This window comes from Flavobacterium saliperosum, assembly GCF_900100625.1.
Classification (GTDB): Bacteria; Bacteroidota; Bacteroidia; order Flavobacteriales; family Flavobacteriaceae; genus Flavobacterium; species Flavobacterium saliperosum.
In genome coordinates this window covers 57,672-115,342 of record NZ_FMTY01000004.1, presented here as the reverse complement: position 1 = coordinate 115,342, position 57,671 = coordinate 57,672, and the positions used below count along the sequence as shown (strand labels likewise).

The following is a 57,671-nucleotide window of genomic DNA, read 5'->3' as shown; positions in this document are numbered from 1 at the left end:
GTTTTTCATGGGCCGAATATTTAACCATGTCTATTACCTGATTCACAATTTCATGCAGGTTGGATTTCGTGATGTACAGTTCTAGTTTTCCCGCTTCGATTTTTGAAAGATCCAGAATATCGTTTACAATTTCAAGCAACGCATCCGCCGATTGATTCACGGTTACGATGTATTGTTCCTGTACGGAAGACAATTGGGACTTCAGTAACAGGTTGCTAAACCCGATAATGCCGTTTAAAGGCGTCCGGATTTCGTGACTCATATTGGCCAGAAACTGGGTTTTGGCTTTGTTTGCTGCCTGCGCAATTTCTTTTTCCTTAATGGCGTCCTGCATTTTTCTGCGCTCTGTGGTTTCAATCACTACTCCTTCAATATATGAAATTTCGTTTTCTGCCGTAATGGCTTCTCCGTATTCTTCAATCCATACGATATCCCCGTTTTTCTTAACCAGACGGCAGGAAATATGGAATGGGATTCCGTTTAGAATTGCTTTTTCGATTTCACGTGTTACCTGTTCTTTTTCTTCCGGATGGTACAAATCTTTCAGTGAAATTTTACCGTCAAAGAAATCTTCTTTGGAGTATCCGGTCAGTTTTTCGATTTCATCGTTTAAGAATACTTTGGTTCGCTCGGGGTTGTATTTTACAAGGTATACTGTCGCAGGGATATTGTTAGCAAGCAAGCGGAATTTTTCCTCACTTTCTTTAATGGTTCTTTCGCTGTTGATACGCTCAATGGTCGAAGCGATGTTGTTGGTGAAGGTCTGAAGAATATTGATTTCATCGGATCCCCAAATTCTTTCGGATGTACAATCGTCAAATCCAATAAAACCGTGAAAGGTCTGTTTGATGAATATCGGTAAAATCAGAATGGACAATATGTTTTGCTCCTGTAAGATTGCTTTGAAATTACCTTCATTAATCTCTTTTACCATGGTTTGGTAGGGTTTGTTTTGAAGAAGAACGTTCATGAATTCGGGATACAAATCATGAGGGATGTTCTGCAGATCCGGATTGTCGATTTCTTTCAGTTCCTCCTTGCTGGTCCATTCCAGACGCTGACTCAAGAGATTTGTTGCAGGGTCATTTTCAAAATAGTACAGTCGGTCTACTTTGGTGGCTTCACCGATATAACCCATGGATTCCTGAAAAATCTCATTCAGGCTGTTGCTTTTTAAAAGTTTCTCGGTGGTTTTGGCTATTGAGGACAGGATCTCACTTTTATAAATGATAAGTTCTTCCGCCGTTTTTCTTTTCAGCGTTTCGATGGCCAGAGCAATAATGTCGGAAACGGTACGCGCAAAATTGATTTCATCGGTAGACCAGTTTCTTATTTCCGAAGTGTTTTCATAGCAAGTAACCCCTTTCAGCTCACCCGAAACGTAAATGGGAAAATCGAGTAAGGATTTGATTTCATAATTTTTGAAATACACTTCACGGAACTCGATTGTTTGCGGATGATTCTGTGCATCGGAGGCTACAATAAAAGGTTGGTTCTCGATGGCATCAAAATAGACCGGAAATTTCGATTTCGTAATTGCAATTCCATTGGAAAAACTATTGGTATCTTTAATGTAGAGACAAAACACTTCAAGTCCGTCCTCGGTTTTATTCCACAAACTTGCCCGGTCAATGTCAAGCGCCAAAGTGGCTTCTTTTAAAATGTGTCCGATAAGTTTTTCCTGATTTCCGTAAGTTAAAAAGTTTAGTGTGGACAGTTCGTTTAAGGTCTGGTTTAGGCGGAAATTTTTTTCCAAACGAAAACTTTCTTCCTGTTCAATCCGTTTTAGTTTTGTGATGTCTCTAACGATGGCAGAATATCCGATAGTCCTTCCGTAATCGTCTTTTTTGACGGTGACTTTCTGGGAAACCCACATTTCCTCTCCGTTGCTTTTTAATATGGGGAATTCAATAATGTCGAAATCCGACTGATTTTCTCTTTGTTTCAAATAGTATTCTTCAATCTTTTTGGCATGTTCCGTTTTTATAAGACTCGAGAAATGTTTCCCGATAAAATGTTCCATGGAATAGCCCAATGATTTTTCGGCAAATTGATTCACAAAGGTAAAATAACCGTATTTGTCTACTTCAAAAATGATATCTGACGCATATTGGACGAGGTTTCGGTATTGTTCCTCGACCATGATTTTTGCGGTAATGTCCTGTCCGTTAGCCACGAAAAGATTGTCGGTATATTTTTGGTCAGTCCATTGGATGTACTTGTATTCTCCGTTTTTGCATCGCAATTTTCGGGTATAAATCGAGTCGGGAACATAGATGGTGTTGTAGTCGATGTCCTGAAAATCAATATCCTGTGTTAGTATCCAGAAATTTTTACCCATGACTTCCTCTGGAGTGTATCCTAATATTTTTTCGATCGATTTTCCGCAAAACGTCAGGTTTCCATGTTTGTCGGTGGCAATGGTTAAGGAGTTGGAATTGTTAATGATGCTGTTGGAAAATAAAACCTTGTCGTTGTTGTTTAAGTTCGAGATTCGTCGGGCGTAATTAATGACCAATACGATTAACGACGTGTTTATCAAGGTAATTATTTGATACGTTTCCGATTGGATATTCAGAAGCAGAATGATTAAAGTAACGAATAAGGCAATTACGAATATTATATATTGCTTTTCAGTTTTAAAGGTGCTGTAAGAGAAAAACAAGATAAGCAGAAACTCGGTATAGGTGATCAATTCGAAAGGCTGTGTGGCTAATTTTGAAATCACATAAAACGAGTACAGTAAAATTATCGCAATGAATATTTTTCGCAGGTGTCTGTTTAAAAAACGGGACTTTTTGGAAATCACATAAAAGGAAATGAATATGATGCCGATAATAAGATTTACCAGCAATTCGGAATTTTCCCGTTTAATGAAATACAGGTTGATCACTTCGGTCAACGGGAAGATGATGCCCAAAAAGAAAAAGAAGGTCCGGATGCTTTTATTGTCGTCTTCCGTTTCCGAAAAGTTTTTTATAAAATCCTTGTTGTAAGTGGATGCTTTGTCAAAAATCAGTTTCAAAAACAATCCGATGAAGCAAAAAATCGGCAAAAGAAACCACCATCTGTAATAAAACGGAGTGTCTATTTTAAATGAAAAAGAAGTAGGCGCACTTATGATGTTGCCGAGTTTGTCAACAATCCTTACCTGAAAAGTATAACTCCCGTGACTCAGATTGGAATAGGTCACTTCGTTCAATTTGTCGGGAAGCGACCAATTTTCATCGACGCCTTTGAGCAGGTATGAATAATACACTTCACTGCTGTTTTTGAAGTTAATCACCCCGAACTTAAACGTAAGGTGATTCTGTTCGGGGCTGAATATATGATTTTGGGAGGGAACATTGAACCAATTGTTTTCGGATGTTCCGGCAGCTCTCCAGTTGATTGGCTGATTTAAAACGTCTACATTGGTTATCTTTAAGATGGGGGTATCGGTGTTTTTTGGGATGTATCTGGTTAAATACTTAAAAAGGCCGTTTGCCGTTCCAAAAAACAGATTTCCGTATTCGTCTGTGGTTTCCGCTCTCGCATTGGTTTCCAATCCGCCAAAACCGTTGTCGGAATCGTAATTATGAATTTTAACGATTTTCCCGGCAGCTGTTACCGTAACTTTATCTATACCCAGATTGGTGCCCACATAGAGATTGGCGTTTTTGTCTGAAGAGAGGGTAAAAATTAAGGTAGAACTCAAGCCGTCTTCAGTGTTGTATTTCTTTACGGTTTTATCTTTAACAAGGTAGAGTGCGTTTGATCCCGCAAACCAAAAATTACCAAAACTGTCTTTTGTAGAGGTGTTGATGGTTTTGGTGATAAGGGCTCCGGAAACGGAAAAAGAATTTTTATCCACTTCGGTCAATATGAAGAGTCCCAGGTTTGTCCCCAAATACCATTGGTTTTCGTTAATTTTTTCAAGGCAATTTATGTTGGGAACAGAGGCTTCTTTTTCAATCTTGTTAATGTGTGAAATAAGATTCAGGTTTTCATCCAAAATGTACAAACCCGAAGTGGAACCTGCAAAATAGCGATTTTTATGGTCTTGCTTCAGGGCATTTATTCGGATGTTTTTGGGCAGTTTTGCGTTTATTCCCGCTGGAATCAGATTGTTGGGAGTCACTTTGAAAATCCCTTTTGTGGTTCCGGCCAGCACTTCATTTTTGTGGTTTTTCAGAAAGCAGAAAGCACTGAGTGCCTCATTGTATTTTTTCTTAAGACGAAGTTCATAGTATTCATCGCCCTCAAAATAATAAATCCCACTGTTTAGAATTCCGGCATAGAGTCCTTTTTCCGTTGTCAGGAGAGAGAAGATGTAAGGTGTTTTCAGTTCGGGAACGTTGTTATAGCTGTAGAACGTTTGGGAACTGCTTCTGAAAAGACCGGTGCCATATGTCCCAATGTACAAATCACCGCTTTTGTCCTGATACATGCAAAGCGTGTTTTCTCCACTAAACCCGTTACTTTCATCGATAAAGCTGGTGTAGCCTTTCATGTACATGGCCAAACCTTGTTTTTTATCTCCGGCCATCCAGATAAAACCGCTCCTCCCTTTCAGCATCTTCTTGATAAAAAAAGGTTTTTTGTCCGGCAGGGTTATTTTGCTTTCCAGTTTGATGTCAAAATCCGAATTTATTTTCCGGCTGATTTTAAAAAGTTCACCCTTATGGTTTCCGATATAAGCTTCATCGGCAGTATTCGAAACAATACACGTGTATCCTGAAAAAGTGACGCTTTCGAAAGGGGTGACTTTGTTTCCTTCGATTTTTAAGAGGCCATCCCCTGTCCCTAACAGGAAGCCGGAAGCGTTGATCTGAAAAATGGAATTGATAACAGGAAATCCCGTTTCAAAACGGGCCACGATTTCTATGGAATAGTCGTTTTTAAGTAAAAAGACTTCCGCGTCCGTAAAACAATACGTGCCTGAGGAGGTCTGCCAGAGTTTTTGAACAAAAGCTCCCGCTATTTTGGTGTTGTACTTATCAAAATCCTTAATGAACTTCTGTCCGTTATAGACCAATAAACCGCTGTATTTTGTTGCTACAACGATGTTTTTGTTGTTGTCTTCAACAATGTCAGTTACAAAGAAAGCTTCTTCCCTTTCCGATTTGTTTATGATTTCAAAATTGGCTCCGTCATAACGTACCAAACCGGCACCGTCCGTACCAATCCAGATTAAATTCCGACTGTCCTGAATTACTGAAAAAATGGAAGAGGAAGGTAACCCGTTGTTTTGATTAAGAATCTCATAATCAAAAACTTGTCCAACAGCGTTTTGGAAAAAAAAGAGGAGATAAGCAAAAAACGCTAATTTTTTAATCATGGGGTTAGGTTAATGTCTTTGGTTTGGTTACAGAATATTACAATAAATTTAACGATTTAACAGATAGTTTCCTTTTTATTTTAAAGTATTTTAAATTTTTATCGATTAAATACGAAAATAATCGACGATTTAGGCTAATGATAAAATCGCTGATTTTTCCTTTTAACAAATTAAATTGCGGTCAATTGATAAATTTTCACTAAAATTGGGAGTTTTTTTATCATCAATCTTATGAAAAATAGTATTAAATGCTTGTTTTTGTTGGTTTTAACCTCATTTTCGGCAGTTGCACAACAAAAAATCACCCTTGAAGAAATTTGGGGAGGCGCTTTCAGAACAAAGGGAATGACTGCTTTGGAAGCCATGAAGAATACCAACCAGTACACCGTTCTTAATTTTGACCGCGCCACGAAATCATCTCAAATTGATTTGTATGATTTTGCTACATTGGACAAAGTGGCTACGTTGCTGGATTCTAAAAATTTCAAGGAATTAAAAGGTATCGACAGTTACACTTTCAGTAAAGACGAAAAGAAAATCTTAATTGCGAATAATTCCGAACAGATTTTCCGCCATTCTTTTGTGGCCGATTATTTTATCTACGACATCGCTTCAAAATCTTTGGTGAAGTTAGCCGATTATAAAGTGCAGGAACCTACCTTTTCTCCGGACGGGAATAAAATAGGGTATGCATATCAGAACAATTTGTACGTATATGACTTAACGGCAAAGAAGCATACGCAAATCACCACAGACGGAAAGAAAAACGCTATCATTAACGGGGTTACCGACTGGGTGTACGAAGAGGAATTCTCTTTCGTTCGTGCTTTCGATTGGAACGGTGCCAGTGATAAGGTGGCTTTCATCCGCTTTGACGAAACCGAGGTTCCGGAATTCTCCATGGACATGTACAACCAAGGGTTATACCCAACGCAAAACGTTTTCAAATATCCGAAAGCAGGCGAGAAAAATGCGGTGGTTTCATTGCACATTTATGATGTGAAATCGGGAGCAACAAAAAAAATAAATTTAGACAACTACACCGATTTCTATATTGCCAGAATCGAGTGGACCAACGAGCCAAATACGTTAAGCGCTCAGGTGTTGAACCGCCATCAGGATAATTTGGATTTGCTTTTCGTTGACGGTAATTCGGGTGCCGCAAAAGTGGTTTTGAATGAAAAAGACAAAGCATACGTAGAGGTGACCGATAATTTGACATTCCTGAAAGACAACAGTTTCATCTGGACCAGTGAGAAAGACGGTTTCAACCACATTTACCACTACGACAAAAACGGTAAACTGAAAAAACAAATTACCAAAGGAAAATGGGAAGTGACTTCGTATTACGGTTTTGATGAAAAATCGGGAACTATTTTCTTCCAGTCTACAGAAAACGGTTCTATCAACCGTGATGTGTACAGCATCAAACTAAACGGAAGTGCTAAAAAACGTTTAACCACGCAAACAGGAACCAACAGTGCTACTTTCAGTCCGAATTTCCAATATTTCATCAATTCGTATTCCAGTGCGAAAAATGCTCCTAAGCATACTTTACACGAGACAAAATCTGGAAAATTGGTAAAAACCATCGTTTCTAATGAGGCGTTGGAAACGAAATTGGCTAAATACGACTTGCCTTCAAAAGAATTCTTCGAATTGACTACCGAAAAAGGACACAAGTTAAACGCCTGGATGATCAAACCAAAAGATTTTGACGCTACTAAAAAATACCCGGTTTTCATGTACCAGTATTCCGGTCCGGGTTCCCAACAGGTGAATAACGATTGGAATGCTTCCGACGATTATTGGTTTATGATGTTGGCCCAACAAGGGTATATCGTGGCTTGTGTTGACGGTCGCGGAACCGGTTTTAAAGGCGCCGATTTCAAAAAATGCACGCAAAAAGAATTAGGGAAATTTGAAGTGGAAGACCAAATCGATGCTGCAAAAGTATTCGGTTCGTATGAGTATGTGGACAAATCAAGAATCGGTATTTTTGGTTGGTCTTACGGCGGTTTCATGGCTTCCAACTGTATCTTTCAGGGAGCCGATGTGTTCAAAACCGCCATTGCTGTGGCACCGGTAACCAGCTGGAGATATTACGACAGTATTTATACCGAAAGATACATGCAGACTCCGCAGGAAAACGCAGGGGGTTACGATAACAATTCGCCGATCAATCACGTGAGTAAATTGAAAGGAAATTTCCTTTTGGTTCACGGAACTTCCGATGATAACGTTCACGTTCAGAATACCATGAAAATGATTGAAGCTTTGGTACAGGCGAACAAACAATTTGACTGGGCCATCTATCCGGACAAAAACCACGGAATCTATGGCGGCAAAACACGTTTACAGTTGTACACCAAAATGACCAATTTCATTAAAGAGAAACTATAACAACTAACCATAAATTTTTTAAAACCAAAAACAATAAAATGAGCGAAACAGCAGTTAAACAAGGACATCCAAAAGGGCTTTGGGTATTATTCGGAACCGAGATGTGGGAGCGTTTCAACTTTTATGGAATGCGCGCATTGCTAACCTTATTCCTGGTAAATTCATTAATGATGAAAGAGGCAGATGCTTCCTTGATTTATGGTGGATTTTTGGGGCTTTGTTATCTAACGCCGTTATTAGGTGGTTTCATTGCGGATCGTTTCTTCGGTAACCGTAACTGTATCATGTTGGGTGGTATGATGATGGCTGTTGGACAGTTGTTGCTTTTTGCAAGTGCCAGCGTGTTCTCAACGAATTTATCTTTAGCGACAACTTTGATGTGGAGTGCTTTGGGAATCATTATTTTTGGTAACGGATTCTTCAAACCAAACATTTCCAGTATGGTGGGAAGCTTGTATCCGAAACAGGAAAAAACAAAATTGGATACCGCTTTCACGATTTTCTATATGGGAATCAACATCGGAGCTTTCTTGGGGCAGTTCATCTGTCCGTTTGTGGGTGACGTTAAGGATTCCGGGGGAATCAGAGACATACACGCTTTCAAATGGGGATTCTTGGCAGCCGCTTTAGCCATGTTAATTGGAACAGCAGTGTTCTATTTCCTTAAAAACAAATATGTGGTTACGCCGGAAGGAAAACCAATCGGTGGAATGCCATCAGGTCATGAAACGGGCGATTACGAAGAAGGAGAGTCTCAAAAAGCGCATTTTACCCCAATGTCTTTAGGATTGGCGGTACTTGCTTTCTTAGGGTTATTCGCTGCTTTCCATTTCTTAACGGAAGGGGACAACGTGGTGAAAACCATTATTTATCCGATTATTTACGCGAGTGGGATCACTTTGGCAGGATTAATCTTGTCGGATAAAACATTAACAAAAATAGAAACGCAACGAATCTGGGTTATTTATATCGTATCGTTTTTCGTAATCTTCTTCTGGGCAGCTTTCGAACAGGCAGGATCATCGTTAACGTTCATTGCGGATAACCAAACAGACAGAAACTTCTTTGGTTGGAACATGCCGCCTTCCATGGTGCAGATTTTCAATGGTTTATTTGTAGTAATGTTTGCCGTACCTTTCAGTATGTTATGGGACAAACTTAGAGCAAACAACAGTGAACCTACATCGCCATTCAAACAAGCAATGGGATTGATGTTGATCGCAATCAGTTATTTTATTATTGCTCACAATGTGAAAGATTTGGGGAACAATGGGTTATTAGCAATCTATTGGTTGATCTTATTGTATTTGATCCAAACGTTTGGTGAATTGTGTTTGTCTCCAATCGGATTATCCTTGGTAGGGAAATTGGCTCCAAAACGTTTTGCTTCTTTGGCTTACGGTGTTTTCTTTATTTCGAATGCAGCTGGGTACGCTTTATCAGGAACGTTAGGTTCCATCTTACCGGCAACAGGAGATAAGTTCAAAAAAGCAGAAGAGTTAGGAATTAACCTTCAGGATGTGTTGGATAAGAAAATCGTTCCGACAGAAGCACAATTGAAATTGTTGTCCGACAACCAGATTAGTGCAGAAAACCCGGTTTTCGCCGGATTTGAAATTCACAACTTATACGAGTTCTTCATGGTATTCGTGGTATTGTGTGGTATCGCTTCCATTATTTTATTCTTAATTACTCCGATTCTTAAGAAAATGATGCACGGCGTAAAATAAGCATTTCAAAAATATTTTATATCTTTCAAGCCCGTAGGAACCACTACGGGCTTTTTTAATATTAGTACTATGAAGAATAAACACCCCAGAGGATTACTGTTTTTGTTTTTTACCGAAATGTGGGAACGTTTTGGCTATTATTTGATTATCGGAATTTTTGTTTTGTACATGATTGATCCTGCCGCAACAGGAGGATTGGCATTTTCCGATAAATACGCCGATGATATTTTCGGAACGTATATTGCATTAACCTATTTGACTCCTTTTTTAGGGGGCTATCTCGCCGACCGTGTCTTGGGGTATTTCAAAGCGATTTATTTAGGAGGTTTTCTGATGGGATTAGGCTATATAGGCTTAGGTTTCCATAACACCACAGCTTTTTACGTGTCCATGGCACTGATTATCATAGGTAACGGGTTTTTCAAACCGAGTATTTCCACTTTGGTGGGGAACCTTTATTCCACCGAGGAATACAAAGCGAGTAAAGACGCCGGTTACAACATCTTTTACATGGGTATTAACATCGGGGCTTTCATTTGTAATATCATTGCGGCTTTTATGCGCAATCAATACGGATGGAGTGCCGCTTTTATCACTGCGGGAGTCGGAATGTTTATCGGACTGGTTATTTTCTCCATGGGAAGAAAACATCTGGAGAGTGCCAATGTGATGAAACCGGTTCAGGAAGGCGATATTAGTTTGGGACGCATTCTGGGCGTGGTGTTTTTACCGGCCATTATTTGTGGTGCGCTGGGATGGATGATTCCGGGAAATATTTTTAAAAGTGATTCCACGGATGCGTTTATTTTTGCCTGTATCCCGATTATCATTTTCTATGTTCGCTTATATCTTAAGGCCAATCACGAAGACAAACGTCCACTTGGGGCTTTGTTAGCGATTTTTGCGGTCGGGATGTTATTCTGGGCGGTTTTCAAACAAAATGGTACTGCCTTGACACGTTGGGCGAATTATTATACTGACAGACAGGTAACCGGAACCACAGAAAAAGCACTTTCGGCTATCTATCTGGTAGATCAGAAGGATTTCCAGACCAAAGAAGTTCAAAAATACGACCATCAGTATCAGGCTGAAAAAAATGAGGCGGGTGAGCCTGTCAAAATACAAGGAAAAGATGTGTATTTCACCAACGTTTCAGATGAACAGCGAGCCGAATTAGAAAAGAATCCGGAGCAAAAAGTATCATTGATCAATACGGAACTGTTCCAGTCGGTGAATCCGGGTTGGATTATTCTATTAACGCCTTTGGTGGTTGGTTTCTTCGCGTTCCTGCGTAAAAAAGGAAAAGAGCCATCCACGCCTTCAAAAATTGTTTTAGGGTTATTTATTTCTGCATTATCCTGTTTGTTCATGGTGGCTGCGGTTTATATCGGTAGCAATGGCGCTGTGAAAGTTTCGCCACTTTGGTTGGTAGGCACATATGGTGTAATCACAATTGGTGAATTGTGCCTGTCCCCAATGGGATTGTCAATCGTATCCAAGTTAAGTCCGCCACGTTTAACCGCGTTAATGATGGGAGGATTCTTCCTGTCAATTTCTATTGGAAATAAATTGTCCGGGGTATTGGCGAGCATGTGGTATGATTATGAAAACAAAGCCAATTTCTTTATTGTGAACTGCTTATTGTTATTGTTTGCCACGTTGTTAGGATTGTCCATCCTGAAAAGATTAAATGCCGTAATGAAAGAAAAAGGAATAAACTAAGATGAGTGCAACAATAGAACAAATTCAGAATTTTAAAGGAAAATACCCGAAACAACTGTGGTATTTGTTTTTCAGCGAAATGTGGGAACGTTTCAGTTTCTACGGAATGCGCGGAATGTTGGTGGTCTTTATGGTAAACCAATTGATGATGGACGAAAAAACCGCCAATCTTCAATACGGCGCCACTCAGGCTTTTGTTTATGCATTCACCTTTATTGGAGGATTGTTTGCCGATAAGATTTTAGGATACCGAAAATCCCTTTTTTGGGGCGGATTGCTGATGATTGTTGGAAGTATTATTCTGGCAATCGATCCGAAACAGTTCTTTTTCTTCGGAATCAGTTTCACGATTATCGGAACCGGATTTTTCAAACCGAATATCTCCACCATGGTCGGTAAATTATACAAAGACGATGACAACCGTCGCGATGCCGGATTTTCATTGTTCTATGCCGGGGTGAATCTTGGAGCCCTAATCGGAGGTTACATTTGTATCGCTGTGGCGAATGGGAATATGTTTGCTTCTTTCGTTCCGGAACATTTGCGTTGGAATGTCGCGTTTGGATTTGCTGCTATTGTAATGATTATCAGTTTGCTGACGTTCACGCAAACACAAAAGAGCTTGGGTGAAATCGGACTTTCTCCGCTAAATCATTTGGAACCGTCAAAGAAAAGAACGCTTGAAATCGTTACTTATGTAGGATCTTTGGTAATCATTCCGATTATCATGACGATGGTGGCGAGAACAGAATACACGGATTATTTCATGTTTGTTATCGGTCCGGCTTCGTTGTTGTACCTGTTCTATGAAATGCGTAATTTCTCCTTAGCGGAAAATAAAAAATTATTCGCAGCTTTAGTCTTTATTATATTCTCCATTTTCTTTTGGGCGTTTTTCGAACAGAGTGGCGGATCTTTAAGTTTATTTGCGGCAAACAATTTAGAAAACACCGTGGCCGGAATCAAATTGGATCCGAATGGAGTGAACAATTCCGCGAATTCCCTGTTTGTAATCGCTTTTGCGGCTTTAGTGGGAATGGCATGGCTTTGGATGAACAAACGAAAAATCGAACCCAATACGGTAGTGAAATTCGGATTGGCGTTTATCTTTTTAGCGGGCGGTTTCTACGTGTTTTATTATACGAAATTCTTTGCCGACGCTTCGGGTAGAACCTCATTGGATTTGTTCACGTTCGGTTGGTTTGTCATCACGTTTGGCGAATTGTGTCTGTCTCCGATAGGAATGAGTGCCATGACCAAGTTATCGCCACAAAAAACACAGGCGGTTATCATGGGAATGTGGTTTTTGGCCAGCGCCTACGGGCAGTATTTCGCAGGTTTGCTAGGGGCGAACATTGCGGAAGCTTCCGAAAACGCCTCCAATCTGGAAAAATTAAATGTATATGCCGACGGCTACGAACAATTGGCGATTTACGCGTTGATTGCCGGCGTCGTGTTAATCGCGATTTCTCCTTTTGTAAAAAAATTAATGGGAGAGGTCAAGTGATTTTTCGGCATTGTTTTTGTTATTTAGTAGAAGATAAAAATCGAAACTCAGTATGAAAAAAATATTTTTAATTTTATTGATGACTTTTGGTTCATTACTTGTAAATGCTCAGAAAAGCAAACTGACATGGCATACGAACATCGATAAGGCCATGGCAATTTCCAATAAGGAGAAAAAGCCATTACTGTTGTTTTTTACAGGTAGCGATTGGTGTGGCTGGTGTATTCGTTTGCAAAAAGAGGTGTTTTATAAGAAAGAGTTCGTTAAATGGGCCAAAGACAATGTGGTGCTTGTTGAACTAGATTTTCCAAGAAAAAAACAGTTGGACCCCGCTTTACAGCAACAAAACTATTCCTTGCAAAGTGCTTTTCAGGTACAAGGCTATCCAACAGTTTGGTTTGTCAATTCGGAAACTAGAGAAGGAAAAACCAATTTTACCCAATTGGGCAGTACCGGTTATGTGGCCGGCGGACCGGAAGTCTGGATATCAGGCGCCAATCAAATTTTAACTAACAATAAAAAAGGATAAACGATGAAAAAAACACTATTTGCCGTACTTTTCGTTTTGGGAAGTATGGTGGCACAGGCTCAGGAAGCTGAAATTAAGTGGATGACTATTGATGAGGCATTGGCATTACAACAAAAAAACCCTAAAAAGGCAAAACCTATTTTCATGGACGTATATACCGATTGGTGTGGCCCTTGTAAGATGTTGGACAAGAATACGTTTCACGATCCAAAATTTGTGGAATACATCAATGCGAATTATTATGCCGTGAAATTCAATGGTGAAGGAAATACGCAAGTAAACTACAAAGGAAAGAAATATGCCAACCCAGGCTTTGATTCGAACCGTAAAGGCAGAAATTCGGCACACGAATTCACCATGTTTTTACAGGTTCAGGGCTATCCTTCCATGTATGTTTTTGATAAAACCGGCGAAGTGAAAGCTCCGATTGTAGGGTACAGAACTGCGGAACAGGTTATTGCAGAACTCGAGAAAATCTAATTTTCAATTCTATAGAATCCCTTTTCAGCAGTGGCATGGAAAGGGATTTTTTCTTTTTCACAGGTCGCTTTCCAACGTTTCACATAACTTTTGTAATTCGTAGCATCGGCAATTATCATTTTTGGGCGAGTGACTTTTATTACCCGGTTCAGATTGATTTTTGGTGATTGTGTGAGCAACAGAACATCCGGTTGCTGTTTGGTCGTATAAATGCCAAGACTGTCTACCAATAAGATTTTATTTTTGTCGTAACAGAGTACATTCGGCAAAGGCCGTATTTCAATTTCCTGATTGAATTTCCCTCGGTTGTATGCTCTCAGATTCGTGTTTTCATGAGGCAGACTATCATTGGTGTATGCTATTATTTTGTTGTTTTGCTTTTCGGTCAGTAACGTGCTCTTACGATTGTTGTATACAATGAATTCACTTCCTTTCTCTGTTTGTCGGAAGGTATTCAATAGAGCGAGTTGCAATACGACTGCAGCACACAAAAAGAAACGAAGTCTGGAAAACTGCTTTTCGTACAACCAGAGAACGCAGGCAATCAGCACAAGATATGCAATCAGTAAAAGCGGGAAGGAGAACGGAATATCTTTGATTACGAAATGTTTGAATGAGGCTATCCAGGCAATGTATTCATTCATGATTTCGATAGAAAGGGAAAGCAGTTTTCCTAACAGGATAGCGAAATCCGGAAGGATGAAATTAAAAAGCAACACCGCAATCCCTAAAACCAATACGAAACTGGAAAGCGGAATCACCACCAAATTCGCTAAAAAAAACAGCATCGGAATCTGATTGAAATAATACAAACTCAAAGGCAATACCCCAATTTGCGCGACAAAGGAAATCACAAGCACATCCGAGAAATAATTCACGACCTTATATCGCGAAAACTTAAACGATTTGTAAAGTGGTTGCAGCCAAACAATGGTAAAAACCGCAATGTAGCTCAACTGGAAACCCACATCGAATAGGAAATTCGGGCGAAACAGTAAAATAGTAAGCATGGAAACGGCCAAAATGTTGTAGATGTTTCCCGTCTTGTTAAGGTACAATCCAAAGCTCACGAAACTGAACATCACCACCGAGCGCACCACCGAAGCTGACAAACCCGACAGTATCGCAAACAACCAAAGAAAGCCTATAACGATTAGAAATTGTAGCAGTTTTCCTTTTTTGAATCGTTGCAGGGGTCGGATAAAAAAGAGTAACATGGTATACAAAATGGCGATATGCAAACCGGAAATGGCTAAAATATGGATAACCCCGGCATTGGTGTAATTCTCTGAAGTTTGTGCGTCCATGTCCTGCCGTTGCCCGAGTAACAAGGCGCGGATGACATTGTCCGTTTCCGGAGAAAAATGATGAATGTTGAAACTGTTCAATACTATGTTTCGGTACCTTTCCACATAATAATCAAAGTGGTGACGTGTGCCAATTTGTATGTGATTTTCGGGTTTTAAATACAACTGATGAAACACATTTTGTTTTTCCAGATAAGCGGCATAATCAAACTGATAGGGATTGTACGATTTGGCAATCGGTTGTACATCGCCTTTGATGATGATTTCATCCCCGGAATGGAATTGGTGTTGCTTTCCCTTTTTGGAAACCGTTACAAGAATTTTCCCGAAAACCGGTTTTCCGTCAATTTTTGATATTTTGAAATAGTATTTTTCGGCATGTTCATTAGGTTTTAACCTTTCGGAGACGGTTCCTTGCAAGGTATTGTTTTCGGTAAGAAAGTGGCTGTAGTGATTTTTGAAACCGGGTTCGAAATGAAGTGCGTGTGTCAGCACTCCGATGGAAAACGACAGCGAATAGGTCGCGAGGCCAAAATACGTTTTCTGTATAAAATGCTTTTTGGCCAGCCAATATTGGATTCCAAACACTAAAGATGTTAGTATTGTCAACAATATGACCCAAGTAATATCGGGTTTCCAATAAAAATCAGAAACGATACCCAATGTAAAGAACAGGGCTATTGCAATAGTAGGAAATTTCATTACTTTCATACTCACGAAAATAAGTAAAAAAGTAATTAAAAAAAGAAAAATCTTACATTTAATTTAACCCTGCGAAAAAAAATCGAAAAAACTATTTTATGGCGTTGATAATTAACCGCGCCGTTTTTTCACTCGCCCCGTCACCGCCTAATTTTTCTTCCAATAAATCATAGTTGTTCAAAAGGGAAACACGATCTTCGGGATGCAGTAATTTTTGCAATTCGGCTTTGATTCTTTTCGGATTGCAATCGTCCTGAATCAATTCGGTTACCACTTCTTTGTCCATGATTAAATTGACCAACGATATGTATTTCAGGGTAATGACGCGTTTAGCAATCTGATAGGAAATCCAATTCCCTTTATAAAGCACCACTTCCGGAACTTTAAACAAGGCGGTTTCCAGTGTTGCCGTTCCCGAGGTTACCAAAGCGGCATGGGCAACACTCAGTAAATCATAGGTTTTATTCGAAATGAAATGCACCTGATCGTTGGTCAGGAATTGCTGGTAAAACGAAAACTCCTGACTCGGCGCCCCCGCAATAACAAACTGATACTCCGGAAAATCCTTCACCACGGAAAGCATCTGCGAAAGCATTTTAGCAATTTCCTGCTTGCGGCTTCCGGGCAACAAGGCAATTATCGGTCTTTCATCCAGCTTGTTTTCTTTTTTGAAAGCTGCGGCATCGGTTTTCGGTCGGTTATGTATCGCATCAATCAAGGGATGGCCTACAAATTCCACAGGGAAATGGTGTTTCTTTTCGTAAAAATCCTTTTCAAAAGGTAGAATCACATACATTTTATCGACATCGCGTTTGATGGCTTTGATGCGGTTTTCTTTCCAGGCCCAGATTTGCGGAGAAATGTAATAATGGTTTCTGATGCCTAATTTTTTTGCCCATTCGGCAATACGCATGTTAAATCCGGGGTAATCGATATAGATAATCACATCGGGCTGGAAAGCAAGAATATCGGCTTTGCAGACTTTTATATTATTGAGAATGGTTTTCAGATTCATTAGCACTTCGGCAAAACCCATAAAAGCCAAATCGCGGTAGTGTTTTACCAAGGTACCGCCGGTTTGTTGCATCAGGTCGCCACCCCAAAAACGGATTTCCGCCTGAGGGTCGTGTTTGAAAATGTTTTTCATCAGATTGGCACCGTGCAAATCACCGGAAGCTTCACCGGCTATGATGTAATATTTCATACTTACAGAATTACCGTTAGAATTGCCAAAAGAATGGTTGCCAAAATCACGCCTCTGGCCATCAGTTCTTTCTCCAGTTTCAGTAAGATGAAGAAAGCGATTAAGTTAAAAATAGCTCCAAGGGTAATTAATTTTCCCATCAGACCCTGAGTACGAACCACTTTTATGTCTTCTAGGGAGCGGGCATCGGTGAAAAAGTATAAAAACAGCAGGCAACCTAAAGTGGCCGCCACTAATCCGATAAGAAGTCCGATAAATAAATCTTTTTTCTTCATAGTCGTTCTTGATTTTGATTCATAATTAGGTCAGGTCCCACGTATTCAATTGCTGAATGGCATGATGCGCCGTCAGGTCAAACTGAACGGGAACAATGGAAATATAGTTGTGTTTTAAGGCCCATTCGTCGGTGTCTTCTCCTTTGTCCAGATTCACAAATTCTCCGGTGAGCCAATAGTATTCCTTGCCTTGCGGATTGGTACGCTTGTCGAATCGTTCTTCCCAAACGGCTTTTGCCTGACGACATACTTTCATGCCTTTGATTTTGGTTTTCGGAAGATTGACGTTTAAAACCACACCATCCGGTAATCCTTTTTCCAATACTTCCAAAACGATTTTTTTAACGTAGGGTTTCACCGGTTCGAAATCGGCATTCCAGCTGAAATCCAAAAGGGAAAATCCAATCGCAGGAATCCCTTCAATACCGGCTTCTACTGCGGCAGACATGGTTCCGGAGTAAATTACGTTGATGGAGGAATTGGAACCGTGATTGATTCCGGAGACACACAAATCGGGTTTGCGTTTCAGGATTTCGTGAACCGCTATTTTAACGCAATCTACCGGTGTTCCCGAGCAACTGTATTCGTTTTCAAGTGTCGGATCAATCGTAACCTTTTCGAGATGTAAGGTGTTGTTGATGGTAATCGCGTGCCCCATGGCGGATTGCGGACTGTCCGGTGCCACAACAATCACTTCGCCGATTTCTTTCATCACTTCAATCAAAGCACGTATTCCCGGTGCCACAATACTATCGTCGTTAGTGACTAATATCAAAGGTTTTCGTTTCATTTTGGCATTATTTTTTTACTTTCGCTAAAGTAAGCATTTTCTAAATTGATGTTGGTACAATTTTTGTTTTTAGGTTTTAACAATAAAAAGGAATCTTTAACAAAAAATTATTGGAACATTAAGAACCTAGCTTCCTTTTTTATGTAATTTAGTGAAAAATAGTAATGAATACTTTTTGGCAATTTATGAAGAGAAATTATAAGATTGTATTGTTGATAACCGCTTTGTCAGCAATACTGTGGAGTTTTGTGCCTAACAAAAAAGAAGACCCCGAAAAAGACCGACTTTTGCTCGAGTTACTGACTTTTGTTTTGGAAAAAGGACATTACGACCCTATAGCAATGGATGATGCATTTTCCAAAAATGTATATAAGGAATATATTAACGGTATAGATCCTTCAAGACGTTTCTTTGTGCAGTCGGATATCGATGAATTTAAGAAATATGAGACCCAAATTGATGATATGATTAAAAGCAAAGATTTGAAATTCTTTGAATTAACTTACACACGTCTTATTGAAAGAATGAATGAGTCTAGAAAGATCTACAAAGAAGTTCTGGATAAACCTTTCGATTTCAATAAGGAAGACAACATCAATACCGATTATGATAAACTGCCGTTTTCGAAAAACAAAGCGGAATTGAAATTACGTTGGGAGAAACAGTTGAAATTGTCGGTTTTGTCATCCATCACCGATAAGTTGAAATTGGAGGAAGACAAAAAGAAAAAAGACGCCAACTACAAAGAGAAAACGTTTGCGGAACTTGAAGCCGATTCCCGTGAAACGACTTTAAAATCGCTAAACGATTATTTTGATTTCGTTGGGGAATTGGACCGAAACGACTGGTTTTCAATTTATCTGAATGCCATTGTCGAGCGTTTTGACCCGCATACCTTTTATTTTGCTCCGGAAGAAAAAGACAAGTTCGATATCAGTATGAGCGGAACATTGGAAGGCATCGGAGCGCGTTTACAAAAGAAAAATGACATTACTGAAATTTCGGAACTGATTCCCGGCGGACCGGCCTGGAGAGGAAAGCAACTGGAACAAGGCGACTTAATCATGAAAGTAGCGCAAGGTAGTGATGAACCCGTAGATGTAGTAGGGATGCGTTTGGACGATGTGGTGAAAAAAATTAAAGGTAAAAAAGGTACGGAAGTGCGTCTGACCGTTAAAAAAGTAGACGGAACCATTAAAGTGATTTCGATTATCCGTGAAGTGGTGGAGTTGGAAGAAACGTATGCCAAATCAAGTGTGGTAAAAGAAGGAGGGAAGACTTTCGGAATAATTTATTTGCCTAAATTCTATATCGATTTCGAAAACAAAGACAAAAGAGATGCTTTCAAAGACGTGGCGCAGGAAATCGAAAGATTGAAAGCACAAGGTGTTGAAGGTATTGTAATGGATTTGCGTGACAATGGTGGAGGATCACTTCAAACGGTGGTGGATATGGTAGGATTGTTCATTGAAGAAGGGCCTGTGGTTCAGGTGAAATCCTCTGGAAAAAAGAAAGATGTTCTTTATGACAAAGATTCCCGTGTACAATGGGATGGACCTTTGGTAGTAATGGTTAACAATTTCTCGGCATCGGCTTCTGAAATTTTCGCTGCGGCGATTCAGGATTACAAACGTGGTATTGTTATCGGAAGTAAGCATACTTACGGGAAAGGAACCGTTCAGAACCTAATCGATTTGAATCAGTTCGTAAGAAGCAGCTCTTTCGGTGATTTGGGTGCCTTGAAAACAACCACGCAGAAATTCTACAGAATTAACGGAGGTTCCACCCAAAGAGAAGGGGTGTTGAGTGACATCGTTATGCCGGACAGATATTCGTATATTGAGATGGGAGAACGTGATGTGGAAAATGCCATGCCTTGGGATAAAATTGACGAAGCGTCTTATAAGGTAACGAAAAATGCCACGTTCGAAGATGTGATTGCAAAAAGTAAAGCCAGAATGGCAAGCAGCGAGCAATTCAGATTGATCGATGAAAATGCGAAATGGATTAACGAACGCAAAGACATTAATACCTACAGTCTGAACTATAAAAAATTCAGGGAAGAAGAAAATTCAGTGGAAGCGAAAGCCAAAAAATTCAAAGCCATTGTTGATTATAAGAGCAATCTGAAATTCACATCATTGCCTTATGAGCAGGAAATTTTCAAAAAAGATTCGCTGTTGGCTCAAAAAAGAGAAAGATGGCATGAAAGTTTATCGAGCGATGTTTATGTGGAAGAAGCCTTGAATATTCTTTCCGACATGAAATCCACATCGGTTTTGAAAGGGACAATTAATTTGAAGGACAAGAAAAATAAATTGGCCGAAGTGAAATAATCTTTTGTGCCTTGTATAAAAAAAGCCATTCACAAAGTGAATGGCTTTTTTATTATTATTTCAGCAACTTGTTAAGTTTCATCTGTTCTTTTTCAAGTTCCAATTGACGTTCTTTTTTTTTGTTGCTCATTTTTAAAAGCTTTTCTCTTGCTTTTAATTCTTTCTCAGGACTCAGTTTTCCTTTTCTGGTTTGTCTGTCAAATTTTTCCTGTTCGTTATTCAGATCTTTTCTGCTGTCTTCCAAACGGTCTTTGGCTTTTTCAACATTACGTTTTGCTTTGTCCAGTTTGTCTCTTTCTTTTTCTGCTTTTTTCAACTCTTTCGCCATTTTCTTGTTTTCACGCTCCATTTGCTTGCGCTCTTTCTCAGCTTTGTCCTGCGCTTTTTCCATTTCCTTTCGCTCCTTCTCACTGTTTTTTAAAACCTGGATGCGTTCTTTCTCGATTCTTTCCGCCTCAAGCACTTTAGCTTTCTCGTCGGCTGCTTTTCTTTCCGCTTCCACTATGTCAATTGGTTTTACCGTAGTGTCTTTTACAATCTCTTGAGCAAACCCAAATTGAAAACCGCAAATTGCGATGGCCAACATTATTTTGTTTTTCATATTTCTAAATTTTAAATTTCTTCTTATTTGATTTAATACCTTTACAAAATTAACAAATATCGAACCACAAATGCATTATGGCGAAGTTAATTAAGAGAAATCTCATTTTTAAGGTTGTTTTAGGGTTATTTTTTACTCTTTTTTCCTGTAAGCAAAACGAAATGGCTCCGAAAGAAGAAGTATGGAATCCCTCTGTCGAAACAGTGACACCGGTTATCACATTGTCTTTTTATTTTTATCCTACTTCCACCACAGGCGTTGTGATTCAGCGGGAGGGGTTTGCTTTTTCGTATTCGGAAGAGTTTGAACAGTCGGAATGGGTTGCTTATAGTTTGTCAAGCCTCGATTTTTCTAATCGGAATTTTAATCGTCCTTTTTTTATTGAAGACCCTAAAGTGAAATCGCGTTCGGCCGATTGGCGGAATTATAAAAAGTCGGGTTACGATAAGGGGCATTTGTGTCCTGCCGGAGACCGAAAAAGTTCTTATAAAGCTTTTGAGGAAACGTTTTATACGTCCAATATTTCTCCCCAATTGCACGAGTTTAACGACGGTGTCTGGAATCGCCTGGAACAAAAGGTGCGGTATTGGGCCAAAAAATACGACGGCCTTTATGTGGTTACCGGAGGTGTTTTAAGCGACAATCTGAAAAGCATAGGAGAGGAAAATGTAGCGGTTCCGAATTATTTCTACAAAATTCTTATGACCAAAGACGGTAAAAAAATGATCGGATTCCTGGTGCCGCATGAAGATTCGGAAAAAGCATTGTATGAATTTGTTATGGATGTGAATACTATCGAGAAAATGACGGGCATCGATTTCTTCCCCAAACTTCCTGATGCTGTGGAAAACAAAATGGAAAAATCAAACGATTATAAAGAGTGGAGTTTTTAGGCTACCATTCGTTCACCTTATTAGCATCCATTTTGATGAAAATGTAAAGCATAATCGTAAAAGCCCATAAACTGGATCCTCCGTATGAAAAGAACGGTAGCGGTACACCAATGGTTGGGAACAACTTAATAAGCATCGCCACATTCACAAAAAAGTGTGTGAATAAATAGGTGGCAACACAATACCCGTAAATCCGGCTGAATTTTGTTTTCTGTCGTTCGGCGAGGTAGATGATCCGTAAGAAGAGACAAATAAACAAGAAGATTACCACTGTAGCGCCTACAAAGCCCCATTCTTCACCTACGGTTGTAAAAATATAGTCGGTGTGTTGTTCCGGTACAAAGCCGCCTTTAGTTTGGGTGCCTTCAAGATAGCCTTTCCCAAACCAGCTTCCGGATCCGATGGCAATCATCGATTGGTTCAGGTTGTAACCTTCTTTCTGCATGTTCACGTCTTCCCCAATCAGTACGTTGATACGGTCTTTCTGATGCGGTTCCAGTACCGTTTCATATACATAATCGACTGACAAGACCATTCCGGTAATTACGACAAACAAAATTCCGTAAATAATTGGGTTTCTTGTGATTCGGGTATTCAGAATGAAATGGATAATCATCACCAACAAAACGAACCCGATGAGAAATATCGGTTTTACCACTAACGCCAATATGAAAAGCGCTATTCCGATAAAACCTGTCCAAAGGTACCAACTTGGTAGACCTTCACGATAGAGTACAAAAATAAGGGAAAGGAATATCATGGCACTTCCGGCATCGGGTTGCATCAGAATCAACACAACGGGAAATCCAAAAACCGCTAAAGCGAACAATTGATGCTTAAAGTTTTTTAGATTGATTTGCGTATCACTCACTAATTTGGCGAGTACCAGGGCTGTAGCCGTTTTAACGAATTCCGATGGCTGGAAACCAAATCCCCCAAACTGGTACCAGTTGGTTTGTCCCTTAATGGTTTTTCCGAAGGCAAACAAACCCAACAGTAAAAAGATACCGATAATGTAAAAGACGGTGGAATACTTTTCGAAAATCTTGGCTTCCATTGACAAAATGATGAAAATCAACGGAATGGTCAGAAAGATAAACAGCATCTGTCTGCCATAAATCTGACTCAAATCAAAAATCGAAGTTTCCTCAATAGGTAACGATGCGGAATAGATATTCATCCAACCCATGATAACCAGGATGGTATAAATAAATACGGTAATCCAGTCGATGTTATTGATTACACTTTGATTCTTCATTCGGCCTATTTGTTAATGGTAAACGGTTGCCCGCTGGTTACTTTCGAATACTCAAATTCTAAGCTTCCTTCCAACATTCTTCTTTCTAAATCTTTACGGGTGATGGTGTCTTTTTTGATGTATTTTTCAATCATCAAACTCGAAATCGGACCAGCCCAACGGGAACCCCAATACCCATTTTCCACCAAAACCGCAATGGCAATTTTAGGATTGACCCTTGGTGCAAATGCAACGAAAACAGAGTGGTCCGTTAACTGAACGCGCTGCCCGTTAATCTTGGTGAAGTTTTCTGCGGTTCCGGTTTTACCACAGATTTCGATGCCTTCCACGCGTAAACCGGCTGCCGTACCAAAGTTGTACACGTCAAACAATCCGTTGATTACCGGTTTGAAATATTGTTTGTCGATAGTCGTAACGTGTTTGGTTCGGTACTTTTTATCAATTTGCTGCCCTTTGATTTTTTTAATCATGTGAGGTGTGTAATAATACCCTTCATTGGCAATAATCGCCATCATGTTGGCCAATTGCATTGGGGTCATCAAGACTTCACCTTGTCCGATGGAGTTGGAGATGATGGTAGAACTTTTCCATCCGCCATTGGGATACCAACGGTCATAATATTTTGAAGTCGGGACGTGACCTTTTCTTCCCGGAGGTAAATCATACCCCATGAAATTACCCAAACCGAAACTTTTTAAGTGATTGCTCCAGGCATTTACACCGTATCTTGGTTTCTGGTATTTGTCGATAGTATATTTATAGACATTCCCGAAATAGGCATTACAGGATTTGTAAATTCCAACATTTAAATCCCGCATACCGCCGCCGCAGTGGCATTTCATAAACGCTCCTCTACCATAGGAGAAACCGTGACTGCAGGCAAATTGTGTTTTTTCGTCGATAACGCCTTCTTGTAAACCTATCAAAGCGGTCAGGATTTTAAAAGGGGATCCGGGAGGGTATTCGGCCAATAAACCTCTGTCGAACAGTGGCATGGCAATCGAATCGTTGTATAGCGCGGTGTAGTTTTTAGAACGCTCGCGTCCCACCAAAATAGCAGGGTCATACGAAGGCGCCGTAACCAACGCGAGAATTTCTCCGGTGCTTGGTTCAATGGCTACAATTCCGCCACGTTTGTTCTTCATCAGGGCTTCGCCGTATTTCTGAAGTTCCACATCAAGGGATAAAGTGATGTCTTTTCCCTGAACGGCTATCGTATCGTAAATTCCTTCTTTGTACGGGCCGATATCTTTGTTGAAACGGTCCCTTTGACGGTACTTCACCCCTTTGATACCGCGTAAAATTTCTTCATAAGTTTGCTCCACTCCTTGCATACCAATCAAATCACCGCTTTTATAATAGGGGTGTTTTGCTATAATGGCGTCATTCACCTGAGTAATGTATCCGAAAACATTCGCTCCCACATTCACCTGATAATCCCTCAAGGAACGTTTTTGAATATAAAAACCTTCGTATTTTCTGATTTTCTCCTGAAAAGCAGCATATTCCATTTTGTTTAATTGCGGAAGGAATACGGAAGGAAGTCTTGGGCTATAGATTTTGGCTTTTTCGATTTTTTTAAGAAACTCTTCTTTGGTGACATTTAGGATGGTGCAAAATTCCAAAGTATCAAGGTTTTTGATTTCCTTCGGCACTACCATAATGTCATAAGAGGGTTGGTTGGCAACCAATAATTCTCCGTTACGATCATAAATATAACCGCGTTCCGGGTAATCGTAAACAATTTTAATGGCGTTGTTGTCGGACTTGATCTTAAAAGAGTCGTCCAATATCTGCAAATAGAAAAGCCTTGCTATTATCAGCACTGCTGTAACAACAATCAAACCGGGTAAAAATAACTTTCTCATCGCTTGCTTGGCTTAATTAAGTAGATGCTGACAATACAAAGTATAAGTGTAAATAAAGTCGATAGTAAAGTTCGCCATAAAATTTCCCAAAAGAAACTAAATCGGAAAATTTCTAAAAGGTACAAGACCAAATGGTGTATCAATACCGCAATAAGAATAAAAGTAAAGCGTTCCGGCGACAATTTATCGGCAATTTTCACGGTCTGGTATTCGTAACTGATACCAAAGGCGAATTTAAAAATGGAGGGTCTCAGATAGGCCAAAACCAAACAGGCAGTAGCATGTACACCACCCGAATTGCAAAACATATCCATGGAGAGTCCGAGCAGGAAACTGGCCACCAAAAGACCGGCTCTGTTACCGTTTACCGGATATAAGAGGATAAATAAAATGTAAGGGAAAGGATTAACGTACCCCAAAAAGTTGATGTTGTTGAAAACGACAACCTGTAGGGCTAGCAAAGCCACAAAACGAAAAATATTTAGGATAAATGTACTATTCATCAGGTTTTGTTTCTTCTTCTAATTTAATGATTTCCTTACGTTTCACATTCTCGATCACATACACGTGACCCAAATTTGTCATGTCGTTGAACAAACGGATATTAATCGTGTAATAGTTTGTTGCTTTGTCGATAAAGATTTTGTCGATTTTACCAATAGGAATATTTTCAGGAAAAATTACCGAACGGCCTCCGGTTACAATGGTATCTCCTTTTTTAACGGAAGCCAGTCTTGGAACGTCGATTAATTGCGCATAACCCACATTTTTGGCATTCCAGATCAGCGAACCAAAGTGATTTGACTTCTTAATCTTCGCATTAATCTGTGATTTGACATTTAAAATGCTCTGGACGGTGGCGTAATTCTTAGACGTTTTTTCTATGATACCTACAATTCCGAGACTGTTTACCACCCCCATGTCCGGTTTGACGCCATCGGCACTTCCGCTGTTAATGGTGATGTAGTTTTCAGGTACATTAAAGGAGTTGTTAATCACCTTGGACTGAATTACTTTGATGTCTTCATAACCTCTCGGAATCAATTCGGTGGAAGCGATAACCGTATCGGGTTTGTTGTAAAGCAATTGTTTCAGGTACGCATTTTCTTTGGCTAAATCGTTGTTTTGCGTGCGTAGGTTGAAATATTCTTTCACATTGTTAATACGCTGATACACGCCACCGGTCACTACATTTGCCGAACTCACAAACTGGCTTCGGTGGTACGAATGCGACTGAATGGTCAGTGTTAACGAGGTTATCAAAAGCAGCAAAAACAGCAATCGGATGCTGTTTTTAAATATAAAATTAATTATTTGCTGCATGTATTATTTCTTTATTTGATAAGAATACTTCTAAATTTTTGTAGGTTTTTAAGCGCCATTCCGGTTCCTCTAACTACTGCTCTAAGGGGGTCTTCAGCAATATAAACGGGTAGGTCTGTTTTTTGTGAAATTCGCTTGTCCAATCCTCTTAGCATCGAACCGCCACCTGCAAGATAAATACCGGTGTTGTAGATATCGGCTGCCAATTCCGGCGGGGTTTGCGATAAGGTTTCCATTACCGCATCTTCGATACGCTGAATGGATTTGTCAAGCGCTTTGGCAATCTCGCGGTAGGAAACGTTTACCTGTTTTGGTTTTCCGGTTAATAGGTCACGTCCTTGTACTTCCATGTCGTCTGGAGGAGTTTCCAGGTCTTCGGTGGCAGCACCCACGGAGATTTTTATTTTTTCGGCAGTGGTTTCTCCAACGAATAGATTGTGCTGGGTTCTCATGTAGTAAATGATGTCGTTTGTGAAAACGTCCCCGGCAATTTTAACCGATTTGTCACACACAATTCCGCCCAAAGCGATAACCGCAATTTCAGTGGTTCCTCCACCTATATCCACAATCATGTTTCCTTTCGGCTGCATGATGTCCACCCCGATACCGATAGCTGCCGCCATCGGTTCGTGGATTAAGTATACTTCTTTTCCGTTTACACGCTCACACGATTCTTTTACCGCTCGCATCTCCACTTCGGTAATGCCGGAAGGGATACAAACCACCATGCGAAGTGCCGGTGTAAACATTTTTTTCTTTAAGGCAGGAATACTTTTTATAAACATGCTGATCATTTTCTCCGACGCATCGAAGTCAGCAATAACCCCATCTTTTAACGGACGAATGGTTTTGATGTTTTCATGGGTTTTACCCTGCATCATGTTCGCTTCCTTACCGACAGCAATAATCTTACCGGTGATGCGGTCACGGGCAACAATAGACGGACTGTCAATAACAACCTTGTCATTATGAATGATTAAGGTATTTGCGGTTCCAAGGTCAATCGCGATGTCCTCGGTCATGAAATCAAAAAATCCCATACTCAAAAGAGGGTTAAATTTATTTATAAATACTTAGCCTACAAAAATAATAAAATTAATGTTTAAAATGGCGAATTCCCGTAAATACCATCGAAACTTTATTTTCGTTGCAATAGTTGATACTCAATTCGTCTTTTATCGAACCACCCGGTTGGATCACCGCTGTAATTCCTGCGTTTTTCGCCAATTCCACACAATCCGGGAAAGGGAAGAACGCATCACTCGCCATCACCGCACCCTTCAAATCAAATCCGAAGGAATTCGCTTTTTCAACAGCGTGACGCAACGCATCCACTCTTGAGGTCTGTCCGGTTCCGGAAGCCAATAACTGACCGTTTTTAGCAAAAACAATCGTATTGGATTTGGTGTGTTTACAGATTTTGGAAGCAAACAGCAAATCATTCACTTCCTGTTCTGAAGGTGACGTTACTGTAACGGTTTTTAAAAGCGCTTTATTGTCTGTAATATTGTCTTTATCCTGAATTAACAAACCGTTAAGACAAGTTCTCACTTGCTTTGTAGGTAATTCCACCTCATTCTGGATCAGGATGATTCTGTTTTTCTTTTCTTCCAAAACCGCAAGGGCATCCGCATCATAACTTGGCGCAATTACTACTTCGCAGAACAAGTGGTTGATTTCATTGGCTGTGGCCAAATCGATGTTGCCGTTTGCAATCAAAACACCTCCGAAAGCCGAAGTCGGGTCACCTGCAAGCGCGTCCACATACGCTTCTTTCATTGTGTTTCTAGTGGCCAAACCGCAAGCGTTGTTGTGTTTTAAAATCGCAAACGTCGGATTGTCGTTTTTGAATTCGTTCATCAAATTTACCGCCGCATCTACATCCAGTAAGTTGTTGTAAGATAGCTCTTTTCCGTGGACTTTATGGAACATTTTGTCAAATTCGCCAAAGAAAAATCCTTTCTGGTGCGGGTTTTCCCCGTAACGTAAAACCTGACCGTCAGCAATACTGGCTTTGTAAACGGTTTCGTCGGTATTAAAGTAGTTGAAAATCGCGCCGTCATAGTGGGAAGAAACGTGGAACGCTTTGGTAGCCAAGAGTTTTCTTTCCGCTAAAGTCGTGGCACCGTTTCCGTTGGTAATCATGTCAAGGAATAATGCGTATTCATTTACCGAAGCCACGATAACCGTATCTTTAAAGTTTTTCGCCGCCGCACGGATTAACGAAATACCACCGATGTCAATCTTCTCGATAATATCGGCTTCACTTGCGCCGGACGCTACCGTTTTTTCAAACGGGTATAAATCCACAATCACTAAATCAATCTGCGGAATCTGGTATTCTTCCATTTGCGCCACATCGCCTTCATGGTCCTGACGGTTCAAGATACCGCCAAAAATTTTCGGGTGTAGGGTTTTTACGCGTCCGCCAAGGATGGATGGGTACGAAGTGACATCTTCTACCGCCACTACCGGAATGCCGAAGCTTTTAATGAATTCTTCCGTTCCGCCGGTAGAATAAATCGTTACGTTGTGCTCATGTAATTTTTTTACGATAGGCTCTAAACCTTCTTTGTCAAATACCGAAATTAAAGCTGATTTGATTGTTTTTGCAGTGTTCATTGTGTTGTTGTGTTTAAAGGGGCAAAAGTAGGTATTGTACACTTAAGATTCAAAACATTATAACATAGTTTTTTATATTTTTTTGGAGCGTCCCGATAGCTATCGGGAGGTTCGGTTTTTTGGCGGCCATTTTCCTGCTGTACGCTTTATCTCTTCACTGCGTTACGAGGATACCGCTTCCATCAGGGCTGTTTGATATTTGTCTTGAATTTCTGTAACATTTTTGTTGTTTTTCATACCAATAAAGCATCGCTTTTTAAAGCGGTATCAAAATCAGGATTCCATGAGCCAACATAACAATACCCTTCTTTACGTCCGACTTATAAAGGAAAGTCTGAGTTTTGCCATGAGCGCGCTTCGAAACAACAAGTTACGTACGTTACTTTCGTTGTTGGGGGTGACCATCGGGATTTTTTCCATTATCGCGGTATTGGCCGCGGTGGATTCCATGGACCGTAAGATTAAAAGCGACCTGAGTGGCTTGGATAAAAATACGATTTACCTGTTCAAGTATTCGTTCGGGCCTACGGATGTTCCCGACTGGAAAATAGGTCAGTTTCCCAACGTGACTTACGATGAGTATTTGTTTTTGCGCCGTTCCTTAACCAATCTGGATAAGAGCTGTTTTGCTTATTTCACCAAAAGGGAAAACATAAAATTCGAAAAGCAAACCGCCAGCGCCATCGAAATCGTGCCTTCTACCAATGAAATTGAAACGATCGACGATGTAAAGGTTTCCGAAGGACGTTTTTTCTCGGAAGCCGAATCTAACGGTGGTATGGGTGTAATCGTTTTAGGAAGCGAAGTGGCCGCCACGCTTTTTGGGGATATGAATCCTATCGGGAAAAGTGTTCGTTTGTACGGACAACGTTACGATGTGGTGGGGATTTTAAAGAAACAAGGGGAATCCATTTTCGGAAGTAACGATACAAGAGCTTATATTCCAAGCAATAATTTCCGACGCATCTTCGGGGACAATAACGATGCTTTGACTCCGGTGATTCAGCTCAAACCCGAAAAAGGGACTGATATCGAGGAGTTTAAAGGGGAGCTAACCTATAAACTGCGCAATTTCAGAGGATTAAAAACCAGCGATCCGGATAATTTCTTCATCAACGTGCTTTCCGGATTTACCGAAATGATTGACAGTATCGTGGGGCAAATGAATCTGGTAGGATGGATTATCAGCGGATTTTCATTATTGGTAGGCGGTTTCGGAATTGCGAATATCATGTTCGTTTCCGTAAAAGAACGCACGAACCTTATCGGTATTCAAAAAGCACTGGGCGCCAAAAACCGTTTCATTCTTTTCCAGTTCCTGTTTGAAGCCGTTATTCTTTCCGTAATTGGAGGAATCGTGGGGATGTTGTTGGTTTGGGTAATTGCCTTGGTGTTGTCCAAAGCCTTGGATTTCGAATTTATTCTCGGTTTCTGGAATGTGGTTATCGGAACGTCCCTGGCGGCTTTTATCGGATTGATATCCGGCATTGTACCGGCTATTTCGGCGTCTAAACTGGATCCGGTGGAGGCGATTCGTAGTGGGATGTAAAAAAGTTGACAGTAATCAGTAATTAGTGTTCAGTTTGAAGTCGAATTGTTTTGTCATTTCGACGAAGGAGAAATCTCATTATAATTTTTCGTAAATTTTATTTTAGACTTATCCCATTTAATATCTTCGGAAGAATAATACTTGTTTTCTTTTTTGTAATGTAAAACGGTGTCTTCTTCCTGACGAGTTCTTCTAAATCCGTAAAAATCGCGGTCTAACTCATAGCTGTATTTTTTTAAAGCGTCTTTTAATTTATAAAAAGCAACTGAATTAAGTGTGTCAAGTTGTGAAGAAACATGAGTAATGTTTTTTTGGCCTTTTTTAAAATTCAACTTAACGAACTCATCTATTGAATTAACTGGGATTTGAATCAAATTCGTAGGTTGTAAATTTATGAATTCAGGAATTGTATCGTTTATTAATTGGAAATGAGTATAAGTTTCAGATTCATTAGGTTCAAAATAGAATATGTTTCCCTTATTATCAATTATGAAATTATTTAGTCCATAAGTGATGGAGTTTGATAATCGGTTAACTGGATTTTTTTTCTCATCAATCGATATAATATAAGGCACCAATTCCTCTTTAGAAGTTTCTTTCTTAGAACAACTCAAGACAGAGAACAGAAGTGTAAATAAAAAAAGGTTTCTCATTTTAAATGATTTCCTGTAAAAATAAAAAATCCCGAGAACTTCCCGGGATTTTTTATTTTATCGAATCGGTTGATTCTGAATCAGGTCAATGTACAAATTCACCTTGTCTTTCAACTCTTTTCTCGGGGTGATGAAATCTAAGAAGCCGTGTTCCAATACGAATTCGGCCGTTTGAAAACCTTCGGGTAAATCTTTACCGGTCGTGTCTTTTACCACACGTGGTCCGGCAAATCCAATCAGTGCACCCGGTTCCGCGATGTTGATGTCGCCCAACATGGCATACGAAGCGGTAGTACCTCCGGTGGTAGGATCGGTACACAGGGAAATGTACGGAATTCCCGCATCAGCTAACTGTGCCAGTTTTGCTGAAGTTTTTGCCAACTGCATTAACGAGTAAGCCGCTTCCATCATACGTGCACCTCCCGATTTTGAAATCATCAGAAACGGAATTTTGTTTTTAATGGAATGATCGATGCCTCGTGCGATTTTTTCTCCCACTACAGCGCCCATGGAACCGCCAATGAAAGCGAAATCCATACAACAAACTACCAAATCTTTACCTTTGGATTTTCCAACTCCTGTTCGTACAGCGTCTTTCAGTTTGGTTTTGTCCATCGCATCTTTCAAGCGTTCGCTGTATTTTTTGGTGTCTACGAAACCAAGCGTGTCTTTGGAGGTAATGTTGGCATCCAATTCCGTAAACTCGTTGTTGTCAAACAATATTTCAAAATATTCGCGACTTCCGATACGAACGTGAAATCCGTCTTCCGGGCTGACCCAAAGATTTTTTGCCAATTCTTCTGCATCAACAATCTTTCCTGTTGGCGATTTGTACCAAAGTCCTTTTGGAACGTCTTTTTTATCTTCAGTTGCGGTTTGAATTCCTTTTTCTGTTCTTTTAAACCAAGCCATAATTTTAAATTTAGAATTATGAATTTAGAATTGTGAATTAGAGTTTTAGAATGAAATATCAGGGATTTAGACAATTTCTAACTTCTGATACCTAATTTCTGATTTCTAATTTCTAATTTCTAACTTCTAATTAAAGTGTATTAACGTTATTTAAATCGGCGAAAGCCTGCTCTAATCGTTTGTTGAATGTTAATTCGCCTTCACGCATCCATTTTCTCGGATCGTAGTGTTTCTTGTTTGGCACATCTTCTCCTTCGGGATTTCCGATTTGTGTTTTCAGATAATCCATTTTATCGGCAATATAGTCGCGAACCCCTTCGGTAAACGCAAACTGTAAATCGGTATCAATATTCATTTTGATTACCCCGTAGGAAATCGCTTCTCTGATTTCTTCCAAAGAAGAGCCCGAACCTCCGTGGAATACGAAATCAACCGGATTATGTCCCGTGTTGAATTTCTGCTGCACATACTCCTGAGAGTTTTTCAGGATTTTCGGAGTCAATTTCACATTCCCCGGTTTGTAAACGCCGTGTACGTTTCCAAAAGAAGCGGCAATGGTGAAACGCGGACTGATTTTCATCAATTCCTCATACGCATACGCTACTTCATCGGGTTGGGTGTATAATTTTGAACTGTCCACATCGGAATTGTCCACGCCATCTTCTTCACCACCGGTGATTCCCAATTCGATTTCCAACGTCATTCCCATTTTACTCATACGCTCTAAATATTTTTTAGAGATTTCAAGATTTTCCTCAATCGGTTCTTCCGAAAGGTCAATCATGTGCGAACTGTATAATGGTTTTCCGGTTTGTTTGAAATGTGCTTCACTGGCATCCAATAATCCGTCAATCCAGGGTAATAAGTTTTTTGCACAATGGTCGGTATGAAGAATTACGGTGGCACCGTAAGCTTCCGCTAAAGTATGGATGTGTTTAGCTCCTGCAACCGCTCCTAATATGGCCGATTTTTGTCCTTCGTTCGAAAGACCTTTTCCTGCATTAAATGAGGCTCCGCCGTTAGAAAACTGTATGATAACCGGTGCATTTAACTTAGCGGCAGTTTCCATAACGCCATTGATGGTACTAGATCCCGTTACATTTACAGCAGGTAAAGCAAACCCTTTTTCCTTCGCATAGTTGAAAATTTCCTGAACCTGATCCCCGGTAGCTACTCCGGGTTTAATATTGTGAGCCATGGTGTTGTGTTTTTATTACAGTTGACAAAAATAATAATTTCTATACTTAGAACGGATAATTAATTCCAATATTTATAACCGACTTGTCGAAGCGCACGTCTTTAAACCAACGTTCGCTTTCCGGTTTGGCCGGGTTGTAGGTTTTGAATCCTAAATCCAGACGCCCGATGAAGAAGCTGAAATCGTAACGGATTCCTATTCCGGTTCCCAGTGCTAAATCCTTAAGTGATTTTAAACCGTTGAAGGTGTAATCTTCGTCTTCAACATTGTCATAAACGTTCCAGATGTTTCCGGCATCGGCGAAAAGTGCGGCATTCCATTTTCCGAAAAGGTTTAAGCGGTATTCGGCACTCAGGGCAATTTTCATGTTGGCTTCATTGAAGTCGTTGATGCCACCACTGCGCCCCGGTCCCAATCCATACGATTGCCAGGCTCTGTTGTCATTCGATCCTCCGCCAAAATAACTTCTGGAAAACGGGATGTTGTCTGAATTCCCGTAAGGAATCGCAATTCCGAAGAACCCTCTTGTGGCAAAAACGTTTCGTCTTCCCAAATCCCAATGTTTAATGATGTCGAATTCTGTTTTTACGTATTGGGAATATTCAACATTCATAAAGGTTTTTTTGCCGTTCTCATTCAACGGTTCCTTGTTTACATTGTATAACAGGTTCAGTAAGTTTCCGGCCGACTCTATTTTTGTTTTGAAAATACTGAACGTATTGTCCAGAAGATCGGTCTTTGTGGATTTTGTAAAGGTAAAATTGGAGGCGAAAATCAAATTGTTTTCTGTTAGTCTTTTCTTTCGTTCGTTAATGCTTCGGATGTTTTTGTATACCGCATCATCGGCGTTTAATGCAGTGTTTCCCTGTAAAACGTCGTTAATGAAATTGTCGGCACCCCCTTCCAGGATGGTCAGATTTCCGTTCGGATCCAGATTGGCGGCATTGGTGTTGAAATCCTGCGCAAATTCGTTTAGGGTTGAATAGGACGAACGGTACACATTAAAATAATTGTACGGATTGATGTTGCGAACGTATTGGATGTTTAGGAGATCCAAACGCGCACTGTTGGTTTTTTTGGGTTGCCAGTTGTAATTGATAATTCCGGTCAAATTCTCCTTGTCCAAACCGATATTGCGCTGTCGGGTAAAACCAAAACTGGTAATGGTGGTAGGGAACATCATTTTGGGAATGATGCGTTCCGTTTTAAAAGGAAATAAAATTCTGGGAATGGTTAGTTTTACGTCGGCTCCATATTCGGAAACGTTAAAGAAAACATCATTCGGATTCGCCATGTCTTTTGAGGAGCCGATATTGCCTCTTGTGGAAATATCCAGAATTTCCGCCCCTCGGAAGATGTTTCTCCAGGTAAACGTCATGTTGGCGGAAATTCCGAAATCCTGAATATTGGAGTGCATGAAATCCACGGAGGGGATCCAGCTGTATTTTTTTCTCGGGCTTAAAAAGATGTTGGTAATCAGCGACGTTCCGGTGGAGTCTTTCGCATCTTCCACATATTCAATCGACGGATAGCTGAAAACCCTAAGGTTACTCAGCGCCCGTGAGGTTAACAGACGTCTTGTGTCGCTGAAGGTACTCCCTTTGGTGATGAAAATGGCATCGGTCAGCGCTTTTGGACGATAGGCTAATTTGTCGGAACTGTAAATGTTGAAATTCTTATAGGAAACACTGTCGGCAATTTTGAGTTTGTTGCGGCTGGCCGTGTTGTCCGTAAAAATGTTTACTTCGCTGATTTTGTATAATTTGAACGGAACCTGAAGTAAGGAATCCCCTTTTTTAACGGTTTGATTGTCTATAAGTATGTTCACGTTGGCTTTGTAGTCCGTCTTTAGGGTATCTATATTGTACGAGATGTTGGTTTCCTGAAAGCGGTAGGCTCCATTGTTTCTGAAATAGGTGGAAATTCGTTTTCTTTCGTCGGCAAAATCTTTGGTGTCGTACTGTTTTCCGGTTTTGATTAACGACGCCCCTTTTATTTTCTGGAACAGGGAATCCAAAGCGGGGGTTTCCACTTCAGAGGAAATACTGTCAATCAGATACGGTTTTCCGGTTACGATGGTGTAGGTAATGTGGCCGCGTTTGCTTTTTAAGGTGTCGATTTTATAATCGACTTTTGTTTTGAAATACCCTTTGTTGAAATAATAGTTAAGAAAGCGGTTTTTGGTTTTTTGTGTTCTTTTTTCATCAATAATCACGGGCGGTTCCCCGTTTTTTTTAAGAAAATTACTGATTCCGGAAACGAAAAACGATTTTCCAAGGCGATCCACCTGTTTCTCTGATAACAAAGCCGTTAGCTTTTTATGGCGATTGGGTTTTCTGTCCAGCCAAGCACGATAGGAGGAATCCGGATTTTTACGGGCCAGATTGTACATCTGTAATCGCAGCGGAAAACCCAGCGCAAGATGACTGTTAGGTTTTTGATATTGCTGATTGACAACAATTTCGTCATTTATTTTTTTGTCGTTAACTAAAATTTCGGTTTTAGTTAAAAGATGCTTGCCTTCCGGAACTCTTTTTACAAGGGAACAGGAATAGATTATTGCACCCAATACAAATAATAGTGCTATTTTTGGTGAATTCTTTTTCAAATCAATTACAAAAGGTAGGTCAAAAATACGTTTTTTTATGCTTAGTAAAAACCAAATAAAGCTAATAACGAGTTTGCAGCAAAAAAAGTACCGAAAACAACAGCAGCTCTTTTTTGCCGAAGGTATAAAGGTAATACAGGAATTGTTGAATTCCAATTTTGAGTTGGAACATCTTTTTGTAACTGATGCCGTTTTTCCGGAAGTTTCCAAAATTAAGATTTCGACGGTAACTGAGGCAGAACTAAAAAAAATTTCGGCATTGACAACACCCAATAATTGCCTGGCGTTATTCAAAATCCCGAATGAGCGGCCCATAAGCGAAAACGGGCTGATAATCGCTTTGGACGACATTCGTGATCCCGGAAATTTAGGAACCATATTGCGTTTGTGTGACTGGTTTGGGATAAGACAGGTGGTGTGTTCTGCGGAAACCGTCGATATTTATAATCCGAAGGTGGTGCAGGCCACAATGGGGTCGATTACCCGGGTAAATGTTACGTATACTGATGTGGCAGATTATATTGAAAAAACAAAACTTCCGGTTTTTGGAACCTTTATGGATGGTGAAAATATCTACAAAAGCAAGCTTCCAAGCGAAGGTGTGATAGTAATGGGGAACGAGGCCAACGGAATTTCTCCTGAAATTGAAAAACTGACGGAAAACCGTATTGCCATTCCGCGTTTCGGCGATTTGCAGCAAACGGAAAGCTTGAACGTAGCCACCGCCACCGCAATCATCCTGAGTGAGTTTAAACGGCTTGAGCGATAATCAATAGGTAAAGTAATTCTTAATGGAAGGCAAAATTAATGAAGACCCCTCTTGTTTTCATGGAAGCCACATTACCGGTCCAAGGGCTGTCCGGAGTATTGTCACGAATCAGTTCGTCATTCAGTCCGAAGACACCTCGAATGGAGGGTGAAAACTTAAAGTACTCAAAATACAGATCGATACCGAATCCTACTTCATAATTGGCCGTCATTTTCTTCATTCGGAAACGCTCGTTGAAATTGTCGTCCTTGGCATTGGCATTACTGCCCAAATTCATCGATTGCGAATACCCGCCAATCAGATAAGGGCGAATGTTCCCGATTCGTTTTGAAGAGAATTTCAGCAATAAAGGGAAATGGATATAGGTTGATTTCACTTCCCGTAACCTGTCGAAAGAATCTTCAATGTTGGGGTAGGTTAAATTCCGTTGCGCATAGTACAAACCAGGTTCGAAACGCAAATCGATGTGTTCCATGATGCGAAGGTTTCCGATCAAACCGACATTAAATCCTGTCGTGCTTTGCACTTCAATATCTTTATCGGGTTCGATGTAATCAAATTTGAAGTCATAGGAGTTGAATCCCAGAAAATACCCCCAATGCACCCGTTGCTTGTCGAAATTCTCGAGATTGATTATCGGGTTTTTTCCAAACATGCCAAGACCTTTCTGTCCAAAGCTGTTTGCCGAAGCAATAAAAGCAAGTAAAACAAATAGTTTCTTCATATTATTTTTTTGAAGCCGAATAAATAGTTGCTACTCCAAAGGTTTGAGGCATGTCTTTTACATCTATAAACCCAACTTTTCGCAAAATATTGTTCAGGGCTTCTCCAAAGGGAAAATGAGAGGCGGATTCGGATAGGTACGAATAAGCCACTTTGTCTTTGGAAAACAGTTTGCCAATTAGCGGAAGGATGTTTTTTGTGTATATGTGATATCCCTGTTTGAAAGGGAATTTAGTAGGTACGGAGGTTTCCAGAATCACGAATCGGCCATTGGGTTTCAGGACGCGTAAAATTTCAGAAAGTCCCAATTCCAGGTTTTCAAAATTACGAACGCCAAACGCAACGGTGATGGCATCGAAATAATTATCCTCGAACGGAATTTTTTCGGAATCGCCCAAAACCATTTCGATTTTGTTCTCCAAGTGTTTCTGTGCGATTTTCTGTTTCCCGATTTCCAGCATTCCGGCCGAAATATCCAACCCGATAATTTTCTCGGCATTGGTTTTGGTCATCAGGATGGCAAGGTCTCCGGTTCCGGTGGCGATGTCCAAAATGGTTGTCGGATTCTTTTCGGCGATGAGCTTCAAAACATTTTTTCTCCATTTCACGTCAATCCCAAAAGAAATCACTCGGTTTAGGTTATCATAGTTGCCTGAAATGGTATCAAACATCTGTGTAACCTGTTCTTTTTTACCAAGATTGGAGGCTTTATAGGGTGTAATGTTGTCGTTCATCGATTAAATTAATTTGTACAAAGATAATATATTCTTTATCATATTCATCTTGTGAAATAATTGTAAATTTAATTCCCTTACAGGAATGTTCTTATACATTATGAAAGAAACAAACTAATGACATCACTAAATTTAGTGATATGAAAAATACAAGATTTTAGCGATTGTTTGGTGTTGTAATTCGTTGCAATTTTACAATCTGATTACAAACAAACGAAATATGTTGTCTAAACTTTTGTTATCGGAAATTAAATGGGTTCTACTGGCACTTGTAGTCTCATTGGTTCTTGTTGAAAGTATCAACAGCAGTTCTTTTTTCAGCACTGCTGCGTCAGGGGTGCCGCAAACGTTCTTTGGGTTAAATTTGTTTTTGGAAATTTTAGTTTTTTTTGTCTTTAGTACTTTTGTGGTATTTGGTATTAGAGGCTTTTTTGAGATGTATTCTCACAAATTTGCCAATGTTATTATATTCATATCAGGTATATTGTTAACAGTGGTAATTTTTATTTTATGTTTTCAGGTACTTTCCCTTGAATAATCCGATAGTAGGTTAGATACATTTTTAGTTTGTTAGTTGAAACATCCCGGTAGTTTTATCGGGATGTTTTTTTTATGCCCGGACGTACGTCAGAAACGAGAAATCAAAATCGTGTTTCTGGTCTTTCGGATGAAATTCTTCGTAAGTCAGTTTCCATTCTTTCAAATCAATTTCCGGAAAAAAAGTATCCGCTTCCGGAGCGGTAAAAACTCGGGTAAGTTCTATTTTATCGGCAATAGCCATGGACTGTCTGTAAATTTCGCCGCCACCTATAATGAAAATGTCTTCGTTTTTCGGACAAACTTCTATTGCTTTTTTTAGTGAATTCACCACAATGCAGCCTTCGGGGACAGTGTAGTCTTCTTGCCGTGTGATAATCACATGGGTACGATTGGGTAACGGTTTGGGAAAGCTTTCGAAGGTTTTTCTTCCCATCACAATGAAATGTCCGGTCGTGATTTGTTTGAATCGTTTGAAGTCATCGGGTAAATGCCAAATCAGATCGTTGTCTTTTCCCAAGGCATTGTTTTCTGCAGCCGCAGCGATTAGGGTAATCATTATTCTGTGATATTGTTTTTCTGATTGAAATCTTTTTCGATTTGTTCTAATTTTCGTTCCTGTTTCATAATCAATTTATCAATCTGGGCACGTTCCCATTTCTTGTTCATAAAACTGTCGGTGATAAAAACGCGGATGAAATGCAGTACGAATAAAAAGCCCCATAGGGCAATTCCCCATTGGTACCAGTTGGTTTCCGGTTTGATGTTGAGCAGTTTGTTGGCCATTACCATGAAAATACTGCCGACAAAAAACAAGACAAAGTGAAAATACAGGTGTTTTTTCTGCTTTAAGCGCTGTCTGGCATACTCATACAGTTCGTGCTGATTGTTTTCCATAAATACATTTTTACGGAATTAAAGATAAATAATTTTGTCTGATAAACATATAAGAGAACACTCATTTTTGACTCGTCTTCCATGTTTAAGCAACAGGAGTTCATTGATTTTCGTGATATAAACTGCAGGAAATATTTTTCAGAAATCCATGGTGATTCTGTTGATACAATGGGGGCAAGTTTAACAGGTAGTCTGATGTAATTTGAATTACGTCAATGAATTATCTTCTTCTGCGAGAGCCTTGGAGTCTTTCGGGGTTGTGGCTATTGTTTGTGTCAATTTGTATGGTTAGCGGCAAAAAGAATTTTGACTTAACCGCTTTTCCTCTATGGTAGGCCGGATGCCAGTTTGGAGATTTTGTAAGCGCTTTTATGAAAGAATCCTCTAATTTAGGGCTGTAGCCGCGAACGATTTCGATATCCCTGATTTTTCCTTCGGAATCAATGATAAAAGATGCCATCATTTTTATGGAAGTGATGTCAGAACTTACTTCCGGAACGACTATTTTGGAAGCAACTTGTTTGTAGAAATCATTCATCCCTTTTTCGGGACCTGCCTGTTTGTCAATTTCTTTATAACTGTATGTTTTGTTTAAAGAATCAACCGATGTGCCTTCAATAAGTTTTCCGTTTTTATAGGTCTCTTTAAAAGTTAAATTGCCAACCTTTGTCCTTCCTTCCCATAAATTGGTTTTGAAACCGTTTTTCAGTTCCCCTTTTGCGCTTTGTGATCCCTCAACTTCATTATACATGCCGTTTCCGTTGACAATTTCCGGATTGTTATTTTCATCCCAGGAATTGTTGATTTTTAAATCGGAACGGATAAATTTGGAATAATTGTCAATGATGTATTCGCCTTCCGTTTTTTTGTTTCCGTTTTCATGCCAGGATGTGAAATCGCCATAAGCGGTATTTTCAGTATACAGCAAGCGGGATTTTACTTTTCCGTTTTCGTAATAGTTTGTGAAAAAGCCTTCTTTTATTTTTGCATTATTATCCGAATAGATACCTTCTGATTTTAAAGCCCCCGAGAGGTAATACTCGTAAACATTATAGGTTTTTTGTTTTGCTTTATAATTTTTTATGATTTTATGTGTTTTATGATTCCCGGGTTTTGTTTCCTGACCAAGCGAATCCAGATAAATGTACTTATCTTGTTGTGCATGGGAAACGCTTAAAAAAAGACATAAAAAAAGGGACAATAAAATTTTTTTCATTGTAATTGTGAGGTTTGTAAAATGGAATTTAATCAGACTGCCACTTGTCCTTTAATGTGCGGGTGCGGATCGTAATCGGTTAAGGTGAAATCCTCAAACTGGAAATCGAAGATGTCTTTCACGTTCGGATTCAAAATCATTTTCGGAAGTGGTTTCGGTTCGCGCGTCAGCTGTAATTCCAATTGCTCCATATGATTGTTGTATATGTGAGCATCTCCAAATGTATGGATGAATTCTCCCGGCTGCAAATCACAAACCTGCGCCACCATCATGGTAAACAGCGCGTATGAAGCAATGTTGAAAGGAACGCCCAGAAAAATATCGGCGCTTCTTTGGTATAATTGGCAGGATAATTTTCCGTCGGCCACATAAAACTGAAAAAAGGCATGACATGGAGGCAAGGCCGCTTTACCGTTGGCTACATTTTCCGAAAAGGATTTTTTATCATCGGGTAAAACGGACGGATTCCAAGCCGAAACCAGCATGCGTCGGCTGTTCGGGTTTCTTTTCAGGGTGTCGATAAGTTCTTTGATCTGGTCGATTTCATCGCCATTCCAATTGCGCCACTGGTAGCCGTATACCGGACCCAAATCCCCGTTTTCATCGGCCCATTCGTCCCATATTTTAACGCCGTTTTCTTTCAGATAGCCAATGTTGGTATCGCCTTTTAAAAACCAAAGCAATTCGTAAATGATAGATTTTAAATGCAGTTTTTTAGTGGTTACCATCGGAAAACCTTCGCTTAAGTCAAAACGCATCTGGTATCCGAAAACACTTTTGGTTCCCGTTCCCGTTCTGTCGCCTTTCTGATTTCCGTTTTCTAAAACGTGCTTCACTAAATCTAAATACTGCTTCATTATTGTTAATCTGTTGCTGCGGTTATTTGGTTATTCGAATTGCTGTAACTGCTTACTGCTGTCTGAATACTGCTAACTGTTTACGATTCTCTTTTGGATACTTCGTCACGAATTTTGGCTGCTTTTTCGTAATCTTCATTTTGAACGGCCGATTCCAACAATTCGTATAATTCGGCTAAAGAGTAGTGGGTGTAGGTTTCTCCGGTTACCTTTTCTTCTCCTACCAAGCCAAAGGTCTCCGGACTGGTTAGCGGATCGTCGCCTTCTTCCGGATGTTTTCCTTCTTCCGTCGGATTGATTTTCAGATAGATACCGGCTTTGTCCAGGATGTTTTTATAGGTAAAAATCGGAGCATTAAAACGTAACGCCAAAGCAATGGCATCGGAAGTTCGTGCATCGATAATTTCTTCGATACGGTCTCTTTCGCAAATGATGCTGGAGAAGAAAACGCCATCAACCAATTTGTGAATGATCACCTGTTTTACCACGATATCAAAACGGTCGGCAAAATTTTTAAATAAGTCGTGTGTTAGAGGTCTTGGCGGACGAATTTCTTTTTCCAAAGCAATTGCAATGGATTGTGCTTCGAAGGCACCAATAACAATGGGTAGTTTTCTCTCGCCATCAACTTCGTTTAGAATCAATGCGTAAGCGCCATTTTGAGTCTGGCTATAAGAAATTCCCTTTATAGTTAGTTTTACTAAGCTCATATTCTATTAATAAACAAAGGCTGTCTAAGACAAAGATACGAACTATCCTTGAATTTAGACAGCCTTTTTATAGGCACAAATTAACTAAAAATATTAATGTTGTGCTGCTTTAAAAGCTTTTAATTTTTCGATTAATTGCGGAACAACCTGGAAAGCATCTCCTACAACTCCGTAATCCGCTACTTTAAAGAAAGGGGCGTCTGCGTCCGGGTTGATAACCACTTTCACTTTAGAGGAGTTGATTCCGGCAATGTGTTGGATGGCTCCGGAGATACCAACGGCAATGTATAAGTTTGCCGCTACCGGTTTTCCTGTTTGTCCTACGTGCTCGCTGTGAGGTCTCCATCCTAAATCGGAAACCGGTTTTGAACAAGCGGTAGCCGCACCAAGTATAGCAGCCAATTCTTCAATCATTCCCCAGTTCTCAGGACCTTTCATTCCGCGACCTGCAGAGACCACGATTTCAGCATCGGCAATGGTTACTTTTCCGGTTACTTTTTCCACCGACTCGATTTTTACTGAGAAATCAGCATCGTTCAATGACGGAGCGAAATCCTCTTCAGCTAAAGAAGAAGCCAATTCGAAAATACCGTAAGAGTTTTTAGCAATCCCCAATACTTTTACATCCGTAGTCACTTCCGTAATGTTGAATGCTTTGTTAGAAAACGCGTTTCTTTTCACTGTGAAAGGCGAAGTGCTTCCCGGTAACGCCACCACATTGGAAGCATATCCTGCATTCAACCCAACAGCCACAAGTGGTGCCAAGTATAAAGAATCGGTTGTAGAGGACAAAACCACTACTTTAGCACCTTCTTTCTGAGCTGCCTGTTTGATAACGTCGGCGTAAGCTTTGGCATTGAAAGACACTAATTTATCGTTAGTTACTTTCAATACTTTGTCTACTCCGTATTTTGATAATGCGGAAACATCGCTTGCATTTACCGTAACGGCCGTAACGGTTGTTCCCATCATCTCTGCAACTTTCTTAGCATAAGAAGCCAATTCGAAAGCTACTTTTTTAAATTTTCCTTCTGCGGATTCCGCGTATATTAAAATTGACATAGTCTTTTTTATTTAAAGTTAATTTTGAAAGTCTAAGAAATAGGTCTTAGATAACTTTCGCTTCGTTATGTAATAAGTTGATTAATTCGTCTAAGTTGTCCGGGCTAACCAATTTCACTGCTGATTTTGCCGCCGGCTTTTCGAATTTCACTGCTTTCGTATTGTTGTCGGCACCCACCGGTTCTAAAATGGTTAACGCTTTTGTTCTTGCGGTCATGATACCTCTCATGTTCGGGATACGAAGGTCTTTTTCTTCCACTAATCCTTTTTGTCCGCCAATTACCAATGGTAAGTTCGCTGAAATGGTTTCTTTACCACCGTCAATTTCACGAACTGCTTTTGCAGCTGTTCCGTTGATGTCCAAACCGATACAAGAGTTTACGAAATCCGCTCCTGTTAAAGCAGCCAGCATTCCCGGAACCATTCCGCCGTTATAATCTAACGATTCTTTACCGGCAATTACCAAATCGTACCCGCCGTTTTTCACTACTTCCGCCAATTGCTTGGCTACGAAGAAACCGTCTGTAGGGTTTGCGTTTACACGGATAGCTTCGTCAGCACCAATGGCTAACGCTTTTCGTAACGTTGCTTCTGCATCGGTACCGCCTACGTTTACCACAGTTACATTAGCACCTTGTTGTTCTTTGAACCAAATCGCTCTGGTTAAACCGAACTCATCATTAGGATTGATTACAAACTGAACACCATTAGTATCAAATTCCGAATCTCCATTAATGAAGTTAATTTTTGAAGTAGTATCAGGCACGTGGCTGATGCAAACTAATATTTTCATTTTTATAAGGTTATAAAGTTGATTATTTTCGAGGGACGAATTTAAGGAAATATTTTCAATAAAATAGTATGCGCGCATAATAAATATGAAATTATCAGCGAATGGGGGAATTATTCTAAAGAAATGTAAAACGGATGTTATGAAAAGTGTTTTGGTTGCGGAATTGTCATGGAGAAATTTGGGTTCTAAGTATATAATCAGGTAAGAATCTGAATGAAAATGAAAGCGTTTCAAAATAAATTCACCTTAATACTATAACATATAACCAATAAGTAACATAAAATTTTTATTTTTGCCTTTCAATAATTTTTGGATAAAGAAAAATACATGAGAACGATACAGTTTAGAGAAGCGGTTTGTGAGGCGATGAGTGAAGAAATGCGTCGCGACGAATCGGTATATTTAATGGGTGAAGAAGTGGCGGAATATAACGGAGCCTACAAGGCTTCGAAAGGGATGCTGGACGAATTCGGACCAAAAAGAGTTATCGATACCCCAATTGCCGAATTGGGTTTCGCGGGAATTGCAGTAGGTTCAGCAATGAACGGTTGCCGCCCGATTGTGGAATTCATGACATTCAACTTCTCCTTGGTAGGAATTGACCAGATCATCAACAACGCGGCTAAAATGCGTCAGATGTCGGCCGGACAATTTCCAATGCCAATGGTATTCCGTGGACCAACAGCTTCGGCAGGTCAGTTGGGTGCAACCCACTCTCAGGCTTTCGAAAACTGGTTTGCCAACACTCCGGGATTGAAAGTGGTGGTGCCTTCTAATGTATATGATGCCAAAGGATTATTAAAAGCGGCCATCCGTGATAACGATCCGGTAATTTTCATGGAATCGGAACAAATGTATGGCGACAAAGGCGAAGTGCCTGAAGGGGATTACACGATTCCGTTAGGGGTTGCCGATATCAAACGCGAAGGAACAGACGTAACGATTGTGTCTTTCGGAAAAATCATCAAAGAAGCTTTCGCTGCCGCCGAAGAATTGGCTAAAGAAGGTATTTCTTGTGAAATCGTCGATTTGAGAACGGTTCGCCCAATGGATTACGATACGATTATCAACTCGGTCAAAAAAACAAACCGTTTAGTAGTATTGGAAGAAGCTTGGCCGTTTGCATCCGTAGCTTCTGAAATCACCTATATGGTTCAGGAAAGAGCGTTCGATTATTTGGATGCACCGGTACAAAGAATCACCACTGCCGATACGCCGGCTCCGTATTCACCAACCTTGTTGAAAGAATGGTTGCCTAACGCAAACGATGTAATCAAGGCGGTTAAAAAAGTAATGTACAAATAAACTTTTTAGTAGGTTAGTCTTCTTAGATTTAAAGATTATAATGCTTCTTTGGGTATTAAAAAATCTAAATATCTAACAATCTAAGATGTCTAACATTCTAAAAAAAACTATATTTGAAACTTCATCAGTAATTCGCTGATGAAGTTTTTTTTTGAAGCTATATGAAGAAGTTATTTCTGTTTTTAAGTGTTGTTTTTTCGTGTGCGAATTTGGTGGCGCAGACTAAAGTGGGCGGTGTAGTCTATGATGAAACCAACCAGCCAATGAGTTACGCGAATGTCTATTTCAAAGGATCTACCGAAGGTATTGTTTCCGATGAAAACGGGCGTTTTTACCTACAGTCGGATAAAACATACAAAATACTCGTGGCTTCTTTTGTGGGGTATAAAGCCGTGGAAATTGCATTGACCAAATCAGTGGATCTGGATATGAAAATCACCATTAAACCGGACAACCAGCTTCAGGAAGTGAAAATTTTCACCGGAAAAACGTCCAAAAAAAACAATCCCGCCATTGACATTCTTCGAAAAATATGGGAGCGTAAAAAGAAAAACGGGCTGAATATGTTCGACCAGTACCAATACGATAAATACGAGAAAGTGGAGTTTGATCTGAATTCCATCGACAGTGCTTTCAAGGCAAATAAGATTTTCAAGGGCATGGAATTTATCTGGGATCGAATCGATACGTCAAGAGTAACCGGGAAAGCCTTCCTTCCGATTTTCATCAATGAAACCTTAAGTGAAGTCTATGCCGATAACACCAACGGAAAAAAGAAAGAAATCGTAAAAGCCAACAAAAACTCGGGACTGGGCACCGGCGACGGGGTAAGCACTTTCATCAAAGATTTGTATGCCGATTATGATATCTACAACAATTACCTGAAGTTCTTCGACAAGGATTTCGTGAGTCCGTTATCGCGTACCGGAATCAACGTGTACAATTACGTGTTGTCGGACAGTGCTTTTATCGACAACAAATGGTGTTATAACATTATTTATTATCCGAGAAGAAAAAACGAACTGACGTTTAAAGGGGATTTTTGGGTGAACGATACCACGTTTGCCATTAAGAAAATCAACATGGAAGCCAGTAAAAGTGCGAATATCAACTGGGTGAAGGAAATTTATATCGAACAGGAATTTGAGGTATTGAACGATTCGGTGTTTTTGTTGAAACGCGACCACATGATGTCGGATTTCAGTTTCTCCAAAAAAGAAAAATCGAAAGGGGTTTACGGAAAACGTACGACTTTGGTGCGAAATCATAAGTTCAACATTCCCAAGGAAGAGAAATTCTACAAGCAGGAAGTGGATAATTACGACAGTGAAGCCTATGATAAAACCGATGAATTTTGGGAAGAAAACCGATTTGAGAATCTGAATAAAAACGAGAAAAGTGTTTACGGGCTATTAGATACCTTAAACACGATTCCGAAGTTCAAAAGAATATACAATCTGGCGACTATTTTGGCCAGCGGTTACATTGAAATTCCGAAATGGAAGATGGATTACGGTCCGATTTTCTCTTCTTTCGGATACAATAACGTGGAAGGCATGCGTTTGCGGGCCGGCGGAAGAACCTATTTTGGTTCCAACGACATGTGGCGTATCGAAGGCTATACCGCTTATGGCTTTGATGACGGACAATTCAAATACGGTCTTTCCGGAAAATGGCTGGTGAATAAGAAAAACCGATTAATCTTATCCGGTGGAAACCGAAGGGATATCGAACAATTGGGGGTGAGCTTAACGGCAACCAATGATGTTCTGGGAAGAAGTTTTGCATCAAGTACCTTGTTTTCAAGCGGAAACAACGATAAGCTTTCTTCAATCAATTTATCGATGCTTTCGCTGCAGATGGAACCGGTTAAAAACCTGACGATTCAAACGGGTTTAACATACCGTACCTTAAAATCGGCTTGGTCAAAATTCAGCCTGGATTATTTTGATGAAAACGGAGGAATTCAAAGTCAGGTAAAACAGGCCGATGTGAATTTGATGGTGGATTACACGCCAAAAAGAAAAACGGTTGGTCACGGCGTGGAACGTATGGTGGTGGATTATAATTTCCCAAGGGTTTTTGTGAATTACAGTCAGGGTATGAAAGGGGTTTTTGATAGCGATTTCTCGTATCAGAAGTTACAGTTTTATTACCGACACCCGATATTGATTGGCGGCTTCGGAAGATTGTTTCCAACTTTTGAAACGGGTAAGATTTTCGGAAAAGTGCCATTGGGTTTAATGGGTGTGATTCCGGGGAACCAATCCTATTTCCAGATTGAGAACACGTACAATCTGATGAATTACTACGAGTTTGTTGCCGATGAATACGCTTCGATTCATCTGGAGCATCATTTTAACGGCCGTCTTTTCTCAAGAATACCGTTGTTGCGAAAATTGAACTGGAGAGAAATTGTGGGTGTGAAAGGAGTGTACGGATCGGTTTCCAATGAAAACATTGCGTTAAACGCTTCGGGATTGGAATACCGCGCGCCGGTTGACGGGTATTGGGAATATCATGCCGGTGTTGGGAACATCTTCAAATGTTTCCGATTGGATTTCTGCTGGAGAGGGAGTTATATGGATTTGCCGGAGGCCAATAAATTCGGAGTCAAAGGGTCATTCGGATTCTATTTCTAATGAAAAATGCCATAGCTCATCTTCTTAAATGTGAAGAGAAATTTCAAAGTATCGTTGATTTGTATGGCGAGCCCACTTTTGTGCAACGTCCGCCGGGATTCGAAACGCTTTGTCTGCTGATATTAGAGCAACAGGTGTCGATTGATTCGGCGAAAGCGACTTTTAACCGAATCAAAGCAGCCATTCCTGATTTTTCACCCGAAACGGTGATGGTATTTTCCGATGAGGAATTTCGCGGTTGTGGCGTGAGTCGTCAAAAAACAAAATACCTGAAAGCCTTATCGGAAGCCATTCTGGAAGGTACTTTGGATATTGAAGGATTAGCCGATAAGGATGTCGTAACGGTTCGGGAGGAGCTGATTAAAATCAAAGGCATCGGGCATTGGACCATCGATGTGTATCTGATGTTTTGCCTGCAATCACCGGATATTATTCCGTTGGGCGATATTGCGGTGGTAAATACCATTAAGGAACTTTTCGACATTCACGATAAAGAAGCCATGGCGGTGTATGCCGAAAACTGGAAACCCCATCGTTCGGCAGCCACTTTTTTTCTCTGGCATTATTACCTTCAGAAAAGAGGAAGAAAACAACCGTATTAAAACTTCGTTATCATATTGCTAAATCTGCTTTTTTAAAGGTAAAATTACTTGTAAGTCAGTTGATTTTGTCCTACTTTTGCACCCTCAAAAAATGTAAAGTTTAAAATAATGACAGCTGATAAAGTTAAAACTTTCGATGTGTTAATCGAAATTCCGAGAGGAAGTAGAAATAAATACGAGTACGATTTCGAGTTAAAAAGAATGCGTTTCGACAGAATGTTATTCTCATCCATGATGTATCCTGCCGATTACGGTTTTATTCCTGAAACCTTAGCATTGGACGGAGACCCGTTGGATGTATTGGTTTTGGTTAACGAACCGACTTTTCCAGGATGTGTAATGGAAGTAAAACCAATCGGAGTTTTCCACATGGCAGACGATAAAGGTCCGGATGAGAAAATCATCTGTGTACCGGTTTCCGATCCGATCTGGAATAAATTAGACGATTTGTCAGACATGAACCCGCATTTGGTAAAAGAAATCGAACACTTCTTCCAGGTATACAAAGATTTGGAGAACAAACAGGTTGACGTTGAAGGATGGGGAGATGTAAACGATGCCAAACGAATTCTGAAAGAATGTGTGGACCGTTTCAATGCTTTGGAAAACAAACCGGAAGGGTTATTCAGTATTAAATAATCCGATTTCCTAAAATTTTATAAAAAAAGCAATATTCTGAAAAGAGTATTGCTTTTTTATTTGTTTTTGTTTCTATATATTTACGAATATATTAACCAAATACCAAAAACAAATTTATGGAATCAATGATGATTTACGTGCCGGTGATTATGGCATTGTTGGGACTCGCTTTTATGTGGGTCAAAAGGAGTTGGGTTTTAAAGCAGGATGCAGGGGATGGAAAAATGAAAGAGATTTCAGATCACATCTACGAAGGGGCATTAGCTTTTCTTAAAGCAGAATACAGATTATTGGCACTTTTTGTTGTTGGAGCAAGTATCGCTTTGGCATCAATTTCTTTTATAGTGCCAACTACACATATTTTAATAGTGGTGGCTTTTATTTTCGGCGCTTTCTTTTCGGCACTGGCCGGAAATATGGGGATGAAAATCGCTACCAAAACCAATGTCAGAACCACACAAGCCGCACGTACCAGTTTACCGCAGGCATTGAAGGTTTCTTTTGGCGGTGGTACCGTAATGGGACTTGGTGTTGCCGGATTGGCGGTATTGGGATTAACCTCTTTCTTCATTTTCTTCTTTCATTTTTTCATGAATGGTACCTGGACTTCTTCGGAAGACATGACCATTGTGCTGGAAACATTAGCAGGATTCTCTCTTGGAGCGGAATCCATCGCTTTGTTTGCCCGTGTGGGTGGAGGAATTTATACCAAAGCAGCCGATGTAGGTGCTGACTTGGTAGGTAAAGTTGAAGCCGGTATCCCGGAAGATGATCCTCGAAATCCTGCAACTATTGCGGATAACGTAGGGGATAACGTAGGTGACGTAGCCGGAATGGGCGCCGATTTGTTCGGTTCGTATGTGGCAACAGTTTTAGCAGCCATGGTGCTTGGGAACTATGTAATTAAAGATATGGGAGGCAATCTTCAGGATGCTTTCGGAGGAATAGGACCAATTTTATTACCAATGGCGATTGCCGGTTTCGGAATTTTATTTTCGATTATCGGAACCATGTTAGTGAAAATTTCGAGCAACGATGCAAAAGAAAAACAAGTACAGGGTGCTTTAAACGTAGGGAACTGGGTTTCTATCGGATTAACATTGGTGGCTTGTTTCTTCTTAGTGCAATACATGTTACCCCCAACCATGAAAATGGAATTTTACGGGGAAGGTCTAAAAGACATTTCATCTATGAGAGTATTTTATGCTACAATCGTTGGTTTAACGGTGGGTGGTGTAATCTCTTCGGTAACGGAATATTATACAGGATTGGGAACGAAACCGGTTTTGGCTATTGTTCAAAAATCAGCTACAGGAGCGGGAACTAACGTAATCGCTGGTTTGGCAACCGGAATGATTTCCACATTCCCGACCGTATTGTTATTTGCCGGTGCCATTTGGATTTCGTATGCTTTGGCAGGATTCTACGGAGTGGCGTTGGCCGCTTCGGCAATGATGGCTACTACGGCTATGCAATTGGCGATTGATGCGTTCGGACCTATTTCCGATAATGCAGGGGGAATCGCCGAAATGAGCGAATTACCAAAAGAAGTGCGTACCAGAACCGATATTTTGGATTCGGTTGGAAATACGACTGCAGCAACCGGAAAAGGGTTTGCCATTGCTTCGGCAGCATTAACGTCGTTGGCTTTATTTGCGGCGTATGTAACATTTACCGGAATTGACGGAATCAACATCTTCAAAGCGCCGGTTTTAGCGATGTTATTTGTTGGTGGAATGATTCCTGTAGTATTCTCTGCTTTGGCAATGAATTCTGTTGGAAAAGCCGCGATGGATATGGTGTACGAAGTACGTCGTCAGTTCAAGGAAATCCCCGGAATCATGGAAGGAACCGGAAAACCGGAATACGGAAAATGTGTGGAAATTTCAACAAAAGCAGCCTTACGCGAAATGATGTTGCCGGGTATTTTAACTATTGGTTTCCCAATCGCAATCGTGTTATTAGGTAAATTAGTGTATTCCGATAACAATCAATTAATCGCCGAAATGTTAGGAGGCTATATGGCTGGAGTTACCGTTTCGGGTGTACTTTGGGCTATTTTCCAAAACAATGCCGGAGGTGCTTGGGATAATGCTAAAAAATCGTTTGAAGCCGGAGTTTTGATTAACGGCGAAATGACTTATAAAGGTTCGGATGCCCACAAAGCGGCTGTTACCGGAGATACGGTTGGAGATCCTTTCAAAGATACTTCAGGACCATCAATGAACATTCTAATCAAATTAACCTGTTTGATTGGATTGGTGATAGCGCCAATTTTAGGAGGACATTCTGCAACATCAGGAAAAGAAGCCTGTTGTGCCCAATCGGAAATGCATGCCGGTCACAAAATGAAATGTGACATGTCCAAAATGGCCATGATGACCAAAGACGAATGCGCCAAAATGTGTGACGAAATGGGCTGTTCGGAAGAAGAAAGAGCCATGTGCATGTCCCATTTCAACGAAAGCGGAAAATTCATCGGCGGAAAAGGGATGAAGTGCGACATGTCAAAATGCGCCACAATGACCAAAGAAGAATGCGCTAAAATGTGCGACGATATGGGTTGCTCTCCGGAAGAAAAAGCAATGTGCCTGTCCCATTACGACGAAAACGGAAAATTTAAAGGTGGTGAGTGCAAAATGGAATGCTGCGCCGGAAATGAGGATATGAAAAACGAAACAATGAAACGCGTTTCGATTGAAAAAGAAACCAATAACGGTAAAACCAAAGCAACGGTAAAAATTGCAACGGTGGAAAACGGCAAGGAAACGGAAAAAGTGGAAACTTTCGAAGGAACGGCAGCCGAAGTCGATGCTAAAATAGCGGAGTTTAAAAAGGAATAATTTTTTCAGACAATAAATAAAAGTCTCACAATTTGTGGGACTTTTTTATTTTACTAATTTTAGCAAAACAACAACACAAACAACAATGCCCAAAATAGCTGCACTTTTTCTGCTTTTAGTGGTTAACATTGGTTTTGCCCAAGGCCAATTGCCATTAATTCCACAACCCAAAGAACTGATTCAAAAAGAAGGAAACTTCATTGTAAACCCAGGAACACTTATTCTAATTGGAAATTCCGAAAGCGATACGGAAATTAAACTGTTCAATCAGTTCCTGAAGACTAGTTACGGTTTCGAACTGATAACGACGAATAATTCCAAAAGTCCGCTAAATACGATTCAGATTCAGGTTAAAAATCCCAAAGAAAAACAATCGGGAAAATACGAGCTGAAAGTAATCAATTCACAAATCCAGATTTCCGCCCAAGGAAACATCGGACTTTTTTACGCGTTTCAGACCTTACAGCAATTGCTTCCAATTCAAAATTCGACAGAAATAAAAATCCCTTGTCTCGAAATTAAAGACGAACCAAAATACACCTGGCGCGGCATGCATTTAGACGTGGGCCGCCATTTCTTTCCGAAGGAATTCATCAAAAAATACATTGATTATCTGGCGATGTACAAGATGAATACGTTTCATTGGCATTTAACCGAAGACCAGGGCTGGCGCATTGAAATCAAAAAATATCCGAAATTAACCGAAGTCGGCGCCTGGAGAAAAGGCTCGATGGTGGGGCATTATAACGATCAGACGTTTGATGATAAAAAATACGGCGGCTTTTATACACAGGAGGAAATTAAGGAAATCGTGGCCTACGCCAAAGCGCGTCACATCACCGTAGTTCCCGAAATCGAAATGCCCGGACATTCGCAAGCGGCTTTAGCGGCCTATCCGGAATTATCCTGTACCGGCGGACCATTCGAAGTGGCTACCCAATGGGGTGTTCTGGACGATGTCTATTGCCCGAAAGAAACTACTTTTCAGTTTTTAGAAAATGTTTTGGATGAGGTTTTAGCTTTGTTCCCCTCTGAATACATTCATATCGGAGGCGATGAAAGTCCGAAAACCCGCTGGAAAAACTGCGCACATTGCCAGAATCTAATCAAAAAAGAAGGACTGAAAGACGAACACGAATTACAAAGTTATTTCATCCGACGTATCGAGAAATTTTTAAACGGAAAAGGACGCCAAATTATCGGTTGGGATGAAATTCTCGAAGGCGGATTGGCACCCAACGCGGCTGTAATGAGCTGGCGCGGTACCGAAGGAGGAATCGCCGCGGCAAAACAAAAACATTATGCGGTAATGACGCCGGGTTCGCATTGCTATTTCGACCATTATCAGGGTGAACCGAAGAACGAACCGGTAGCTATCGGTGGTTATACGACCGTGGAAAAAGTGTATTCGTTCGAACCGACACCAAAAGAACTGACTTCCGAAGAGGCAAAGTATATCTTGGGCGCCCAAGGCAATGTCTGGACCGAATACATGAATACATCCGAACACGTGGAATACATGATCATGCCGCGAATGGCCGCTTTGGCCGAAGTGGTTTGGGGTACTTCCGATGCCACAAAATATCAGAGTTTCCAAAACCGACTGATCCAACATTTTTCGGTTTACGATAAAAAAGGAATCAATTACAGTCGGGCACTATTTGAAGTGACTTCCAAAGTGAGTCCGTCCGAAAACGGAAAGGGCGTTCTCTTCGCACTTAAATCGGCCAACCCCGGCATTCATTTTACAACCGACGGAACGACTCCGACCGGCAATTCAAGAAAATATGATAACCCCGTTTTGGTAACGAAAAACCAAACTATAAAAGCGGCTTATTTTGAAAATGGAAAACAGAAAAGCGCCGTAATCGAACAGCCGTTTTTCATCACCAAATCCACCGGAAAGAAAATAAGTCTGATAAACCAACCGCACGAGAATTACGGGATTGGAGGTTCCTTTACCTTGGTGGACGGCATGCGCGGGAACATGGAAAAATACGGGCGCGACTGGATCGGTTTCTGGGGAAAAGATTTGGACGCGACCATCGATTTAGGAAAAAAACAATGCGTTTCCAAAGTAACGATGGATGTGCTAACCAATGACGGAAGTTGGATTCATTATCCGAAATACATCGAAGTGTTGGTTTCCAAAGACGGAAAAGCGTTCCAGTCGGTAAAGAAAGTTACTGCTGAAGAAATCCGTAAAATGAAAGGTATTGTGACGATTGAATTCGGAAAACAAAAAACCAAATACATCAGAGTCATCGCACCCAACGCAGGTAAAGTTCCCGACGGAAAACCGGGCGCAGGTTCCGATTGCTGGCTGTTCGTGGATGAAATTATGGTGGAATAGCTCATGCAAGGTTTTTAGAGCCTTGTAGCTTTCTTTAATTTAAAAACATAGAGTATGGCCAACCGCAGAAATTTTTTAAAGACCACCGCCATCGCTTCGGTAGCGGTAGCATTGAATGCCTTTCGTGGGAAACCGGAAGAGGATGAAATCATTATTCCTCCCGGAAAAGTAAAAAAACCTATCGTGCTTTCCACCTGGAATTTCGGAATCCTTGCCAATGAAGCCGCTTGGGAAGTTTTGAAAAATAATGGGCGTGCCTTGGATGCTGTGGAAGCCGGTGTGAAAATTCCCGAAGGTGATCCGAACGAGCGCAGTGTAGGTTACGGCGGAAGACCGGATCGTGACGGCCGAGTGACATTGGATGCCTCTATCATGGACGAGTTTTCCAACATCGGTTCGGTAGCGTGTCTGGAACACATCAAACACCCGATTATGGTGGCACGCGCCGTGATGGAAAAAACGCCGCATGTAATGTTGGTAGGCGAAGGGGCCTTGCAATTTGCACTTACGCAAGGACATAAAAAAGAAAACCTGCTGGTAGAGGCTTCCGAAAAGGAATGGAAGGAATGGCTGAAAACCAGCAATTATAAACCTATTGCGAATATTGAAAATCACGATACCATTGGAATGATTGCGTTGGATACTCACGGAAATCTGTCGGGAGCCTGTACTACGAGCGGTATGGCGTATAAAATGCACGGACGCGTAGGCGATTCCCCTATTATCGGAGCGGGATTATATGTCGATAACGAAATCGGAGCCGCTACCGCAACCGGACACGGGGAAGAAGTCATCCGGATTACCGGCTGTCATCTGGTGGTGGAACTGATGCGTCAGGGAAGATCACCGCAAAAAGCCTGTGAAGAAGCCGTGGCACGAATCGTAAAACTGACTAAAATCCGAAATAAAAATCTGAAAGACATTCAGGTAGGATTCATCGCATTGAACAAAAAAGGCGAACACGGAGCGTATTGCGTTCAAGGCGGATTCAATTACGCAAAATACGACGACACCGGAAACAAATTAATTGACGCCGATTACTTTTTACGATAATGGAAAAATTAGAAATAGCCTGCTTTAACCCGGAATCGGCAGTAATTGCACAACAAGGCGGCGCCGACAGAATAGAACTTTGTGATAACATTCATCTAGGCGGAACCACGCCCGATTTTGAGGTTACCCGACAAATCCGCGAGCAATTAACCATTCCCTTATACGTGATGATTCGTCCGCGAGGAGGGAATTTTGTGTATTCGGAAGAAGAATTCCAACAGATGAAAAAAGACATTCAGCATTTCAAAAAAATCGGAGTGTATGGTTTTGTGTTTGGGATACTGAACGATGACAAAACCGTAAATGTGCAGCAAAATTCAGAATTGGTTGCATTGGCCAGACCATTTCCCTGTACGTTTCACAGGGCTTTTGACGAAGTGCAAAATGTTTTCGAATCATTGGAAGCAGTAATACAGTGCGGATTTTCAACATTGCTCACTTCGGGAACCATGCCGAATGTAATTGAAGGTATTACGGTTTTGCAGCAATTGGTGGAAAAAGCGAAGAACCGAATTACCATCATGCCGGGCGGCGGATTGCGTTCCGGTAATATAAAAATGCTGCAACAACAAACCAATGCCGGTTTTTACCATTCTTCAGCCATAACCGACGGAAGGGAAACCGCTAATATTGATGAGGTTAAAGCGTTGAAGTCACACTTACTGTAATGAAAAACCTCTTGAGATTTCTTTTTATTTTCTGTTTGCCGATGATGGTTACGGCACAAAATTTCCATTCCGATTTGGGAAAGGAAAATTGGAATTTCAGAAAGAAAGGCGATGCGAATTGGCTTCCTGCTTCCGTTCCGGGAACCGTTCACACGGATTTGTTTAACAATAAAGTGATTCCGGATCCTTTTTCCGGAACGAATGAAAAGCAATTGCAGTGGATTGAAAATGAAGATTGGGAATACGAAACGACTTTTGTTTTATCTGCCAAAGATTTTAAAAACGAAAATATCGATTTACAGTTTGACGGATTGGATACGTATGCTGAAGTTTTTCTGAACGGAAAATCGGTTTTAAAAGCCGATAACATGTTCCGAATCTGGAACATCGAGGTGAAAAAACAGCTGAAAGTCGGACACAATAAAATAACGGTTGTTTTTCAATCCGCAGTAAGAAAAGGAAAAGAAGCAGCGAAAAAACTCAAATACACGTTGCCGGGCGATGAAAAAATATTCACCCGAAAAGCGCAATATCAGTACGGTTGGGATTGGGGCCCACGATTCGTAACGGCAGGAATCTGGAAAAAAGTACAACTCCATCTCTGGAATTCGGCGCAACTCGAAAATGTCAGATTTGAACAGCAATCCCTTTCAGATGCCAAAGCGCAATTGCTTTTTACGGCCGAGGTGAATTGTCGGAAATCTGGAAAATACAAGCTGAAAATCAATGATACATCGGAAACCTATTCTCTGAAAAAAGGCAAAAACCAACTGAAAATCAGTTACGAAATCAAAAATCCGAAACGTTGGTGGTCCAATGGTTTGGGGGAACCGCATTTGTATCCGTTTACCATTTCACTTTCGGATAAAAACGGAAATTTGGATAAAAGAGAGTTGAATATCGGGTTGCGCACCATCGAACTGGTTCAGGAAAAAGACGACTTCGGTAAAAGTTTTTATTTTAGACTGAATGGCGTTCCGGTTTTCATGAAAGGAGCCAATTATATTCCTCCCGACAGTTTTCTGCCAAGAGCAAAAGATTCGGTATATAAAAGTATCGTTAAAAATGCCGTAGATGCGAATATGAACATGCTCCGTATTTGGGGTGGCGGGGTGTATGGGGATGATGCTTTTTACGACGAATGCGATAAAAACGGGATTCTCGTTTGGCAGGATTTTATGTTTGCCTGCGCGATGTATCCGGGTGATAAAGCATTTATGGATAATGTAAAACAGGAAGTCATCGATAATGTAAACCGACTTCAAAATCATCCGAGTCTGGCGCTTTGGTGCGGAAACAATGAAAACGATGAAGGTTGGCACAATTGGGGTTGGCAGAAACAATACCAATATTCGGCTGCGGATTCCACTAAAATCTGGAACGACTATAAAAAACTGTTTCATGAACTGATTCCGAAAACACTCGATAGTTTACTGACGAAAGAGAAAAATTTATATTGGCCGTCCTCACCGTCCATC

The 57,671-nt window shown here is 40.5% G+C and carries 44 protein-coding genes (2 of these 44 cut by a window edge); 19 read left to right on the top strand and 25 right to left on the bottom strand.

Annotated elements, in window-relative coordinates; genetic code table 11:
- Positions 1-5,320 carry the 5' portion of a PAS domain S-box protein gene (locus tag BLQ05_RS09095; RefSeq protein WP_023575998.1) on the bottom strand. 1,205 nt of this gene lie to the left of the window's left edge, so only the first 5,320 of its 6,525 coding nucleotides appear in the window; it begins with the start codon at positions 5,318-5,320; its stop codon lies beyond the left edge, outside the window.
- Positions 5,321-5,551: 231 nt separating this feature from the next.
- Between BLQ05_RS09095 and BLQ05_RS09090 the strand changes: the two genes are divergently transcribed.
- The 6 genes from BLQ05_RS09090 to BLQ05_RS09065 all read left to right on the top strand — a co-directional run bounded on the left by BLQ05_RS09090 (position 5,552) and on the right by BLQ05_RS09065 (position 13,691).
- On the top strand, positions 5,552-7,723 hold the full coding sequence (locus tag BLQ05_RS09090; protein ID WP_143000937.1) for a S9 family peptidase: 2,172 nt from the start codon (positions 5,552-5,554) through the stop codon (positions 7,721-7,723).
- 38 nt (positions 7,724-7,761) lie between these two features.
- Positions 7,762-9,453 (top strand): peptide MFS transporter, encoded by a 1,692-nt coding sequence (locus tag BLQ05_RS09085; protein ID WP_023575996.1) that lies wholly within the window; start codon positions 7,762-7,764, stop codon positions 9,451-9,453.
- 69 nt (positions 9,454-9,522) lie between these two features.
- Entirely contained in the window at positions 9,523-11,175 is a 1,653-nt protein-coding gene (locus BLQ05_RS09080; RefSeq protein WP_023575995.1) for a peptide MFS transporter, read from the top strand.
- A gap of 1 nt (position 11,176) precedes the next feature.
- Positions 11,177-12,682: a peptide MFS transporter gene (locus tag BLQ05_RS09075; protein ID WP_023575994.1), complete on the top strand. Its 1,506-nt coding sequence runs from the start codon at positions 11,177-11,179 to the stop codon at positions 12,680-12,682.
- Positions 12,683-12,734: 52 nt separating this feature from the next.
- The gene (locus BLQ05_RS09070) at positions 12,735-13,211 is read left to right on the top strand and encodes a thioredoxin family protein (protein ID WP_023575993.1); all 477 of its coding nucleotides are present in this window, start codon (positions 12,735-12,737) and stop codon (positions 13,209-13,211) included.
- A 3-nt stretch (positions 13,212-13,214) separates the two neighbouring features.
- Positions 13,215-13,691, top strand: a complete 477-nt coding sequence (locus tag BLQ05_RS09065) for a thioredoxin family protein (RefSeq protein WP_023575992.1) — start codon at positions 13,215-13,217, stop codon at positions 13,689-13,691.
- Here BLQ05_RS09065 and BLQ05_RS09060 read toward each other — a convergent pair.
- The 4 genes from BLQ05_RS09060 to surE form a co-directional block, all read right to left on the bottom strand.
- Complete coding sequence (locus tag BLQ05_RS09060; protein WP_023575991.1) at positions 13,688-15,709, bottom strand: ComEC/Rec2 family competence protein; 2,022 nt, start codon at positions 15,707-15,709, stop codon at positions 13,688-13,690. The two genes, BLQ05_RS09065 and BLQ05_RS09060, sit on opposite strands and share 4 nt — an antisense overlap.
- A gap of 82 nt (positions 15,710-15,791) precedes the next feature.
- Positions 15,792-16,904 carry a lipid-A-disaccharide synthase gene (gene lpxB / locus BLQ05_RS09055; protein ID WP_023575990.1) on the bottom strand — a complete coding sequence of 371 codons (1,113 nt, stop codon included), beginning with the start codon at positions 16,902-16,904 and terminating at the stop codon, positions 15,792-15,794.
- A 2-nt stretch (positions 16,905-16,906) separates the two neighbouring features.
- Positions 16,907-17,179 (bottom strand): hypothetical protein, encoded by a 273-nt coding sequence (locus tag BLQ05_RS09050; RefSeq protein WP_023575989.1) that lies wholly within the window; start codon positions 17,177-17,179, stop codon positions 16,907-16,909.
- Positions 17,180-17,204: 25 nt separating this feature from the next.
- Positions 17,205-17,969, bottom strand: coding sequence for a 5'/3'-nucleotidase SurE (gene surE / locus BLQ05_RS09045; RefSeq protein ID WP_023575988.1), 765 nt, complete (start codon positions 17,967-17,969; stop codon positions 17,205-17,207).
- 164 nt (positions 17,970-18,133) lie between these two features.
- On the opposite strand from surE, the gene BLQ05_RS09040 reads away from it, so the two are divergent.
- Positions 18,134-20,305: a carboxy terminal-processing peptidase gene (locus BLQ05_RS09040; protein WP_023575987.1), complete on the top strand. Its 2,172-nt coding sequence runs from the start codon at positions 18,134-18,136 to the stop codon at positions 20,303-20,305.
- 55 nt (positions 20,306-20,360) lie between these two features.
- Here BLQ05_RS09040 and BLQ05_RS09035 read toward each other — a convergent pair whose 3' ends face one another.
- Positions 20,361-20,906 (bottom strand): hypothetical protein, encoded by a 546-nt coding sequence (locus tag BLQ05_RS09035; RefSeq protein ID WP_023575986.1) that lies wholly within the window; start codon positions 20,904-20,906, stop codon positions 20,361-20,363.
- Between the two features lie 161 nt (positions 20,907-21,067).
- Here BLQ05_RS09035 and BLQ05_RS09030 point away from each other — a divergent pair, with 161 nt between their 5' ends.
- Positions 21,068-21,799 carry a DNA/RNA non-specific endonuclease gene (locus BLQ05_RS09030; protein ID WP_023575985.1) on the top strand — a complete coding sequence of 244 codons (732 nt, stop codon included), beginning with the start codon at positions 21,068-21,070 and terminating at the stop codon, positions 21,797-21,799.
- Between the two features lies 1 nt (position 21,800).
- Here the strand turns inward: BLQ05_RS09030 and rodA are convergent, their stop codons facing one another.
- Genes rodA through purH form a run of 6 tightly spaced genes read right to left on the bottom strand, consistent with a single transcriptional unit; the run spans position 21,801 to position 28,870 of the window.
- A complete protein-coding gene (rodA, locus tag BLQ05_RS09025; protein WP_023575984.1) occupies positions 21,801-23,057 on the bottom strand; it encodes a rod shape-determining protein RodA in 1,257 nt (418 codons plus the stop codon).
- A gap of 5 nt (positions 23,058-23,062) precedes the next feature.
- Positions 23,063-24,925, bottom strand: coding sequence for a penicillin-binding protein 2 (mrdA, locus tag BLQ05_RS09020; protein WP_023575983.1), 1,863 nt, complete (start codon positions 24,923-24,925; stop codon positions 23,063-23,065).
- Positions 24,922-25,428: a hypothetical protein gene (locus BLQ05_RS09015; RefSeq protein ID WP_035654257.1), complete on the bottom strand. Its 507-nt coding sequence runs from the start codon at positions 25,426-25,428 to the stop codon at positions 24,922-24,924. The genes mrdA and BLQ05_RS09015 overlap by 4 nt, the downstream gene beginning before the upstream one ends.
- Positions 25,421-26,248, bottom strand: coding sequence for a rod shape-determining protein MreC (gene mreC / locus BLQ05_RS09010; RefSeq protein WP_023575982.1), 828 nt, complete (start codon positions 26,246-26,248; stop codon positions 25,421-25,423). Before mreC ends, BLQ05_RS09015 begins: the two co-directional genes overlap by 8 nt.
- Positions 26,249-26,259: 11 nt before the next feature.
- A complete protein-coding gene (locus tag BLQ05_RS09005) occupies positions 26,260-27,288 on the bottom strand; it encodes a rod shape-determining protein (RefSeq protein WP_023575981.1) in 1,029 nt (342 codons plus the stop codon).
- A 55-nt stretch (positions 27,289-27,343) separates the two neighbouring features.
- Positions 27,344-28,870 carry a bifunctional phosphoribosylaminoimidazolecarboxamide formyltransferase/IMP cyclohydrolase gene (gene purH / locus BLQ05_RS09000; protein WP_023575980.1) on the bottom strand — a complete coding sequence of 509 codons (1,527 nt, stop codon included), beginning with the start codon at positions 28,868-28,870 and terminating at the stop codon, positions 27,344-27,346.
- Between the two features lie 283 nt (positions 28,871-29,153).
- On the opposite strand from purH, the gene BLQ05_RS08995 reads away from it, so the two are divergent.
- Positions 29,154-30,419, top strand: coding sequence for an ABC transporter permease (locus BLQ05_RS08995; protein ID WP_023575979.1), 1,266 nt, complete (start codon positions 29,154-29,156; stop codon positions 30,417-30,419).
- A 53-nt stretch (positions 30,420-30,472) separates the two neighbouring features.
- On the opposite strand, the gene BLQ05_RS08990 is transcribed toward BLQ05_RS08995, so the two are convergent.
- The 4 genes from BLQ05_RS08990 to tamL form a co-directional block, all read right to left on the bottom strand.
- Positions 30,473-31,072, bottom strand: coding sequence for a hypothetical protein (locus tag BLQ05_RS08990; RefSeq protein WP_023575978.1), 600 nt, complete (start codon positions 31,070-31,072; stop codon positions 30,473-30,475).
- 57 nt (positions 31,073-31,129) lie between these two features.
- Positions 31,130-31,984 carry an acetyl-CoA carboxylase, carboxyltransferase subunit beta gene (gene accD, locus BLQ05_RS08985; RefSeq protein WP_023575977.1) on the bottom strand — a complete coding sequence of 285 codons (855 nt, stop codon included), beginning with the start codon at positions 31,982-31,984 and terminating at the stop codon, positions 31,130-31,132.
- 130 nt (positions 31,985-32,114) lie between these two features.
- Positions 32,115-33,182, bottom strand: coding sequence for a class II fructose-bisphosphate aldolase (fbaA, locus tag BLQ05_RS08980; RefSeq protein WP_023575976.1), 1,068 nt, complete (start codon positions 33,180-33,182; stop codon positions 32,115-32,117).
- Positions 33,183-33,228: 46 nt separating this feature from the next.
- Positions 33,229-35,790 carry a translocation and assembly module lipoprotein TamL gene (gene tamL / locus BLQ05_RS08975; RefSeq protein WP_023575975.1) on the bottom strand — a complete coding sequence of 854 codons (2,562 nt, stop codon included), beginning with the start codon at positions 35,788-35,790 and terminating at the stop codon, positions 33,229-33,231.
- Between the two features lie 37 nt (positions 35,791-35,827).
- Here tamL and BLQ05_RS08970 point away from each other — a divergent pair, with 37 nt between their 5' ends.
- On the top strand, positions 35,828-36,559 hold the full coding sequence (locus BLQ05_RS08970) for a TrmH family RNA methyltransferase (RefSeq protein WP_023575974.1): 732 nt from the start codon (positions 35,828-35,830) through the stop codon (positions 36,557-36,559).
- A gap of 19 nt (positions 36,560-36,578) precedes the next feature.
- Here the strand turns inward: BLQ05_RS08970 and porT are convergent, their stop codons facing one another.
- From porT to BLQ05_RS08920, 9 genes are all read right to left on the bottom strand, one after another.
- On the bottom strand, positions 36,579-37,283 hold the full coding sequence (gene porT, locus BLQ05_RS08965; protein ID WP_023575973.1) for a type IX secretion/gliding motility protein PorT/SprT: 705 nt from the start codon (positions 37,281-37,283) through the stop codon (positions 36,579-36,581).
- Position 37,284: 1 nt separating this feature from the next.
- Positions 37,285-38,016: a bifunctional demethylmenaquinone methyltransferase/2-methoxy-6-polyprenyl-1,4-benzoquinol methylase UbiE gene (gene ubiE, locus BLQ05_RS08960; protein WP_023575972.1), complete on the bottom strand. Its 732-nt coding sequence runs from the start codon at positions 38,014-38,016 to the stop codon at positions 37,285-37,287.
- A 610-nt stretch (positions 38,017-38,626) separates the two neighbouring features.
- Positions 38,627-39,112, bottom strand: coding sequence for a dihydrofolate reductase (locus BLQ05_RS08950; protein ID WP_035654253.1), 486 nt, complete (start codon positions 39,110-39,112; stop codon positions 38,627-38,629).
- The gene (locus tag BLQ05_RS08945; protein ID WP_023575970.1) at positions 39,112-39,450 is read right to left on the bottom strand and encodes a 2TM domain-containing protein; all 339 of its coding nucleotides are present in this window, start codon (positions 39,448-39,450) and stop codon (positions 39,112-39,114) included. Before BLQ05_RS08945 ends, BLQ05_RS08950 begins: the two co-directional genes overlap by 1 nt.
- Positions 39,451-39,670: 220 nt before the next feature.
- The gene (locus BLQ05_RS08940) at positions 39,671-40,666 is read right to left on the bottom strand and encodes a toxin-antitoxin system YwqK family antitoxin (RefSeq protein ID WP_023575969.1); all 996 of its coding nucleotides are present in this window, start codon (positions 40,664-40,666) and stop codon (positions 39,671-39,673) included.
- A gap of 32 nt (positions 40,667-40,698) precedes the next feature.
- The gene (locus tag BLQ05_RS08935; protein WP_023575968.1) at positions 40,699-41,523 is read right to left on the bottom strand and encodes a thymidylate synthase; all 825 of its coding nucleotides are present in this window, start codon (positions 41,521-41,523) and stop codon (positions 40,699-40,701) included.
- 80 nt (positions 41,524-41,603) lie between these two features.
- Positions 41,604-42,233: a bifunctional nuclease family protein gene (locus BLQ05_RS08930; protein WP_035654251.1), complete on the bottom strand. Its 630-nt coding sequence runs from the start codon at positions 42,231-42,233 to the stop codon at positions 41,604-41,606.
- A 93-nt stretch (positions 42,234-42,326) separates the two neighbouring features.
- The gene (locus BLQ05_RS08925) at positions 42,327-43,295 is read right to left on the bottom strand and encodes an electron transfer flavoprotein subunit alpha/FixB family protein (protein WP_023575966.1); all 969 of its coding nucleotides are present in this window, start codon (positions 43,293-43,295) and stop codon (positions 42,327-42,329) included.
- A gap of 46 nt (positions 43,296-43,341) precedes the next feature.
- Positions 43,342-44,088: an electron transfer flavoprotein subunit beta/FixA family protein gene (locus BLQ05_RS08920; RefSeq protein WP_023575965.1), complete on the bottom strand. Its 747-nt coding sequence runs from the start codon at positions 44,086-44,088 to the stop codon at positions 43,342-43,344.
- A 327-nt stretch (positions 44,089-44,415) separates the two neighbouring features.
- Between BLQ05_RS08920 and BLQ05_RS08915 the strand changes: the two genes are divergently transcribed.
- From BLQ05_RS08915 to BLQ05_RS08875, 9 genes are all read left to right on the top strand, one after another.
- Positions 44,416-45,393: a pyruvate dehydrogenase complex E1 component subunit beta gene (locus BLQ05_RS08915; RefSeq protein ID WP_023575964.1), complete on the top strand. Its 978-nt coding sequence runs from the start codon at positions 44,416-44,418 to the stop codon at positions 45,391-45,393.
- Between the two features lie 161 nt (positions 45,394-45,554).
- Complete coding sequence (locus BLQ05_RS08910) at positions 45,555-48,035, top strand: DUF5686 and carboxypeptidase-like regulatory domain-containing protein (RefSeq protein ID WP_035654249.1); 2,481 nt, start codon at positions 45,555-45,557, stop codon at positions 48,033-48,035.
- Positions 48,035-48,637, top strand: a complete 603-nt coding sequence (locus BLQ05_RS08905) for a DNA-3-methyladenine glycosylase family protein (RefSeq protein ID WP_023575963.1) — start codon at positions 48,035-48,037, stop codon at positions 48,635-48,637. The genes BLQ05_RS08910 and BLQ05_RS08905 overlap by 1 nt, the downstream gene beginning before the upstream one ends.
- 108 nt (positions 48,638-48,745) lie before the next feature.
- Positions 48,746-49,276, top strand: a complete 531-nt coding sequence (locus BLQ05_RS08900; RefSeq protein WP_023575962.1) for an inorganic diphosphatase — start codon at positions 48,746-48,748, stop codon at positions 49,274-49,276.
- A 116-nt stretch (positions 49,277-49,392) separates the two neighbouring features.
- Complete coding sequence (locus BLQ05_RS08895; protein WP_023575961.1) at positions 49,393-52,119, top strand: sodium-translocating pyrophosphatase; 2,727 nt, start codon at positions 49,393-49,395, stop codon at positions 52,117-52,119.
- Between the two features lie 85 nt (positions 52,120-52,204).
- Positions 52,205-54,472, top strand: a complete 2,268-nt coding sequence (locus BLQ05_RS08890) for a glycoside hydrolase family 20 protein (RefSeq protein WP_035654246.1) — start codon at positions 52,205-52,207, stop codon at positions 54,470-54,472.
- Between the two features lie 54 nt (positions 54,473-54,526).
- A complete protein-coding gene (locus BLQ05_RS08885; protein ID WP_023575959.1) occupies positions 54,527-55,525 on the top strand; it encodes an isoaspartyl peptidase/L-asparaginase family protein in 999 nt (332 codons plus the stop codon).
- Positions 55,525-56,193, top strand: coding sequence for a copper homeostasis protein CutC (locus BLQ05_RS08880; protein WP_035654244.1), 669 nt, complete (start codon positions 55,525-55,527; stop codon positions 56,191-56,193). The genes BLQ05_RS08885 and BLQ05_RS08880 overlap by 1 nt, the downstream gene beginning before the upstream one ends.
- On the top strand, positions 56,193-57,671 hold the 5' portion of the coding sequence (locus BLQ05_RS08875) for a glycoside hydrolase family 2 protein (RefSeq protein WP_035654241.1). Its footprint extends 990 nt past the window's final position; only the first 1,479 of its 2,469 coding nucleotides appear in the window; its start codon is at positions 56,193-56,195; the stop codon falls past the right edge of the window. Before BLQ05_RS08880 ends, BLQ05_RS08875 begins: the two co-directional genes overlap by 1 nt.

Excerpts from the sequence above, each read along its gene's own strand:
- BLQ05_RS09090 (WP_143000937.1), top strand. The coding sequence starts at position 5,552 with ATGAAAAATAGTATTAAATGCTTGTTTTTGTTGGTTTTAACCTCATTT.
- BLQ05_RS09085 (WP_023575996.1), top strand. The coding sequence starts at position 7,762 with ATGAGCGAAACAGCAGTTAAACAAGGACATCCAAAAGGGCTTTGGGTA.
- BLQ05_RS09080 (WP_023575995.1), top strand. The coding sequence starts at position 9,523 with ATGAAGAATAAACACCCCAGAGGATTACTGTTTTTGTTTTTTACCGAA.
- BLQ05_RS09075 (WP_023575994.1), top strand. The coding sequence starts at position 11,177 with ATGAGTGCAACAATAGAACAAATTCAGAATTTTAAAGGAAAATACCCG.
- BLQ05_RS09070 (WP_023575993.1), top strand. The coding sequence starts at position 12,735 with ATGAAAAAAATATTTTTAATTTTATTGATGACTTTTGGTTCATTACTT.
- BLQ05_RS09065 (WP_023575992.1), top strand. The coding sequence starts at position 13,215 with ATGAAAAAAACACTATTTGCCGTACTTTTCGTTTTGGGAAGTATGGTG.
- BLQ05_RS09060 (WP_023575991.1), bottom strand. The coding sequence starts at position 15,709 with ATGAAAGTAATGAAATTTCCTACTATTGCAATAGCCCTGTTCTTTACA.
- lpxB (WP_023575990.1), bottom strand. The coding sequence starts at position 16,904 with ATGAAATATTACATCATAGCCGGTGAAGCTTCCGGTGATTTGCACGGT.
- BLQ05_RS09050 (WP_023575989.1), bottom strand. The coding sequence starts at position 17,179 with ATGAAGAAAAAAGATTTATTTATCGGACTTCTTATCGGATTAGTGGCG.
- surE (WP_023575988.1), bottom strand. The coding sequence starts at position 17,969 with ATGAAACGAAAACCTTTGATATTAGTCACTAACGACGATAGTATTGTG.
- BLQ05_RS09040 (WP_023575987.1), top strand. The coding sequence starts at position 18,134 with ATGAATACTTTTTGGCAATTTATGAAGAGAAATTATAAGATTGTATTG.
- BLQ05_RS09035 (WP_023575986.1), bottom strand. The coding sequence starts at position 20,906 with ATGAAAAACAAAATAATGTTGGCCATCGCAATTTGCGGTTTTCAATTT.
- BLQ05_RS09030 (WP_023575985.1), top strand. The coding sequence starts at position 21,068 with ATGGCTCCGAAAGAAGAAGTATGGAATCCCTCTGTCGAAACAGTGACA.
- rodA (WP_023575984.1), bottom strand. The coding sequence starts at position 23,057 with ATGAAGAATCAAAGTGTAATCAATAACATCGACTGGATTACCGTATTT.
- mrdA (WP_023575983.1), bottom strand. The coding sequence starts at position 24,925 with ATGAGAAAGTTATTTTTACCCGGTTTGATTGTTGTTACAGCAGTGCTG.
- BLQ05_RS09015 (WP_035654257.1), bottom strand. The coding sequence starts at position 25,428 with ATGAATAGTACATTTATCCTAAATATTTTTCGTTTTGTGGCTTTGCTA.
- mreC (WP_023575982.1), bottom strand. The coding sequence starts at position 26,248 with ATGCAGCAAATAATTAATTTTATATTTAAAAACAGCATCCGATTGCTG.
- BLQ05_RS09005 (WP_023575981.1), bottom strand. The coding sequence starts at position 27,288 with ATGGGATTTTTTGATTTCATGACCGAGGACATCGCGATTGACCTTGGA.
- purH (WP_023575980.1), bottom strand. The coding sequence starts at position 28,870 with ATGAACACTGCAAAAACAATCAAATCAGCTTTAATTTCGGTATTTGAC.
- BLQ05_RS08995 (WP_023575979.1), top strand. The coding sequence starts at position 29,154 with ATGAGCCAACATAACAATACCCTTCTTTACGTCCGACTTATAAAGGAA.
- BLQ05_RS08990 (WP_023575978.1), bottom strand. The coding sequence starts at position 31,072 with ATGAGAAACCTTTTTTTATTTACACTTCTGTTCTCTGTCTTGAGTTGT.
- accD (WP_023575977.1), bottom strand. The coding sequence starts at position 31,984 with ATGGCTTGGTTTAAAAGAACAGAAAAAGGAATTCAAACCGCAACTGAA.
- fbaA (WP_023575976.1), bottom strand. The coding sequence starts at position 33,182 with ATGGCTCACAATATTAAACCCGGAGTAGCTACCGGGGATCAGGTTCAG.
- BLQ05_RS08970 (WP_023575974.1), top strand. The coding sequence starts at position 35,828 with ATGCTTAGTAAAAACCAAATAAAGCTAATAACGAGTTTGCAGCAAAAA.
- porT (WP_023575973.1), bottom strand. The coding sequence starts at position 37,283 with ATGAAGAAACTATTTGTTTTACTTGCTTTTATTGCTTCGGCAAACAGC.
- ubiE (WP_023575972.1), bottom strand. The coding sequence starts at position 38,016 with ATGAACGACAACATTACACCCTATAAAGCCTCCAATCTTGGTAAAAAA.
- BLQ05_RS08950 (WP_035654253.1), bottom strand. The coding sequence starts at position 39,112 with ATGATTACCCTAATCGCTGCGGCTGCAGAAAACAATGCCTTGGGAAAA.
- BLQ05_RS08945 (WP_023575970.1), bottom strand. The coding sequence starts at position 39,450 with ATGGAAAACAATCAGCACGAACTGTATGAGTATGCCAGACAGCGCTTA.
- BLQ05_RS08940 (WP_023575969.1), bottom strand. The coding sequence starts at position 40,666 with ATGAAAAAAATTTTATTGTCCCTTTTTTTATGTCTTTTTTTAAGCGTT.
- BLQ05_RS08935 (WP_023575968.1), bottom strand. The coding sequence starts at position 41,523 with ATGAAGCAGTATTTAGATTTAGTGAAGCACGTTTTAGAAAACGGAAAT.
- BLQ05_RS08930 (WP_035654251.1), bottom strand. The coding sequence starts at position 42,233 with ATGAGCTTAGTAAAACTAACTATAAAGGGAATTTCTTATAGCCAGACT.
- BLQ05_RS08925 (WP_023575966.1), bottom strand. The coding sequence starts at position 43,295 with ATGTCAATTTTAATATACGCGGAATCCGCAGAAGGAAAATTTAAAAAA.
- BLQ05_RS08920 (WP_023575965.1), bottom strand. The coding sequence starts at position 44,088 with ATGAAAATATTAGTTTGCATCAGCCACGTGCCTGATACTACTTCAAAA.
- BLQ05_RS08915 (WP_023575964.1), top strand. The coding sequence starts at position 44,416 with ATGAGAACGATACAGTTTAGAGAAGCGGTTTGTGAGGCGATGAGTGAA.
- BLQ05_RS08910 (WP_035654249.1), top strand. The coding sequence starts at position 45,555 with ATGAAGAAGTTATTTCTGTTTTTAAGTGTTGTTTTTTCGTGTGCGAAT.
- BLQ05_RS08905 (WP_023575963.1), top strand. The coding sequence starts at position 48,035 with ATGAAAAATGCCATAGCTCATCTTCTTAAATGTGAAGAGAAATTTCAA.
- BLQ05_RS08900 (WP_023575962.1), top strand. The coding sequence starts at position 48,746 with ATGACAGCTGATAAAGTTAAAACTTTCGATGTGTTAATCGAAATTCCG.
- BLQ05_RS08895 (WP_023575961.1), top strand. The coding sequence starts at position 49,393 with ATGGAATCAATGATGATTTACGTGCCGGTGATTATGGCATTGTTGGGA.
- BLQ05_RS08890 (WP_035654246.1), top strand. The coding sequence starts at position 52,205 with ATGCCCAAAATAGCTGCACTTTTTCTGCTTTTAGTGGTTAACATTGGT.
- BLQ05_RS08885 (WP_023575959.1), top strand. The coding sequence starts at position 54,527 with ATGGCCAACCGCAGAAATTTTTTAAAGACCACCGCCATCGCTTCGGTA.
- BLQ05_RS08880 (WP_035654244.1), top strand. The coding sequence starts at position 55,525 with ATGGAAAAATTAGAAATAGCCTGCTTTAACCCGGAATCGGCAGTAATT.